Annotated in this window: 33 protein-coding genes; 17 read left to right on the forward strand and 16 right to left on the reverse strand. The window is 73.0% G+C overall.

Going from position 1 to position 45,967, the window contains the following annotated elements; all coding sequences use genetic code 11:
• Positions 1 to 217: 217 nt before the first annotated feature.
• Entirely contained in the window at positions 218 to 2,362 is a 2,145-nt protein-coding gene (locus ACFWW9_RS28255; RefSeq protein ID WP_390384083.1) for an alpha-galactosidase, read from the reverse strand.
• 106 nt (positions 2,363 to 2,468) lie between these two features.
• Between ACFWW9_RS28255 and ACFWW9_RS28260 the strand changes: the two genes are divergently transcribed.
• The 4 genes from ACFWW9_RS28260 to ACFWW9_RS28275 are packed head-to-tail and all read left to right on the forward strand — an operon-like array spanning position 2,469 to position 7,776.
• Positions 2,469 to 4,916 (forward strand): glycoside hydrolase family 2 protein, encoded by a 2,448-nt coding sequence (locus tag ACFWW9_RS28260; RefSeq protein ID WP_390384085.1) that lies wholly within the window; start codon positions 2,469 to 2,471, stop codon positions 4,914 to 4,916.
• Positions 4,917 to 5,771: a LacI family DNA-binding transcriptional regulator gene (locus tag ACFWW9_RS28265; RefSeq protein ID WP_390384087.1), complete on the forward strand. Its 855-nt coding sequence runs from the start codon at positions 4,917 to 4,919 to the stop codon at positions 5,769 to 5,771. It begins immediately after the preceding gene.
• An 8-nt stretch (positions 5,772 to 5,779) separates the two neighbouring features.
• Positions 5,780 to 6,769 (forward strand): L-glyceraldehyde 3-phosphate reductase, encoded by a 990-nt coding sequence (mgrA, locus tag ACFWW9_RS28270; protein WP_390384089.1) that lies wholly within the window; start codon positions 5,780 to 5,782, stop codon positions 6,767 to 6,769.
• A gap of 35 nt (positions 6,770 to 6,804) precedes the next feature.
• Entirely contained in the window at positions 6,805 to 7,776 is a 972-nt protein-coding gene (locus ACFWW9_RS28275) for an ROK family protein (RefSeq protein ID WP_390384091.1), read from the forward strand.
• Here the strand turns inward: ACFWW9_RS28275 and ACFWW9_RS28280 are convergent.
• Positions 7,703 to 8,704 carry an acetylxylan esterase gene (locus tag ACFWW9_RS28280; RefSeq protein WP_390384093.1) on the reverse strand — a complete coding sequence of 334 codons (1,002 nt, stop codon included), beginning with the start codon at positions 8,702 to 8,704 and terminating at the stop codon, positions 7,703 to 7,705. The two genes, ACFWW9_RS28275 and ACFWW9_RS28280, sit on opposite strands and share 74 nt — an antisense overlap.
• Before the next feature lie 45 nt (positions 8,705 to 8,749).
• Here ACFWW9_RS28280 and ACFWW9_RS28285 point away from each other — a divergent pair, with 45 nt between their 5' ends.
• Together ACFWW9_RS28285 and ACFWW9_RS28290 are read left to right on the forward strand one after the other, a co-directional pair.
• Positions 8,750 to 9,811 carry a LacI family DNA-binding transcriptional regulator gene (locus tag ACFWW9_RS28285; protein ID WP_390384095.1) on the forward strand — a complete coding sequence of 354 codons (1,062 nt, stop codon included), beginning with the start codon at positions 8,750 to 8,752 and terminating at the stop codon, positions 9,809 to 9,811.
• A gap of 93 nt (positions 9,812 to 9,904) precedes the next feature.
• Entirely contained in the window at positions 9,905 to 10,948 is a 1,044-nt protein-coding gene (locus ACFWW9_RS28290; RefSeq protein WP_390384097.1) for a ricin-type beta-trefoil lectin domain protein, read from the forward strand.
• Between the two features lie 3 nt (positions 10,949 to 10,951).
• On the opposite strand, the gene ACFWW9_RS28295 is transcribed toward ACFWW9_RS28290, so the two are convergent.
• From ACFWW9_RS28295 to ACFWW9_RS28320, 6 genes are read right to left on the reverse strand one after another with little or no spacing between them, the layout of a single operon-like run.
• On the reverse strand, positions 10,952 to 12,505 hold the full coding sequence (locus tag ACFWW9_RS28295) for a hypothetical protein (protein WP_390384099.1): 1,554 nt from the start codon (positions 12,503 to 12,505) through the stop codon (positions 10,952 to 10,954).
• Positions 12,502 to 13,539 carry a hypothetical protein gene (locus ACFWW9_RS28300; RefSeq protein ID WP_390384101.1) on the reverse strand — a complete coding sequence of 346 codons (1,038 nt, stop codon included), beginning with the start codon at positions 13,537 to 13,539 and terminating at the stop codon, positions 12,502 to 12,504. Before ACFWW9_RS28300 ends, ACFWW9_RS28295 begins: the two co-directional genes overlap by 4 nt.
• Positions 13,536 to 14,432, reverse strand: a complete 897-nt coding sequence (locus tag ACFWW9_RS28305) for a hypothetical protein (protein WP_390384103.1) — start codon at positions 14,430 to 14,432, stop codon at positions 13,536 to 13,538. Before ACFWW9_RS28305 ends, ACFWW9_RS28300 begins: the two co-directional genes overlap by 4 nt.
• Positions 14,429 to 16,540, reverse strand: coding sequence for a hypothetical protein (locus tag ACFWW9_RS28310; protein WP_390384105.1), 2,112 nt, complete (start codon positions 16,538 to 16,540; stop codon positions 14,429 to 14,431). The genes ACFWW9_RS28305 and ACFWW9_RS28310 overlap by 4 nt, the downstream gene beginning before the upstream one ends.
• On the reverse strand, positions 16,537 to 19,641 hold the full coding sequence (locus ACFWW9_RS28315) for a tubulin-like doman-containing protein (protein ID WP_390384107.1): 3,105 nt from the start codon (positions 19,639 to 19,641) through the stop codon (positions 16,537 to 16,539). Before ACFWW9_RS28315 ends, ACFWW9_RS28310 begins: the two co-directional genes overlap by 4 nt.
• A gap of 26 nt (positions 19,642 to 19,667) precedes the next feature.
• Positions 19,668 to 21,836 (reverse strand): VWA domain-containing protein, encoded by a 2,169-nt coding sequence (locus ACFWW9_RS28320; protein WP_390384109.1) that lies wholly within the window; start codon positions 21,834 to 21,836, stop codon positions 19,668 to 19,670.
• A 691-nt stretch (positions 21,837 to 22,527) separates the two neighbouring features.
• On the opposite strand from ACFWW9_RS28320, the gene ACFWW9_RS28325 reads away from it, so the two are divergent.
• A complete protein-coding gene (locus tag ACFWW9_RS28325; RefSeq protein WP_390384111.1) occupies positions 22,528 to 23,106 on the forward strand; it encodes an NUDIX domain-containing protein in 579 nt (192 codons plus the stop codon).
• Positions 23,107 to 23,419: 313 nt separating this feature from the next.
• On the opposite strand, the gene ACFWW9_RS28330 is transcribed toward ACFWW9_RS28325, so the two are convergent.
• The 7 genes from ACFWW9_RS28330 to ACFWW9_RS28360 form a co-directional block, all read right to left on the reverse strand.
• Positions 23,420 to 24,451: a hypothetical protein gene (locus ACFWW9_RS28330; protein WP_390384113.1), complete on the reverse strand. Its 1,032-nt coding sequence runs from the start codon at positions 24,449 to 24,451 to the stop codon at positions 23,420 to 23,422.
• Positions 24,452 to 24,749: 298 nt separating this feature from the next.
• On the reverse strand, positions 24,750 to 25,946 hold the full coding sequence (locus tag ACFWW9_RS28335; protein WP_390384115.1) for a M14 family zinc carboxypeptidase: 1,197 nt from the start codon (positions 25,944 to 25,946) through the stop codon (positions 24,750 to 24,752).
• A 14-nt stretch (positions 25,947 to 25,960) separates the two neighbouring features.
• Entirely contained in the window at positions 25,961 to 26,464 is a 504-nt protein-coding gene (locus ACFWW9_RS28340; RefSeq protein ID WP_390384116.1) for a LuxR C-terminal-related transcriptional regulator, read from the reverse strand.
• Positions 26,465 to 26,524: 60 nt separating this feature from the next.
• Complete coding sequence (locus ACFWW9_RS28345) at positions 26,525 to 27,169, reverse strand: class F sortase (protein WP_390384118.1); 645 nt, start codon at positions 27,167 to 27,169, stop codon at positions 26,525 to 26,527.
• Positions 27,166 to 27,996, reverse strand: a complete 831-nt coding sequence (locus ACFWW9_RS28350; protein ID WP_390384120.1) for a DUF4397 domain-containing protein — start codon at positions 27,994 to 27,996, stop codon at positions 27,166 to 27,168. Before ACFWW9_RS28350 ends, ACFWW9_RS28345 begins: the two co-directional genes overlap by 4 nt.
• Before the next feature lie 26 nt (positions 27,997 to 28,022).
• A complete protein-coding gene (locus ACFWW9_RS28355; protein ID WP_390384122.1) occupies positions 28,023 to 30,941 on the reverse strand; it encodes a glycosyltransferase in 2,919 nt (972 codons plus the stop codon).
• Positions 30,942 to 31,193: 252 nt separating this feature from the next.
• Entirely contained in the window at positions 31,194 to 31,367 is a 174-nt protein-coding gene (locus tag ACFWW9_RS28360) for a CsbD family protein (protein WP_390384125.1), read from the reverse strand.
• Positions 31,368 to 31,441: 74 nt separating this feature from the next.
• On the opposite strand from ACFWW9_RS28360, the gene ACFWW9_RS28365 reads away from it, so the two are divergent.
• The 5 genes from ACFWW9_RS28365 (at position 31,442) to ACFWW9_RS28385 (ending at position 35,059) form a co-directional block, all read left to right on the forward strand.
• Positions 31,442 to 32,938, forward strand: coding sequence for an FAD-dependent oxidoreductase (locus ACFWW9_RS28365; RefSeq protein WP_390384127.1), 1,497 nt, complete (start codon positions 31,442 to 31,444; stop codon positions 32,936 to 32,938).
• Positions 32,935 to 33,078, forward strand: coding sequence for a hypothetical protein (locus ACFWW9_RS28370; protein ID WP_390384129.1), 144 nt, complete (start codon positions 32,935 to 32,937; stop codon positions 33,076 to 33,078). The genes ACFWW9_RS28365 and ACFWW9_RS28370 overlap by 4 nt, the downstream gene beginning before the upstream one ends.
• A gap of 58 nt (positions 33,079 to 33,136) precedes the next feature.
• Entirely contained in the window at positions 33,137 to 33,553 is a 417-nt protein-coding gene (locus ACFWW9_RS28375) for a hypothetical protein (RefSeq protein WP_390384131.1), read from the forward strand.
• A 23-nt stretch (positions 33,554 to 33,576) separates the two neighbouring features.
• Positions 33,577 to 34,029, forward strand: a complete 453-nt coding sequence (locus tag ACFWW9_RS28380; RefSeq protein ID WP_390384133.1) for an SRPBCC family protein — start codon at positions 33,577 to 33,579, stop codon at positions 34,027 to 34,029.
• Between the two features lie 70 nt (positions 34,030 to 34,099).
• Positions 34,100 to 35,059 carry an anti-sigma factor RsbA family regulatory protein gene (locus tag ACFWW9_RS28385; protein WP_390384135.1) on the forward strand — a complete coding sequence of 320 codons (960 nt, stop codon included), beginning with the start codon at positions 34,100 to 34,102 and terminating at the stop codon, positions 35,057 to 35,059.
• 1 nt (position 35,060) lies between these two features.
• Here ACFWW9_RS28385 and ACFWW9_RS28390 read toward each other — a convergent pair whose 3' ends face one another.
• Positions 35,061 to 35,543 carry a pyridoxamine 5'-phosphate oxidase family protein gene (locus ACFWW9_RS28390; protein ID WP_390384137.1) on the reverse strand — a complete coding sequence of 161 codons (483 nt, stop codon included), beginning with the start codon at positions 35,541 to 35,543 and terminating at the stop codon, positions 35,061 to 35,063.
• A 257-nt stretch (positions 35,544 to 35,800) separates the two neighbouring features.
• Between ACFWW9_RS28390 and ACFWW9_RS28395 the strand changes: the two genes are divergently transcribed.
• From ACFWW9_RS28395 to ACFWW9_RS28415, 5 genes are all read left to right on the forward strand, one after another.
• Complete coding sequence (locus ACFWW9_RS28395; protein ID WP_390384139.1) at positions 35,801 to 37,159, forward strand: serine hydrolase domain-containing protein; 1,359 nt, start codon at positions 35,801 to 35,803, stop codon at positions 37,157 to 37,159.
• A gap of 2 nt (positions 37,160 to 37,161) precedes the next feature.
• On the forward strand, positions 37,162 to 38,343 hold the full coding sequence (locus ACFWW9_RS28400; RefSeq protein WP_390384142.1) for an NAD(P)/FAD-dependent oxidoreductase: 1,182 nt from the start codon (positions 37,162 to 37,164) through the stop codon (positions 38,341 to 38,343).
• Between the two features lie 44 nt (positions 38,344 to 38,387).
• Positions 38,388 to 39,401 (forward strand): dipeptidase, encoded by a 1,014-nt coding sequence (locus ACFWW9_RS28405; protein WP_390384144.1) that lies wholly within the window; start codon positions 38,388 to 38,390, stop codon positions 39,399 to 39,401.
• A gap of 70 nt (positions 39,402 to 39,471) precedes the next feature.
• Positions 39,472 to 40,071, forward strand: coding sequence for a hypothetical protein (locus ACFWW9_RS28410; protein ID WP_390384146.1), 600 nt, complete (start codon positions 39,472 to 39,474; stop codon positions 40,069 to 40,071).
• Positions 40,072 to 40,431: 360 nt separating this feature from the next.
• A complete protein-coding gene (locus ACFWW9_RS28415; protein ID WP_390384149.1) occupies positions 40,432 to 45,918 on the forward strand; it encodes a carboxyl transferase domain-containing protein in 5,487 nt (1,828 codons plus the stop codon).
• The last annotated feature ends 49 nt before the right edge of the window (positions 45,919 to 45,967 follow it).

Consider the following 45,967-nt stretch of genomic DNA (forward strand, 5'->3'; position numbering starts at 1 on the left):
TCGCGCAATTATTTCAACACCCGTTTTGTCTTGTCAAGGCGGGAAAGATGCCTTGACAAGACAAAACGGGTGCGAAGGCGCTTCGGATCGGGGTGCAGGGAGGGGAGTGCTCAGGCGGTGGGTTGGTTGCGTGCTCCCGTTTTCGTGAGGCTGGGCGGTGGTTGGGTGTGGCCGTTTGGTGGGGGGTGGTTGGGTGTGGCCGTTTGGTGAGGGCTGGCTAGACGGCGGTTGCGCGGATTAGGACTAGGCGTTCTGGGAAGAGGACTGGGGCCTGTACGCCTGCTGCTGTGATGGCTTTGCCTGTGGTGGTGATGCCTTCTGGGGTCCACCACGGGAGTTGTACGCCCCAGCGGATCGCGTTGCCGTCTGGGATGTCGCCTGGGGGTTGGGGGCGCAGGTGGTAGGTCTTTTCCGGGTGTAGACCTGGGAGGTGTACTGGGCCTGTGGGGTAGTACTCGGAGGTGTTGGTGGCGACGATGGCGTAGAGGGCGTCTGTGCCGTCTTGTGCTACTACGCCGTGGATCGTGTACGCCGGGTCTGGGTGGTCTGCGTGTACTGCTGTGCCTGTGTGGAGGAGGGTTCGGACTTCCTTGTAGAGGGCTACCCATTCTGCTAGGCGGGTGCGGTCTTCCTCTGTCGCTGCTGTGAGGTCCCATTCGATGCCGAAGTGGCCGAACAGGGCTGTGCCCGCGCGGAAGTCCAAGGGGTGTTTGCGGTGGGTGGTGTGGGAGATGCCTGAGCCCACGTGGGTGCCCATCAACTCCAACGGGATGAGGGTGTTGGTCCAGCGTTGGATGTTCTGGCGTTCCAAGGCGTCGATGCAGTCCGAGACCCAGACGCGGTCGGTGCGTTGGAGGATTTCCAGGTCCACTCGGCCGCCGCCGGAGGAGCAGGACTCGATTTCCACCGTGGGGTGCTTGGCGCGCAAGGTGTCGAGGAGGCGGTAGAGGGCATTGGTTTGGCCGTGTACGCCTGCTTGGCCGGTGGGGCGGTGGCCTGCTTCCACGAGGTCGCGGTTGTGGTCCCACTTGAGGTAGGCGATCTTGTTGGTGGTGAGGAGGGTGTCCAGGCGCTCCTCGATGTGGGCGAACGCTTCCGGGTTGGCGAGGTCCAGGACCTGTTGGTTGCGTGCGGGGGGTGGGAGTCGGTCGTTGGTGGCCGACATGATCCAGTCCGGGTGGGCCCTGGCCAGGTCGGAGTCCTCGTTGATCATTTCTGGTTCTACCCAGAGGCCGAACTGCATTCCTCGTTCGTTGACGTGGTTGATGATGGGGGTCAGGCCGGTGGGCCAGACCTCGTCGGAGACGTGCCAGTCTCCTAGGCCCCGCTGGTCGTCGCGGCGGGAGCCGAACCAGCCGTCGTCCAGGACGAAGCGTTCCGCGCCTACTGCCGCTGCGGCGTCTGCCAGGTCCTTGAGGCGGGTGAGGTCGTGGTCGAAGTAGACGGCCTCCCAGGTGTTCACCACCACCGGGCGCGGGGTGGACGGGTGGGATGGGCGGGCGCGCAGGTCCTGGTGGAAGCGGGCCGAGAGTTCGTCGAGGCCGTGGCCGTAGGAGCCGTACTGCCACGGGGTTGTGTAGGTGTCGTTGGTGGTGAGGGTGAGTTCGCCGGAGAGGAGGAGTTCGCCGGAGCCGAGCAGCGATACCGCGTGGAAGGTTCGTTCGGCGAAGGTGCGGTGGTTGCCGGACCACGCCGTGTGGACGGCCCAGACCTCGCCGGAGCGGTGGCCGAAGGATTTCGTGCCCGCTGCGAGGAGGTACGCCGTGTCGTAGCCGGTGCGGCCGGTGCGGTTCTCGCGCATGCGCAGGCCTTGAGTGAACTCGGTGCGCAGTGGCGTGCGTTCGCGGAGGTGGCGGCCGGTGAAGTCGAGCAGTTCCACGGCCGCTGGGGGGACCGGGAGGGTCAGGTTCACCGCGTCGACGCTGAACGGGGTGTCGCCGGTGTTGGTCACGGCGGCTCGTTGGCGGACCACGCCCGCTGGGGACAGTTCGATGGTCAGGGTCAGGGTGAGGCCTGCGGTCTGGTCTTCGGCCTGGGTGGTGACCGAGGTGAGCGTGAGATGTGTTTCGGTGACGTGGAACCTGGTGGAGAAGTCGCGGCCCGCGCGGTTGCCGACCAGGCCGGGGGTCCCTAGCCAGCCCGCTGACTGCTCTGGGAGGACTGCCACGTCTACGTGGCCCGCGATGGAGTTGCCGATCGGCTGGCGGAGCTGGGTGGTGCGGAGTGCGCCGAAGTCGGCGTCCTCGCCCAGGTCCGCGCCCCAGTGCAGGACCCTGGGCAGGGTGTCGCCGGAGAGGTCTAGCGCGAGGCTCACGCCTGCCGCGCGCAGGTGGGCGTGGTCGGGACTGGAAGCGGAGGTCATGGTGAGCTACGTCCCTGTCGGTCGTCGGGGCCCCATCATTGACTTACTTTAGTTGCCGACGTAAGAATCGACACGATTTCGAGTCACTTCGTGGAGCGGGGACCCCATGATCCACCAGACCTTGCACGACGGGTGGCACCTGAGCGCGGTGTCGGGTGACGTGCCGTCGGCCGTCGCCGGGCGGACCGTGCGGGCCTCGGTGCCCGGTAGCACCCACCTGGACCTGCTGGCCGCCGGGTTGATCCCCGACCCGTACCTCGACCGCGCCGAGGCCGACCTGGTCTGGATGCACCGGGCGGGGTGGCGGTACGCGCTCACGTTCGACGCCGTTGCCCCTGGTGACGGCGAGCGGGTGGACCTGGTGTTCGACGGGCTGGACACGGTGGCGTCCGTGGAGTTGAACGGGGTGGTGCTCGGGTCCACCTGGAACATGCACCGGGGTTACCGGTTCGACGTGCGCTCGGTGCTGCGGGACGGGGCGAACGAGCTGGTGGTGGCCTTCGGGTCGGCGTTGGAGCACGCGGAGAAGGTCGAGGCCGAGTTGGGGCGGCGGGAGCACGCGTACCCGCACCCGTTCAACATGGTGCGCAAGATGGCCTGCTCGTTCGGGTGGGACTGGGGGCCGGATCTCCAGACCGCGGGGATCTGGAAGCCGGTGCGGTTGGAGCGGTGGGTCGGTGCCCGGTTCGCGTCGGTGCGGCCGTTGGTGACCGTGGATGGTGATGGTTCCGGTCGGGTCGAGGTGCACGTCGAGGTGGAGCGGGGTGTAGCGGCCGGTCTGGAACTGGTGGTCGCGGTGGGTGGGAGGTCGGAGCGGGTCGTTCTTGACGGTGACTCGGGTGTGGCGACGGTGGTGGTGCCGGACGTGGAGTTGTGGTGGCCGGTCGGGTATGGCGGGCAGCGGCGGTACGACCTGGCCGTGTCGCTGGTGGCCGATGGTGAGGTCGTCGACGGGAGTGAGCACCGGATCGGGTTCCGCACGATCACGGTGGACACCACGCCCGATGACATCGGCACGCCGTTCACGTTCGTGGTCAACGGGAAGCCGGTCTTCGTGAAGGGGGCGAACTGGATTCCGGACGACCACTTCCTCACCCGGATCACCCGTGAGCGGCTGGCTCGGCGGGTCGACCAGGCCGTGGGGGCGAACCTGAACCTGCTGCGGGTGTGGGGCGGCGGCATCTACGAGACCGACGACTTCTACGACGTGTGCGACGAGCGCGGTGTGCTGGTGTGGCAGGACTTCCCGTTCGCCTGCGCCTCCTACCCGGAGGAGGAGCCGCTGCGCGCCGAGGTCGAGGCCGAGGCGCGGGAGAACGTCGCCCGGCTCGTCGCGCGACCGTCGCTGGCGCTGTGGAACGGCAACAACGAGAACCTGTGGGGCTTCGCCGACTGGGGCTGGGCCGAGCAGCTCGACGGGCGCACGTGGGGGCTCGGGTACTACTCGGAGCTGCTGCCCGCGATCGTCGCCGAGCTGGACCCGACCCGGTTCTACTCGCCGGGCAGCCCGTACAGCCCCGGTGACGCGCACCCGAACGACCCCGACCACGGCACCCGGCACGAGTGGGAGGTGTGGAACCGGCTCGACTACACCCGCTACCTCGACCACGTGCCGCGCTTCTGCTCCGAGTTCGGCTTCCAGGGGCCGCCGACGTGGTCGACCCTGACCGAGTGGGTGCACGACGAGCCGCTCACGTCCACGTCCCCGACGTTCCTGCTGCACCAGAAGGCCGAGGACGGCAACGGCAAGCTGGACCGGGGACTGGCCGCGCACCTGCCCGTGCCGGAGGACTTCGCCGACTGGCACTGGGCGACCCAGCTCAACCAGGCCCGCGCGGTGGCGTTCGGCGTGGAGCACTTCCGGTCGTGGTGGCCGCGCACGGCGGGCGCGGTGGTCTGGCAGCTCAACGACTGCTGGCCGTCCACGTCGTGGGCGGCGGTCGACGGCGACGACCGCCTCAAGCCGCTCTGGTACGCGCTGCGGCACGCGTTCGCCCCCCGGCTGCTCACGTTCCAGCCGCGGTTCGGGCGGCTCGTGCTGACCGCGGTCAACGACCACGACGAGGAGTGGTCCGGTGAGCTGCGGCTGGAGCGGCAGACCTTCGACGGGCACCTGCTGGCGACGACTACGCTCGCGGTGGCGGTGCCCGCCCGTGCCGCCGCGCGGATCGAGTTGACCGAGCCACTGGTCACCCCGAACGACCCGAAGGGGGAGGTGCTGGTGGCGACCACGGCCGACGCGCGCGCCGTCCACCTCTTCGCCGAGGACCGCGACCTGTCCTACGACCCCGCTCCGCTGAGCGCGCGGGTCGAGGCCGTGACCGGCGGCTACCGCGTGGACGTGAGCGCCACGTCGTTCGCGCGGGACGTCGCCCTGCTGGCGGACCGGGCCGCCCCGGACGCCGTCGCCGAGGAGATGCTGGTGCCGATGCTCGCGGGCGAGACCCGCTCGTTCCTGGTCCGCACGGCCGCGCTCGCCGACCCGTCCGCGCTGGTCGGGCCGCTGGTCCTGCGCTGCGCTAACGGGCTCGTCACCCCCGCGGCCGGGTCCTGAGTGGCGGCCCCCGACTCGGTCGGCGCGGTCGGGCTGGTGCTCGCCCGCCCCGCCCGCCTGCTCGGCGCGGAGCCGTTCTTCATGGAGTTCATCGCGGGCATCGAGGAGCGGCTCACCGAGCGCGGCCTGTCCGTGCTGCTGCACGTGGTGGGCACGCACGACGCCGAGACCACCGCGTACCGGCGCTGGGCCGCCCGCCACCTGGTGGACGCCGTGCTGCTGGTCAACCGCACCGCCGACGACCCCAGGCCCGCCGTGCTGCGCGAGATCGGCCTGCCGACCATCGTCGTCGGCGAGCCCGCGGCGGGCACGGACATGCCCGCCGTGCGCTCGGACGACGCCGGGGCGATGGAGGAGGCGCTCGCGCACCTGCTCGACCTCGGCCACCGGCGGATCGCCCGGATCAGCGGCCCCGAGTCGCTGCTGCACACCAGGGCCAGGACCGCGGCGCTGCTCGCGGGCTGCAGCGCGGCGGGCGTGGAGCCGGTGGTGCTGGAGGGCGACTACTCCGAGGAGTCCGGCGCGAAGCTCACCGCCGCGCTGCTCGGCCGGGAGCAGCGGCCGACGGCGATCCTCTACGACAACGACGTGATGGCCGTGGCGGGCCTGAACACCGCCAAGGAGTTCGGCGTCGCCGTCCCGGACGAGCTGAGCCTCGTCGCCTGGGACGACTCGACGCTGTGCAGGCTGGCCACGCCCGCGTTGACCACGATGAGCGTCGACGTGCACCAGTTCGGGACCTCGGTCGCCGAGTCCGTGCTGGAGCTGATCGACGGCACACCGGTCGCCGAGCGCTGGTCGCCCGCGGCCGCGCTCGTCCAGCGGGGCACCAGCGCCCCGGCACCCACCCCCTGAGGAGAACCGTGACCCACGTCGCCGCGGACACGCGCTACGACGACATGCCCTTCCGCCGAGTCGGCCGCAGCGGGCTCAAGCTGCCCGCGGTGTCGCTCGGGCTGTGGCACAACTTCGGCGACGGCGACCGCACCACGGACGTCCAGCGGGCCGTGCTGCGCCGGGCGTTCGACCTCGGCGTGACGCACTTCGACCTGGCGAACAACTACGGCCCGCCGCCCGGCTCGGCCGAGGCGAACTTCGGCAGGCACTTCGCGCGCGACCTGCGCCCGTACCGCGACGAGCTGGTCATCTCCACCAAGGCCGGCTACGACATGTGGCCCGGCCCGTACGGCGAGTGGGGCTCGCGCAAGTACCTGCTGTCCTCGCTGGACCAGTCGCTGGGCCGCATGGGACTGGACTACGTGGACGTCTTCTACTCGCACCGGCCGGACCCGGAGACGCCGATCGAGGAGACGATGGGCGCGCTCGACTCGGCCGTGCGGCAGGGCAAGGCGCTCTACGTCGGCATCTCGAACTACTCGCCGGAGCAGACCGCCGAGGCCGCGCGGGTGCTGCGCGAGCTGGGCACGCCGCTGCTGATCCACCAGCCGTCGTACTCGATGGTGAACCGGTGGATCGAGGACGGCCTCCAGGACGTGCTGGACGAGGTCGGCGCCGGGTCGATCGTGTTCTCGCCGCTGGCGCAGGGGCTGCTGACCGACCGGTACCTCAACGGCGTCCCCGAGGACTCGCGGGCGGCGTCCGCCAGCCCGTTCCTCAGCTCGGACGGGCTCACCGAGGAGAAGCTGGCCACGGTGCGGGCGCTGAACGACATCGCCAAGCGCCGGGGCCAGACGCTCGCGCAGATGGCGATCGCGTGGGTGCTGCGCGGCGGCCGGGTGACGTCCGCGCTGGTCGGCGCGAGCAGCGTCGCGCAGCTGGAGGACACCGTGGCGGCGACCCGGAACCTCGACTTCGACGCCGACGAGCTGGCGGAGATCGACCGCCTGCTCTGAGGTCCGTGCTGGTCGCGTCCGTGAGGTGGGCTGTGGTGGGGACGTCCGAACTCGCGCTCGCCGTCGACGTCGGCGGCACGAAATTGGCCGTGGCGTTGGTGGCGCCGGACGGCATGGTCGTGGCCGGTCGGTCCGCCGCCACCCCCTCGGGTGACGGCGAGACCGTCTGGCGCGCGTTGGCGGACGTGGTGCGCGAACTGGTCGACGGGCACGACGTCGTCGGGGTCGGCATCGCCTGCGCGGCCCCGATGGACGTGCGCACCGGCTCGGTGAGCCCGGTCAACATCGGCGGCTGGCGCGGGTTCCCGCTGGTCGACCGGATGGCCGAGCTGGTGCCCGGCGTGCCGGTGCGGCTGGCCGGGGACGCGGTCTGCATGGCGCTGGCCGAGCACCACCACGGCGCGGGCCGCGGGAGTGACGCGCTGCTGGGCATGGTCGTGTCGACCGGCATCCGCGGCGGGTTCGTGTTCGACGGCCGCGCCCACCTCGGCGCGGCCGGGAACGCGGGGCACGTCGGCCACTTCGTCCTCGACCCCGGCGGACCGCTGTGCGCGTGCGGCGCCCGCGGCTGTTCCGAGGCCATCGCGAGCGGGCCGTCGATCGTGCGGTGGGCCGAGGAACGCGGGTGGGTGTGCGCGGGGGTCGCCGACGGGCGGTCGCTGGCCGACTCCGCGCGGGCGGGCGACCCGATCGCGCGGGCCGCGTTCCACCGGTCCGGGGTCGCGGTGGCCCGGGTGATCACCGTCGCCACGGCGCTGTGCGAGGTGGACCGGGTCGTCGTCGGCGGGGGCGTGGCACAGGCGTGGGACCTGCTCGGCCCGGCCATCACCGGGACGCTGGAGGGATGGCCGGGCCTGGACTTCATGCGGCGCGTCGACGTGCTGCCCGCGCTGCTCGGCGTGGACGCCGGGCTGGTGGGGGCCGCCGCGCTGGTCAGGGAACCAGCACCGCCCGCAGGTGTCGGAGCTGGCGCTCCACGTGCGATCGCGGCACCGCGTGCCCGGTGAACGGGAACACCGCGAGGTCCTTGGTCGCCGTGATCTCGTTGTAGGCCGCGTACACCGTGGACGGCGGGCACACCGGGTCCATCAGGCCGACGCTCAGCAGGCACTCGGCGGTGATCCGCCGGGCCAGCAGCGCGCAGTCGACGTACCGGAGGGTGTCCAGCGCGGTCGGCACCAGGTCGATCTGCTGCGCGAGGAAGTCCGCGACCTCGGTGTACGGCGTGGTCGAGCTGACGGTGACCGCGCGCTGGATGTCGCAGAGGAACGGGATGTCCGCGTGGCAGACCTTGACCAGGTCGGTCAACGCCGCCGCGGCGAGCGCCTGCGCGCCACCCTGGCTGCCGCCGCTGACGGCGATCCGGTCGCGGTCCACGCCGTCCAGGTCGGCCACGACCTCCACGGCCCTCGCCGCGTCCGCGAGCAGGCGGGTGAAGTAGTAGTTCTCCGGTGAGTCGAGGCCCCTGGTCATCATGCCGGGGTGGGTCGGGCCGTCCAAGGCGGCGCCGCGGTCGCTGGTCGCGCCGATCGACGCCCGGCCGCCCTGGCCGCGGACGTCCATCACGAACACGGCGAAACCGGCGCTGGGCAGCAGGGTGTGCTCGACCGGGAGGCCCCGGCCGCCGCCGTAGCCGATGAACGTGACGACCGTGGGCAACGGGGTGTCGGCGGCACTGCCCGGCGGGCGGAGGTACCAGGCGCGGACGGGATCGCCGTCGCAGCCGGAGAACTCGACGTCCCAGACCGGGAGAGCGCCGTACAGCTCGGGCTCGTACCTGGTCAGGACAGGCGGCTCGGCCGCGGCGCGGGACTTGTCGAGGCGGGTGCGCCACCAGTCGTCCAGGCCATCGGGTTCCGGGGTGGGAGTGCGGTAGGCGACGAGCTGGTCGGCGGGCAGGTCGAACCACGGCACAGGGACCCCCAGGGTGCTCAACCGGTTGACCTGCCCGAGTTTAGCGGGTTCGGGGGCTAGACTCCCGTGATCGACAAGCGGCAGGGGGCGTCGGTGCGGGACAAGCGTCCGACCATCTCGGACATCGCGAAAGCGGCCGGGGTGTCGACCGGCGCGGTGTCGTACGCGCTCAACGGGCGGCCGGGCGTGTCGGAGACGACCCGGCGGCGCGTGGTGGAGATCGCCGACCGGCTGGGGTGGGTGCCCAGCAGCGCCGCGCGGTCGTTGTCGGACGGGCGGGCGAACGCGATCGGGCTGGTGATCGACCGGCCCGCGCGGGAGTTGGGCGTCGAGCCGTTCTTCGTGCAGCTCATCGCCGGGATCCAGGACGCGCTGGCCGACGGCCCCACGGCGCTGCTGCTCCAGGTGACGGACGACTCCGCGGCCGAGTTGGAGGCCTACCGGCGGTGGTGGGCGGGGCGGCGGGTCGACGGGGTGCTGCTGGCCGACCTGCGGGCGTCCGACCCGCGCGTGGACCTGGTGCGGGAACTCGGGTTGCCGACCGTCGTGCTGGCGGAGCCGGTGCTGGAGGACCTGCCCTGCGTGTGGACGGACGACGAGTCCGCCGTGGTCGAGGTCGTGGAGTACCTGGTGGCGCTGGGCCACCGGCGGATCGTGCGGGTGGCGGGGCCGGACACGTTCGTGCACACCCGGATCCGGTCGTCGGCGTTCACCGCCGTCGCGTCGCGGCTGGGGCTGACGGAGGCGCGGGCCGTGCACGCGGACTACTCGGACGAGGCCGCCGCGCGGGTCACCCGGCGGGTGCTGACAGGAGCCGAACCGCCCACGGCGATGGTGTTCGACAACGACGTGATGGCCGTGTCCGCGCTGGCCGTGGCGCACGAGCTGGGCATCCCGGTGCCGGACCGGCTGTCCATCGTGGCGTGGGACGACTCGGCGCTGTGCCGGTTGGTGCGGCCCGCGTTGACGGCCGTGCGGCGGCCGATCGCCGAACGGGGCGCCACGGCCGTGCGGCTGCTGCTGGACGTGATCGGGGGCGGGGAGGCGCTGCACGTGAAGACGTCCGACCCCGAACTGGTGCCGCGCTCCAGCACGGGGCCTGTTGGCGGATTGTCCGCGGGACGTTAACCGCTTAACCTCGAAGTGCCTGCCGGCTCGTCGCACCGCGCGTGCGACGGGGAATCGCATCCCTGCTCGTCCATGCGGTGGAAGGTGCTCGTGATGAGGGCTGTTCTTGCTGTTCTGCTGATGCTGGTGGCGTGGGCGGTGCCCGTTCCCGCCTCGGCCGCCGCTCCGGTGCGGATCATGGCGCTCGGAGACTCGATCACCGGGTCGCCGGGGTGCTGGCGGGCGTTGCTCTGGCAGCACTTGCAGAGTTCCGGGCTGACCAACACCGACTTCGTGGGGACGTTGCCCGCGCAGGGGTGCGGGTTCGCCTACGACGGGGAGAACGAGGGGCACGGCGGGTTCCTCGCCACGCGGATCGCCGACGAGAACCAGTTGCCGGGCTGGTTGTCGTCGACCCGGCCCGACGTCGTGCTGATGCACCTGGGCACCAACGACGTGTGGAACGCCATCCCCGCCTCGACGATCCTCGGCGCGTACACGAAGCTGCTGGGGCAGATGCGGGCGAGCAACCCCGCGACGAAGGTGCTCGTCGCGCAGATCATCCCGATGAACCCCAGCGGGTGCGCGGAGTGCGGGCAGCGAGTGGTGGCGTTGAACGCCGCCATACCGGGCTGGGCGGCGGCCAACTCGACCGCCCAGTCGCCCATCACGGTGGTGGACCAGTGGACCGGGTTCAGCACGGCCTCCGACACCTACGACGGCGTGCACCCCAACGACAGCACGGGAATCCGGAAGATGGAGGCGCGCTGGTACCCGCCGTTGGCCGCCGTGCTGTCGGGGGCTCCGGTCGGTGGGACGGCGGTCGTGGGGGCGCAGTCGGGGCGGTGCCTCGACGTGACGTCCGGTGGTGCGGCCCAGTTGTGGGACTGCGGTGGGGGCGTGTCGCAGCGGTGGACCGTGGTAGGCAAGGAGGTGCGTACCGCTGCCGGGAGGTGTCTGGAAGGCGGTGGGCAGAACGTGACGGCCCAGGTGCGGGACTGCTCCGGTGGAACGGCCCAGCAGTGGGTGATCGGGGACGGGACGGTGGTGAACTCGGGGCTGTGCCTGGACGCCATGGGGCAGGGCACCGCCAACGGGACGCGGGTGGCGATGTGGACCTGCAACGGGCAGGCCAACCAGAGGTGGGTTCTGCGGTAGCGGTCAGAGCGCCAGGCCGAGGGTGAGACCGAGCAACAGCACCGCGGTCGCGAAGGCCAGCACCACCACCGGTTGCAGGATCGGCGGGGTGGTGGCCAGGACCTCCCAGCGGTAGCGCAGCGCCAACCCTTGGGGCGCTTGGGGTTCCTGGTGCGGTTCCGCGGCGGCCGGGCCCGCCGGGAGGTCCGGCGCGGGCGGGAACTGCTGTCGGACGAGCGCGCCCAGCAGTTCGTCCGCCTTCGCCTGCCTGCCTTTCAGGGACGCCAGGTGGTGGACCGCCTGGAGGAACACCGGGTTCGGCGGCGTGGGCAGGCGCGGTGGCGGTTCCGCCGCCAGGTCACGGCCGTCCGCGCCGTAGGCGAACCGGAGGATCCGCAGGGTGGCCTCCCAGCGGCCCACGTGGTCGTGGGGGAGCGCGGCGCGGACCTGGCCCTCCAGGTAGGAGTGGCGGGCCAGGTCGGCGCGGATCCGCCTGCGCAGCTCGGGGTTCTGGTTTCCGGTCCGCCGGGCCAGCGTCTCCAGCCCGCCGAGCACCTCCTCCGGCCGCGCGACGGCGATCTCGTCCACCAGCCGGTCGTCGGGGATGTCGGCCCAGTCGCGTTTCGCCCGCCTGGTCCGGGGTGCCTGGGGTGGGGGAGCGGGGCGGGCGGCCACCGGGGGCGGCGGCGGTGGTGGCAGCGGTGGTCGTGAACCCGCTCGTCCGGTCAGTGCCGTCACGAGGTGCTCGGCCCGTTTCACCGGGTTAGGGTCGGAGCCCGCCAGGTCGGTGAGCCAGCGGTGGTAGGTGGCCGCCCGGTCCGCCGGGTCGGCGGTCACGTAGCGGGCCACCAGTGCGCGAGCCGCGTCGGTGCAGCGGTCGGGCAGCGGCGGGTCGTCCAGGTAGAGGCGGGTGTGGGTGGTCTCGCCCGCCGCCGGGGCCGCCTTGAGGAAGACGACCGACGGGAGGTCGGGGATGGCCCTGCTGTCGGAGACCTCGTAGGTCGAGAACGTGGGGGCCACCTCGAACAGCGGCGCGGTGAGGCCGCGGAGCAGGTGGACCAGTGCGGGCGCGGCGTCGTCCGGGGCGTCCAGGACGCTCAGCCGGGCCATCGGGTCCAGCAGCACCGCCCGGACCATCGGGATCACGTGGTCCTGGTGGGCCAGGCACTGCTGGTCGAGGGTCGGTGTCGCCCGGCGGTGGTGGTGGAGCAGTTCCGCCTGGTCCAGCCGGGTGTGGGGGTCCTGCGGCCAGCCGGTCCACGTCCAGAGGCTCGCCGCCGCCGGGCGGAGTTCCGCGGTGGTGCCGAGGATGGCGTGGGAGAGGTTGCGGCCGATCTCGCCCTGGTCCACGCGGTGCAGGAGGGCGGCGGCGCCGTCGTCGAACTCCAGGTAGGACAGGGAACGGGCGGGCACGTGGGTGCGGCCGCCGACCTGGCTCGGTTGCAGGCGGATGTGGTGCTTCAGGCGGTCCGACCACACGGCGACCCGGTGGTCGTTCTCCGGGAACGTGGTGGCGACGACGCCCATGCCGTCGGCCTCCACGAAGCCGAACGCGATGCGGTCCAGCGGTCGGGTCATGTGCCCACCAGTTCGGTTTCCCGGCCGGTGAGGACGCCGGTCATGGCCAGCAGGGAGATCAGCGGTCGCAGCACGCGCATCGGGTGCACGCCGCGCGGGTAGCTCTTGCCCTCCACGGCCACGCCGGTCGCGGAGACGAAGTGCAGGGTGCACCGGTCGAAGCGCTCGTAGAGGTCGCGGACGAAGTGCGCGCCGAACTGGTCCAGCACCGCGTAGACGTCGCGGCTCTCGTCCAGGAAGTCGGTGGCGCGCAACGGTCCCCGGTCGTCCTGGCGGCGCAGCCACCGGTCGGCGGGGTGGGTGTAGCGCAGGAGGTCGGACTTCGTGAGGACGACGGTCGCGGGGATCGAGCGCAGGTGGGGGACCACGCCGAGGCGGCCGAGGGCGTCGTTGATCCACTCGTTGCCCGCGCCGTCGCCGGACAGGACCAGGTCGGCGTCCTCGACGAACATCAGCGCGCTGGTGTTGAGCAGGAAGCGGGAACCGCGGTTGTTGGACGCCATGGCGCGGAAGTCCTCGCCCGCGATGTCGAAGAAGATGACCGGGCGTTCGCCCGCGGCCGTGCGGACCAGCAGGAAGTCGGCGTAGCCGGTGATGCCCGACCCGGTGCCCGCCAGCTTCTCGCCGCGCAGCAGCGGGTCGATCTGGCCCTCGCGGAACGCGGCGTGCTGGGCGCCGTCGCCGGGGCGGACGGAGACGCCCGCCGTGCTGGCGCGACCGGTGACCAGCTCGTGGATCATCGCGGCCAGCAGGTGGCTCTTGCCCGCGCGGGGACGGCCGACCAGGCCGACGACGACCGGCGGCGCGCTGTGGCCGTACACCACGGGGATGTGGTGGTCCGGCGTGTCCTTCGACGGGTTGGGGCAGCGGACGTAGCAGCTCGCCCGCAGGTCGGCCAGCTTGACCGGGTTGGTGGTGTCCGCGATCACGACGGGCACGAACTTGCCGTCGCGCGGCGACCACCGCAGCAGGCGGTCCTCCACCCACGGGAACCGGTCCTGGCAGGTGGGGCACGTGACCAAGGGGGGCGTCATCGGACGGCTCCGGGTTGGAAGGCGGGCACCGGCGGGACCGGCGGCGGCCGGAGGACCTGGTGCTTGGCGGCGCGGACCGCGTCGAACCTCGACCGGCCCCTGCGCAGCGCGGCGTCCGGGTCGTCGAACGGAGCGGGAGCTGCGGAGTTCAAGCGGCGCAACAGGTCCAGGGCCGTGGGGCGGTCCCGTGGCTCCTCGGTGAACACGCCCGCGAGCAGCGTGCGCAGCCACGGCACCTCCGTGTGGTCCGGCAGCTCGTCGGCGGCGACGGGCGTCCCGGTGTACACCTCGTGCAGCAGCCTGCCCGCCGCGGCCACGTCGTCGCCGGGGTGCGCGGGGCCCGCCCCGGACGGCGACTCCTCGCCGGTCAGCACGGCGTGCTCGAAGTTGACCAGGCGCACGGTGGCCCCGGTGAGCCGCACCGACGACAGCCGCACGCCGCCGTGCACGAGGTCCACCGCCGCGAGGTGCGCGAGCGCCCGCAGCAGGCTCGTGGTGAAGGTGGTGCGCTGCGCGTCGAGCAGCCTGCTCACGCCGTTCCCGGTGTTCGCCGCGGGGTAGGAGGCCAGCAGCGCGAACGGATCGCCGCTGTCGAACTCGAACCCCACGACCCTGGGCAGCTCGGCGGGCGCGCGGTCGGCGCGGTACCTCGTGGACAGCCGTCGCACCGCGCGGATCTCGTTGTCCAGCCACGTCTGCGACACGTCGGGCCGGACCACCTCGGCCGGTGGCAGCGTGCGCAGCACGTACGGGCCGCTGCCGTCGGGCGGGGTGGCCTCGGCGGTGCCGAGCACGGACCCCGCCTCGACCTCCGCGCCCACCCGCACCCGCCACGTGCGGCGCTTGCCCTGCGTGTCCTGTCCCCGCAGGTAGCGGAAATCCGTGTCGATCACCGGTCGCTCCTGGTGTCGTGGCCGGACGCGGTGGGCTGGACGCGCCGCACCACGCCGGGGCGCAGCGGGACGAGCCGCAGCACGCCGACGACGTCGCGGTCGGTGTCCACGATCTCCTCGCCCATCACGCCGAACAGGTCCCGCACGTGCTCCGGCGCGAACCGGACGACCCCCACCCCGGACCAGTCGGAGTTGAGCCGCCGCAGGTCGGCCACGTGGCAGAGCTGCCGCATCTCCTCGCGCCCGGTGGCCTTGAGCACCCGGCGCGCGTGCGCCGAGTCCTCCCAGAACGCGGCTTCCAGGTCGCGGCGCGCGTCGGCGTCGCCGACCGGTGGCCGCCGGTGCACGCCGGACCGGCCGAGGTACTCGACGTACTCCTTCGTCAGGTCCCGCGCGCGGGACGCGACCAGCCCGGCGTCCGCGGTGAGCGGGGCGCCGGACGCGATGGCGTCGAGGCAGTCCTCCAGCGCGGCGGTGCCGATCAGCTCCAGGTCCCGGTGGATCACCTCCAGCAGGTCGTGGTGGTGGCCGGTCGGCGGTTCCTCGTCGACCGGGCCGTCCGCGCAGGTCGCGGCGAACACGTCCCGCACGTCGTCGCAGCCGCCCGCGAGCAGCAGCGCCGCGTCGGCGGTCCGGCGGCGCAGGTCCGCGGTGGCCTGCCGGGTGACCACGGACCGGTCCACGAGCACGGCCAGCCGGTCGGTGAGCGCTTGGCCCGCGGTCAGCGCGAGGGTCGCGGTCCAGCGGTCGACCTGGGCCCGCCACAGGGCTCCGAGCGCGGCGAACGGCACGAGCGCGCAGGCGGTGACCACGGCGGCTTCCCCGGCCGTCGGCAGCGCGGGCCACTCCGGGCCCAGCAGGCCGAGCGCGGTTCCGGCGGCCGCGGCCACGGCCACGCCGCCGACCGCGGGCGCCGTGGGCGGTCCGCCGGGCGGGCGGCGCGACAGCAGCACGGCGGCGAGCGCGAGCCACAGCACCGCGAGGGCGGGTCCGGCGACCGTGCCCGCCGAGGGTTGGCCCGCGGCGGCGAAGCAGGTCGCCAGCACCACGGGCAGCACGGCGAGCACCGCGGGCCACGCGGTCTTCGGCGCGGGCTGTTCCAGCACCACCCGTGCCGCGACCGCGCGGGTGTCGGCGTCGTGGTGGGCCTGGCGGTTGGCGAGCTGCCGCAGCGACCGGCCGACCAGCGGCAGCGAGCCGTCGTGCAGCCGGGACCCGAGCAGGCCGCGCATCGCCGCGGCCACCGCGCCGTGGTCGACCGGGTGGGGCCGGGGCACGCCCACCGCCTCCAACGCCGCGTCGTCGGGGACGGGCAGCCGTTCGGCCAGCGCCACGGCCTCCAGCGCGAGCGTCCGGTGCCGCTCCACGGCGGCGTCGGCCGCCGCCACGAGGTCGCGGGCCGCCGCGCCGCCCGGCGACCACGGCCCGTTCCACCGCCGCAGGTCGGCCGTCGCGCGGACCGCGGCCGCGAGCCGCTGCCGGGCGGCGGACCGCGCCTGGTCGAGCCGGCACCCCGGCGTGACTGCCGCGGCGGCCGTGGTGACGGCCGGAGGCGTCGGCTCGTCGGCCGCGGCGGGCCCGTCGTCCACTCCGGACAACTGCCGCAACGCCCGGCGCAGCAACGCGGTCAGCTCGGCGGGCCGGACCGACGGGTGCACGACGTCCAGCGCCGGGCAGGCCGCCTGGAACGGGATCCGCCGCACCAGCCCGACGACCTCGTCGAACACCCGCCGGGAGCGCAGGACCTCCAGCAGGTCCTCCACGGCGTCCGCCGCGTCGGACCCCGGCTGCCTGCCGTGGTCCGTGCCGCCCTCCCACCGCGAGCCGCGCTCGTCGCCGACCCACAGCGTCGTGCTCTGCGCGCCGAGCATCGCGGACTGCCGCAGCACGGCCCGGCCGTCCTCTTCGGTCGCGATCGGACCCACGAGCACGAGCAGGATCTCCCGCACCTGGCCGATCGTGGCGATCCGCTGGTAGTGGGCGTGGTTGTCCCCGGCGTGCTCGCTGCGGTCGACCACGACCACGCGGCTCGCCGCGGTCAGCGCGTCGAGGGCGGTGCCGGACGCGCTCCCCGGTCGGAGGTCGACGACGTCGACGTCCGCGCTCATCGGGTGGACCACTCGTGCAGCGCGGTCAGGTTGTGCTCGACCGCGGCGCTGTCGGCGAACCGCAGCTCCATGGCCGCGGGGAAGACGACCTCCCAGAACTCGAGCAGCGACTCCAGCCTGCGCCTGCCCGACTCGCGGTTCTGCGCCAGCAGGTCGGTCAGGTGCTTGGGCTCGGTCTCGGCGAGCCGCAGCAGTTCGAGGAACAGCTGCGAGGGCTTCACCGGCGTGCTGGTGAGCCGGGTCGGGGCGCTGCGGGTCAGCTTCTCGCAGAACTGCCTGCGGATGTCCTCGCTGTCGGCCAGCACCCACTGCTCGTAGGCCGAGATCACGCTGCCCCAGCTCGACCGGTGGCCGAAGCCGTTGAGGTCCAGCCGCATGTTCACGCCGAGCGACACGCTGATCGACTCGGGGTTGGCGTCCCCGCCGATCGCGGTCACCTCGCCGTTCCACACCGCGCACAGCAGGTGGTGCAGGATCTTCACCCGGTCCGTCGCCGTGGTGGCGAGGTAGGGCGACTGGTAGTCCAACCGCTGCCGCCACGGCAGGAAGTCCTCGTTCTGGTCGTCGTGCAGCGCCTCCGACCAGAACCGCAGCACCTCGCGCACCTCGTCGACCTCGGTGAGGCCCATCGACGAGCGGACCAGCACGACCGCGATGGACTCGGTGTCCACCGGCCGGAACTCCTCGTGCGCGTGGTCGCCGTCGGGCACGTAGACCACGCGCCGCAACAGGTTCTCCAACTCCCCGTCGTGGTTGGGGGCGGGGTAGGAGTACAGGACCTTGAGCTGGCCCTTGCCGCTGGGCGCGAACCCGCCGGGCACCAGCCCCGCGAGCTTCTGCTGGAACTGCGCCAGGTCCTCCTCGCTGACCTTGTCCTTCTCCCGGCCGCTCGCCGCGGTCAGCAGGTCGTGCATCCTCGGCAGCAGCGGCTGCCGGTTGTCGTTGTAGGTGAACAGCCACTTCACCGCCTTCTTCAGCTCGCCGCGCACGAACGCGACGGCCTGCGCGGCGTCGCGCTCCTGGTGGACCTCGAACGCCGTGCGCCAGCCCTGGTCACCGAGGATCTCGCCGACGACCTGCGCCGGGGATGCATTGGGGCGCAAGCGGTCGACCTCCACGTAGTGGTCGACGAACCGGCGCACGACCGCGCCGTAGAACCCGCTGAGGTCGCCCTGGCGCGGCAGCAGGTACGACACGCCGACCCGGTGCTCGGCCAGCGCCCGCGACCGCCGTTCGAACAGCGCGTTGTCGGACTGGGCGTGCTGCTCGAACGCCTTGGTCAACTCGGTCAGGTCCTGCTGGGCGTTGCGGAGCTTGCGCTCCCACCGGCTCGCCTGGTCACCCCACGCGGCGTTCCACGCGCACTGCCCGCGCCACAGGTACCACTCGTTCTGGCGCCGGATCGAGTCGCGCACCGACGGGTCGGAGAACTTGACGCGGCCCACCATCCGCGCCCGCACGACCTGCGGGGCGGGTGCGATCAGCGTGATCCCCGGTGGGGGCTGGGGTTCGCTGCGCCGGGATTCCAGCACGCGCGCGAACCCGCGCTTGCTGATCTCCTCGGTGATGGACTCGTGGCCCGCCACGACCCGCCGCAGCCGGAACAGGTCCATCGAGCCGAGCGCCGCCCGCAACGCGCTGTGCGGGTCGAAGTTCTGCGTCAGGGCCGGGACCTGTTGGGTCAACTGCTGCCCGAGGGCGTGCAGGTTCGCCTCCATCGTCCGCGCCCGCGCCCCGAGCACCTTGAGGATCGCGTCCGCGCCGTTGGTCGCGACGGGCTCGTTGACCGGGATCGCCGCGCGGTGCCACACCGGGTCGATGTTGGCGTCGGTGAAGAACTTCGCGATCATGTCGCGGTTGTTCTCCGCCTGGCCGGGCGGCGGCTCGGACAGCTCGCGGACGGCGTCGGCGAGCAGCCGCGAGCTGACGATGTCCGCCAGCTCGTCGTCCGGCACGGTCAGCGACGCGACCGAACTCGTGGACACGCCCCGGCGGCCGATGCCGGTCGACGCCTGCACGCTGCGCTCGGCGGCCTTGTTGATGAAGCTGTCCGCGAAGGACTGGAACTCCTGCTGGCCGGTCGTCCTGCCCTCGGCGTCGCGCGGCAGGTCGCTGCCGACCAGCGAGAGCACCATCGACACGACCGACCGGTGCAGGTCCTCGCGCCGCATGCCCGCGTTGCCGCTGAACAGGAACGCGGTCTGCACGGTGCTCGGGCGCAGCTTGATCTCGTCGCGCGCCGGGTACCGCACGGCCAGCGACCCGGCCACCCCGCGGCTGTCCAGGTCGATGCCCGCGTCGGAGGAGTTCTGGTCGTCGACCATCCGGAACAGGTCGAGCAGCGCGCGGCCGGAGTTGAGCTTCGCGGCCCGGCCGCCGCCCAACCCGTCCTCGAACGCCGACGCCATCAGCACCAGCGGGTAGATCCGCGCCTTGTACTTGCCGCGGTTGAGCGCGTCGCCGATGAGGTGCAGGTAGTCGTAGAACAGGCCGCTGCCGGTGCCGCCCGCGACGGAGAACGCGACGAACACGTCGATCGAGCCCCGCAGGCTGCCGCCCAGTTCGCTGAGCTGGCCACCGGAGTTGTTGATGTCGCCGATCGCCTCGACCAGCGGTCCCTGCGCCACGCCGAGACCGTCCTTGAACGTCTCGAACAGCGACGCGCGGCCCACGGTCGGGAACTGGCCCGCGCCCTTGGACAGCGGCGCCACCTTCGGCTCGCCGCTCGGGGGCGGCAGCCAGCCCTCCCAGTAGTCGTCCGACAGCAGCCGCAGGCTGCGCGCCACCTCGGGGAAGGTGTCGTGCGACGGGACGAGCCCGCGCACCATGCGCTGCGTCCGCTGGGCGGCGGGCAGGTGCGAGCGGTCCGGCACGGACCGGCTCTCCACGTGGCCGAACTCGTCGTCGGCCAGGTCGGCGTAGACGAACTGGAGGCAGCCGGGCAGTTGGTAGGGCAGGAAGTTCTGGCCGGGCATGGCGGTCTTCAGCGCGGTGCCGTCGGGCCCGCAGAGTTCCGCGCGGAACCTGCGTTCCAGCTCGGCGCCCACGCGGCACCCCGTTCCGCCCAACCCGACGAACATCATCGGCTGGTAGATCTTCATGGTGGTTCCTTCCGGCGACGCGCGGATCAGAGGTACGTGTTCTGCTCGGACGACGGCGGTGGGTAGTCGGTGGCCTGGTCGGGCAGCGACTCGTCGGTCACCACCAGGAACACGCCGTTGCCGATGTCCTGCGGCTGGTCGAGGTGGAACGGCCCGAGGTCGCCGTGCGGGGACGTCAGGCGCATGCCCCGCTTGGAGCGCGTCAGCCTGCGCAGCTCGGGGTCGCCGCGCTCGGCGGGCCGGATCGAGGGCACGCCCCCGCCGGTGACCTCGACGGCGAAGTCGATCGCCTTAGTCGAGACCGCGGGGGAGGGCAGGAAACCGCTGTACGCCCCCAGGGTCACGGTGACCTTCAGCCCGCGCAGGTCGCCTGCCCTGCTGCGGGCGAGCAGCCAGAACACCAGTCCCAGCACGAGGATCAGCACCGCCCCGCCCGCGCCCACCAGGAGCCACGGGAACGGCTCCGCGACCGTCGTGGTGAAGGGGAAGGTCTGGTAGACCACCGACGGGTCGGCGTCGTCGACCAGCGTGAGCTGCGCGGTCGTGGTCCCGAGCCTGGCCTTCCCGTCGAAGCGCAGGTCGACGTCGAACGCGCTGGCCCCCGCGGGCACCTCGTGCACCGCGTCCTCGACGGTGATCAGCGACCCGCTGTCCTGGTCGAGCCGCACCCGGAGCTTCCGGGCGCCGCCGGAGTTGTTGGTGACCTCCAGGTGCGCGGTGACCGACTCGCCGGGCGCCACCTCGTCGGTGATGGTCGGCAGGGCAGCTCCCGCCAGGATCGGCGGAGGGCCCTTCACCACGGACGCGCGGGCGGTCGGGTGGTCGCCGCTGACGCCGATGCCGGTGACGTGCCCGGTGAACGTGACCTGGCCGGACGCGTCGGGGGGCAGCGTGGTGCGGCCGGTGTAGGTGCCGTCGTCCGCCGTGGGGTCGGGGGACTTGCCGTCGTCGGCGAGGGCGATCGGCTGGGCCGGGCCGGTGCCCGAGACGTCGGCGGTGAAGCTCAGCGCGCGCAGCTGCGCCGGGTCGGTGACCGGGCCACGGCGGGTGCGCAGCCGCACGGAGACCGTGACGGGTTGGCCCGCGCTGAGCGTGGACGAGCTGGGTTGGACGACCGCCTGCACGGCTCCCTGCCAGGTGACGGCCGTGCTGACGTTCTGCGCGGGCACGCCGTCCGCCGAGGTGATCCGCACGGTCCAGGTGCCCGGCTTCGGGTCGACGATGCGCAGCGCCTCGACCGCGCCGCCCTGCCCGCTGCCCTCGTAGGTCGAGCCGTCGGCCGTGCCGGCCTTCGGCGAGGCCTTCGTCGCGTCGGGCGCGAGGAACTCGACGGCGACCCTGGGGTCGTGCTTGATCACGATGATCGAGCCGTCGGTGGCGATGGCCGGGATGTCCACCTTCGCCTCGACCGTGCCGCCGGAGGACAGCTGCTGCTCGTTGATGGGTCCGATGCCCGCGCAGCGCGCCGAGCTGTAGGACTCGAAGATCGCGCGTTTGACGTCGCCGGAACCGCTCACGGTGGTGGCCTTCGGCGTCGGCGTGCCCGGCCCGCAGGAGCCCTGGTAGCCGCCCGCCGCGAACTCGCCGAGCGCCTTCTCGTCGACCGCGCCGAACCCGAGCGGCCACACCTGGACCTTGCTGTCGCGGGCGTCGGCCAAGCGCTCGGTGATGAGGTCGTGCGCCGCGCTGTCGCGCTGCTCGGGGGTCTTGTCGGAGCCGTAGCGCTCGCTGTCGCCGACGTCGAGCTTCCCGTCGGTGAGCAGGAAGACGATCTTCGGCTCGTCGTCCCGGTCGTCGGACAGGAAGTCGAGCGCCTGCACGAGGGCCTGCGCGTGGTCGGTCCCGTCGCCCTTGCCCCGGTCGCGGATCCGCAGCGCGTCCACGCAGGTGCTCAGGCGCTGCCGCTCGGCGCTGGTCGCGACCTTCGTCGGCGGGCACACGGCGTCCACCGGCGGGGTGCCGCCGCTGTCGCTGCCGAACCCGACGATCGCCACCGTGGACTCCGGCGAGAACTCCGCCTGCGCGATCAGGCCCGCGGCCTCCTTCTCGCGGGTCATGTCCTCCGGCGAGATGCTGCCCGACTGGTCGACCAGCACCACGATGTGCGCCGGGGTGATCCGCGCGGGCTCGGCCTGCCCTCCCGCCGCCGACTGGGGTTGGACGGCCACCAGCGGAGCGAGCCCGATGGCGAGCACCGCGACCGACCGCGCTGTTCGGGACAGCCGCCCGTCTCTTCGGCGCGGGGGAAGGCATGGCGTGGCCAAAAGAGCCACCTCCGTATTTTCTGGCGAACTCGGCGAAGGAAGTCGAAACCGTTCGGTGCGGCTTCGATCAATCAGCACATCGACGAACGCCATGATGCTGTTACCGGGTCGATTTCGAATGGTCAAAGCCCGGTCAAATAGTGGTCATTATGTGCTGCGGAGGATTTGTCCATAACACGGACTCGGTATCCGGCGACCGTGCGACACGCCCGCGGCGGAGTATTCCGCTCGCGCCGGGCCGACTTCCTCGCGTACCCCTCGTGACACGAGGAAGTCGGCTGCCCGGTCGCGTCCCCGGTGGCGGGGAGGGCGGGAAAGCGGCGTCGGGGGCCGCTTTCCCACCCGCTTTGACCAGCCCGTTCCGCAGAGGTGTGGCGGCGGAGTCCTCGGCGGAACGGGTGTGCGGCCAGAATTCCACGGCTCGTGGCGCGAGCGGGCGGCTGTCCGTGCTTTGTCCAGTTTTTGGCCACTGCCGCCTTATTCCCTTTCGCCCGCCACTTCCGTCGCAGGTCGGGATGGGGCGCTACGCCATTCGCCGGAGGTCGGGATCGTTGTGGTATGTCAATCAATTGGCCGGTTTCCGCGAACATACGGGCAGTTCGGCGGTGGTTCGATTGATCGCATGACAGCGGAACTTTCCCGAGAGTCGATGGACGTGGTCGCGGTGTGGCAGCGGTTGTCGTCGGAAGTGGTGCAGTCCTCACCCGCGTTCCGGGTCCACCAGGACGCGGTCGTCCGGCCGGACGGCGGGCACGAGACCCGGTTGCACGTGGTCGTGCCCGCCTCGGTCACCGTCCTGGCCGTCGACGACCTCGACCGCGTGGTGCTCACCCGGCAGTGGGTCTACACCCACGGCGGGTCCGAATGGCGGCTGCCCGGTGGGCCGATCACCGACCAGGACGCCGGTCCCGAGGTCGCGGCCCGGCGGGAACTGGCCGAGAGCACCGGGCTGCGGGCCGCGGCGTGGACCAGGATCGGCCGGGTGCACGGCGCGGACGCCGTGTGCGACCACGTCGAGCACGTGTTCCGCGCGGGCGGCGTGAGCGCGATCGGGGGCTCGCACGGGGCCCGCGTGCGCCGCGTGCCCTTCGCCGACGCGGTCGAGCTGGTGCGCCAGGGCAGGCTGCCGCACGCGGGCAGCGCCCACGCCGTGCTGGCGGAGGCGCTGCGCCGCGCGGTGCCGGAGCCCCGTTCCAGGTAATCGGCCGTTTCCTGGTTTCCGAATTCCGGGGGCAACAGGAAACCCATTCCGATGAATCCACCACGAGCCCACTGTTGTGACATCGGCGAGAACGAAAGCCGAGCAGGCGGATCCCCGAAAGCGGGTTCCGGTCAGCGGATCACGACAGCAGGACGTGGCGGGGAATTCATCGCATTCCCACGGTTGTTCGCCATGCCTTCTTTCCGCTGCGCAGACCGCCTGTTCGCGCGGTTCTCCTCAGTGGGAAAGGAGGTGGCGTCATGGAGCCGCACCTGTTCGACGAGACCCTCTCCACCGTGCTGTCCGTCGTCGCCTAGTCGCGCGACAGGGTCCCCGCGCCGCTCCGGTCCGGAGCCGCGCGGGGCTCGGGCGCACCGGGCCAGTCCGACGTCTGAGGCCGCCACTGGACGCCGTACCCGCGACCGGGCCGCGGGTTCGGGAACTCCACGTCCACCTCGCCGATCCCGTTGAGCGCCAGCAGGTCGCTGCCCTCGGCCAGGTCGTCGATGTCGCGGTGGAACGCGCCGTCCACGCGCCACAGCGCGGCGGGCGGGTCCTCCAGCGAGAACCGCGCCACCAACCGGAACCGGTCGCACGCCCGCTCCGGCCAGAACACGTACGTCGGCCGCATCGACTGCCCGCGCGGCACCCGCACCTCCAGCGCGAACTGGTGCTCCTGCCCCGCTTGCAGGGCGCGCGGCAACCGCAGGTGCAGCAGGAAGCGCCGTTTGGCGGGCCGTTCCGACGAGATCAGCTCGACGCCGTGCAGCACCTGCACGTCCAGGTCGCCCGGCACGCCGTCCTCGGACGCGGGCGGCAGCGAGATCGACCAGGTGATCTCCTTGACCCCGTCCCGATCCGCGCGGATCGTCCGCCGCTCGGTGCACGTGGGCGTCTCCCCGTCCAGGCGCAGCAACGCCTCGAACTCGCTGACGTGCCACTCCTCCTCGGGTTCGCCGCGGTCGGCCTTCGCGGTCCGCTCCAACCCGGCCTCGACGAGCCGGGTCAGCCCGGCCTCGACGCGCCGCCGGATCGTCCGCGGTCCCCGGTCCTGCAACTTCGCCAGCCAGTCCACGCGGTCGGACAGGAACCGCGACTGCGCGTCCTCGTGCAGCCCCAGCGGCGCCAGCACGGCCAGCCGCAGCTCGGTCGGGAAGTGCTCCACGATCCCCACGACCCAGCGCCCGACCTTGACCCGCACGGCCTCCGGCCCGTCGCCCGCGACGATCCCGCAGACCTCCCGCAACGCGGGGCCCACCTGCTTGTCGATCCCCGGCGCCTGCACCCCCTGCCCCCGGCACAGCGCTCGCAGTTCGTTCATCAGCGATTCGGGTGAGGCGGTCATCGGCCCTCCGTGCAATGAGCGGGCGAAATCATGATTCATCATCGTCGTGCTCGGGCGGCGTTGTGGACGGTCGGTTCGATGGTGCCATCGAACGGCCGAACACCATTGTTACGACTGGCCGTCCCGCGCGCGTCCAATCGTTACCCTGCGGAGAATTCCAGGTCACCTGTACTTCCGTCCTCGTCGGAGCCGGTCCGTAGGGGTCAACGCGGCGGGGCGGCCGCCGGTTCGAATGTGAACGCGATTCGCCCCGAAGATCCGCATTTCCGCGGAATTCGTCCGCCTGACCTGGCGAGACCTATCCCCACGACCGGGAGCACTGCCCGAGGTCCACGGACACCCGTTCGCCCCGCCCCACCGAGACCTCGGCGGATTGCAGGACCTCGTTCTCCGTCCCGCAGTCGAGCGTCCAGGCCTCGGCCGGGTTGACCTCCCACTCGAACGGCCCGTTCGCGACCATCGACGACCGGACACCGGAGGTGTTCCGCACCGTCACCCTGGCCCCCGCGGGCGCGACCCCGCTCACCACGGCGTGGTAGCGCCGATCCCCGGCGGCCTCGCCCGCGCGCAGCAACGCCTCCCGAGCCCCGCCCCGGTACTGGTCGAGGTACTCCCCGGCCCGCGGTTCGACGGCGAACGCCAGCCCGCCGGTCGTGCCGTGGACCCACTCGGTCGCGGTCCCGCCGACCGCCGAGACGGCGCTGGTCCACCCCCCGGCGTCCGCCAGGGCCTGGCCCACGGCCGTGGAGGACTCGTCGGCGGACGGCCGGAGCACCGTCCCCGCACCCGTGCCCAGGGTCGCGAACACGGTCACCTGCCGCCCGGCCACCAGCTCCCGGACGTTGCGCGTCTCGGGCTCGGAGAACGCCCCCGCGCCCCGGTGGTCACCGGCCTTCCAGCCGACCCCGTAGTTCCGGTCCAGGTCCACCCCGACGTCCGGGCTGGTGGCGCAGGACTGCGACGCCGGGAAGTCCACCCGGCAGTTCCCCCGCTTGCCCGGCACGGTCCCGGCCCGCGACAACTGGAACCCGTCGGGGTTCACCACGGGCACCACGACCACCCGCACCCGGTCCAGCAGCGCGGTCACCCGCGGATCGCGCCCGTCCTGCTCCGCGAGGTCGGTGGCGAACTCCACCGCCACCTCGGCGGACGCCCAGTCCGACGCGTTGTGCGCCCCCACCACCACGAGCACCGGTTTCCCGTCGTACTTCCCCACGTCGTGGGTGATCTCCACCCCGACGACGTCCACCCCGAGCACCGTCCGGTGGGGGAGTGCGAGCCGCGAGACGACGTCCGCCCGGACCGTCGCCAGCTCGCCCAGGTCGCTCCCGACCTCGGCGTACGTCCGGTACCCCGTGCGCCCGCTCGGCAACGACGAGGACCCCGCCCCGGCGTGCCGCCGTTGCTCCAGCTCGGCGCCACCGGTCACCGCCTCCGGCGAGGTGCACGCCACCGCCACCACGGCGACCAACCACACGGCTCTCCACGCACGCATCCCCCGAGTGTCGCTCACCGCGCCCGCGAAGCACCTGGCAACTGTCGGCCAACCCCCTTCGGCGCGGCGGACAGCAGCGCCGTGCGGGTGGTCAGCGCGACGGCCTGGAGCCGGGAGTGGACGCCCAGCTTGGCGAGCAGGGACTGCACGTGGGTGCGGACGGTGGTGGTGGAGACGCCCATGCCCGCGGCGATCGCCCCGGTGGTCAGCCCCTGGACCAGCAGGTCGAGGCACTCCCACTCGCGCCGGGTCAGGTGCGTGGCGAGCTGGTGGACCTCGGTGGCCTCCTGGGACACCGGCGCGGCCTCCCGCGCCACCTCGATGATCCTGGCCAGCTCCCGGTCCACCGCCTGGAGCCGCCGCAGCGCGAACTCGGGCAGGTCCGGATCGGCCCTGATGGACTCGACCAGGTCGGACACGGCCGTGAGGTCGTGCTCCAGCCGCCGGGCGATCCCGGCGTGCCGCCGGTCCTCCGCCCGACGGCCTGCCGCGCGTCTTCGGTCCGCTGAGCGTTCCATCGGCATCCCTCAGGTGGCAGTGGGCTTCACCTGCTTATTCGACGCGAACGGGTTTTCGTTTCACTTCGGCACGGCTTCCACGATGACGTTGTCCCGGTAGCTGTGCGCGGCGGTGTCCAGCGAGCCGCCGCAGGTGACCAGCCGCAGCACGGGCGTGGGCACCGGGGCGTACACCAGGTCGGTGGGGAACGCGGTCTTCGCCACCCGCGTGGTGGAGTCGACGACGAACGTCACGGTGCTGCCGTCCTCCCGGTCGACGACGATCTCGTCACCGGGTTTCAGCGCGGTCAGCCGGAAGAACACCGCGGGCCCGCTGTGCGAGTCGATGTGCCCCGCCAGCAGCGCGGACCCGATGCCGCCCGGCGCGGACCCGCCGGTGAACCAGCCGATGTCGTCGGGCCCGCTGGGCGGCACGAGCGCGCCGGAGCCGTCCACGCCGACGTCCACGACGGGGTTGTCCACGCCGATGGCCGGGATGCGCACCCGGACCGGCCGGGCGGCGGCCTTCGGGTCCTGCTCGACCGGGCCCGCTGCCCAGGTCGGCCCGGTGCGGGGGGCCGGGCTGGCGAACCCCGCGACCTGGTGGTCGGAGGCGACCGCGGACAGGGTGACGGCGGACACGACGCCGACCACCGCGCCCGCCACCGCGCCCGCGCGGCGCAGGTCGTGGCGCGGTGGTCGGACCAGCCGGTGCCGTCCGCTCATCCCGTCCGGCGGCGGCGCACCGCCAGCACGAGCCCCGCGCCCGCGGCGGCGGCCACGGCGATCATCGCGATCTGCGGCGCCGTGAGACCGGTCGACGACCCGCCGAGGCCCGCCTCGATCCCGCCGGTGGGCACGATCTCCGCGCCCTTCGCGTCCTGCCGGGCGGTCGCCGAGAGCACGCCGTCCTTCTCCAGCACGAGCACGCTGTAGACCGACCCGGCCTGGAGGTCGATCGGCAGTTCGGTGTTGGAGCCCTGCTGCGGGGCCAGCTTCAGCGTGGTCTTGCCCGCGGGCAGCAGCTTGTACTCGCCCGCCTGGCCGAAGACCGCGTGCTCGACGACGGAGTCGTCACCCCGGCGCACGGCCAGGTCGCCCGCGAGCGGGGCGGCGTTGACCACGCGCATCCGGGCCTGACCGGCGGGCGGGAGGCCGATGTCGTCGTTGAGCACCGACAGCGACAGGCTGGCGAACTTGCCGAGGCCCGCGACCGTGTACGCCTTCCCGTCGGAGCCGTCGATCGTCGCCGAGATGACCGGCTTGCTCGCCGGGTCCGCGCCCGCGGGCCGCATGGCCACGGTGTACGTGCCGGTCTCGATCTTCTGGTAGTCCGACAGCGCCCCGTAGGAGACGCCCTTGATCGTCACCGACCAGTCCGGTCTGGAGAACGCGGTGACCGTGACGTCCACGGCCGGGGTGTCCGGTGACAGGTGCGCGAGCCGCAGGTAGCAGCCCCCGGCGGCCTGAGCGGGGACGGGGACCGCGAGCAGCCCGAACAACACGGCGACAACCGCCACCGACGCGCGACGCGCCGATCGGATCGATCCCATGGCCTTACCAACCCTTCGAGAACTGATCACTTCGATGTCCGGTCGTGCAGCGGAGGCAGACGCCAGGAGACGGTCACCTCGTTGAGGCCCCGCGCGACGGCGTCCGGCGCGAACGGCGGCTGCTGGGCCTTGAGCCAGTCGAGCAGCGTCTCGGCGGACTCCGGGTCCGGTGTGGACAGCACGACCGTGCGGTCCGGGAGCACCGACCCCTTCTCGTGCGCGGGTTTCCCGGTCGACGCCACGGTCACGTCCTGGCCGCGGCACAGCTCGGCGATCACGGCCATCGCCCGCAGGTCGACCTGCCCGGCGCGCAACGCCGCGAGCACCGCGTCGCTGGTGTGCAGCCTGCTGTTCTCCGCGAGCTGCGAGCCCGCGCTCACCCGCTCGTTGGACGACAGGTACGCCTCGTCGCGGCGGGTCAGCAGGACCATCACGCTGTCCGGGTTCGCGGGTGCCTCGCCGAAGCGCACGAGGTCGACCCCGGACAGCGTGGACGGGCCGACGGTGGCGACCAGGTCGTCCGGCTGGGCGGTCCCGCCGCCGGCGGGGCGGACGGTATCGGTCGACAGGCCCGCCCTGGCGCGGTCGCGTTGCAGGTCCGACCACAGGCCCGCCGGCGCGGCGAGACCCGTGTCGCCGTCGAGGTTCTTGGCCATCCACTCGGCCAGCCCGACGTGGTCCACGGCCCGGCCCGCCTCGGGCGTCAGCACGACGCCGACGGCGGAGCCGACGATCGCCGCGGCGGATCCGAGCGCGGTGGCGACCCACCTGATCCGCGCGGGTGTCGCCTCCGGGAACCAGCCGATCGTCTCGTCGACCACCAGCGCCACGAGGGTCGCGGCGGTCAGCACCAGCACGGGCAGCACGGCGTCCGCGCCGGGAGCGCCCACGGCCACCAGCACCACGCCGACGGCCGCGGCGACGGCGATCGGTCGCAGCCAGGCGACGAACAGGGCCGCCAGCACGGCGGCGGACACCACGGCCAGCAACAGCGCGCGGTCGGAACTCCGGAGGGCCACCTCGGTGCCCGCCCCGGCGAGCAGACCGGCCCGCAGGCAGAGCAGCGCGACCCCGGCGGTCACGGCGAGCGTGGCCAGGGAGGTCCAGATCCGGGTGAGGGGCTTCCGGTCGGCGAGCGCGAGCCGGACGGCCACGCCCAGGCCGATCGGCGCCACCAGCGCGGGCGCGGTGGCGAGCGCGATCAGCAGCGTCACCACGCCCACCGGCACCCAGCGGCCGTCGTCGCGCTTCACCGTGGCCAGGCCCGCGGCCGCCGCCAGCGCGGTCCACGCCGCCGCGACCACCCCCGGCCCCACCGGCGTGAGGACGGTGACGACCGGACCGCTCACCGCGAGCATGAGCACCGCCACCGCCATCACCAGCGGTCGGACCCGCAGCAGCGCGGCCACCACGACCAGGCCGACCAGCATCACGCCCACGGCCACGACGGACAGCTCGCGCGCGCTGACCAGCGTGCTGGCCTGGCGGCCGAACGCGCCGGTCAATGTGGCGAAGGTGTCGAGTTGCAACCCCATGATCCGCAGCGCGCCGTCCACCGGGGGAGCGCCGAGCCCGGTGACCTTGGCGAACGTGGCGTCGACCAGGCCGGGCTCGATCCGGGTCGCGGGCAGCGTGCCCGCGGTGAGCGCGACCCGCGCGGCGACCACGGCGGCCGAGCCGACCAGGATGAACCAGGCGAGCACCGCCGAGGCCCGGACCTTGCGGGGTGCGGGCTTCTCGGAGGTGACGGCCTTCTCGGTCGTGGCGGTCTTCTCGGTGGCGACGGCGGGCGCGTCGAACGTCTGCCACTCGCTCGCCGACGGGCGGCCCCACCAGGAGCGCAGCAGCGTGCCCGCGTCCAGCACCCGGAGCACCGGGAACAGCAGGCCCGGCAGCAGGTACGACGGCTTGCGGCGGGCCAGCGCCACGGTGAGGGTCAGCAGGTAGTCCGGCAGCAGCACGGCCGCGAGCACCGCCCACGGCGACACCGGGAGCAGGCCGGGCACGGCGGCCACGACGAGCGCGACCGGGGCCAGCACGAGGGCGAGCGACGTGAGCGCGAGTTCGACCGTCTGGGCGGCCTGCGGGAGGTCGCCGCGCAGCCCGTGGCCGCGCACGGCGTGCCAGAAGCCGTTGCCCCACAGGAAGGTCTGCCGCCGGTGGTCGCGGAGCGTGGTCGGCTCGGCCGGCGCGGCGCGGGCGGTGGCGGAGAACGCCACCGTGCCGAACTTCTCGCGGTAGATCCGCAGCGTGGTGTCGAAGTCGTCGACCGGCAGGCCCGACGAGTGGATGTCGATCTCCCACAGCGCGCTGGTCCGGTAGACGCGGCCGACACTCGGCACCACCCGCCCGACGTTCATCGGCGTCCCGGAGCGCCGGGCCTGCCGCAGGCCGTCGGCCAGCGCGTGGTCCCTGGCCCGGTACGCGGACAGCAGCCGGGCGACGAAGCCCACCGGGACGGGCCGCAGGTCGGGGTCGAGCCGTCCGTCGACCGCGACCACCGTCTCGTCGCGGAACAGCGGCAGGACCGCGTCGAGGTACCGCTCGTCGAGCACCGTGCCCGCGTCGAGCAGGATCACGAACTCGAACCGGTCGACCAGCCGGAACGCCTGGATCCCGGCGTCGAACGCGCCCGCGCGGCCGAGTGTGCCCACGGTCTCGGCGACCTGGATCCCGTACTCGCGGGCGAGTTCGGCGGTGCGGTCGGACGAGTCGTCCGACACGAGGTGGACGTTGGCCAGCGGCACCATCCGGGCGGCGGCGGCCACGGCCCGGCCGACGAGGTCCTCCTGGTCGTGCGCGGCGATCAGCACCGCGACGTCGCCGGGGCCGGACCCGGTGGCGCCGTCGGGGCTCGGTCTCGCTCGGCGCACGAGCGCGAGGACACCGCACACGGTCAGGGTGACGCCGAGCACGAGCAGCGCCAGCGGCAGGACGCCGATCATCGGCGACCCGCCGCGCGGTGGTCGACGTCGGGCGGTCGCGGGCGTTCCACGTGAGCACTGTGCAGGAGGTGCGCCCGGATGTACTCATGCATCTGACGGAGAAAGCCGTACCCCGAGGGCCGAACGGTCTACTGTCGGTAGCACCGGTTGTCGGAACGTCCTCGAACGGCCTAGCGCCGCCGCTCGTTCGGGGTGCGGACACGCCGAAGGCCCGCGTCCCCCTGCGAGACGCGGGCCTTCACGGAGTCGTCGTCAGCTCTTGAAGACGTCCTTGACCTTCTCGGCGGCCTGCTTGAGGTGGCCCTTGGCCTGGTCGCCGTGACCCTCGGCCTCCAGCTCCTCGTCGTCGGTGGCGCGGCCGACACCTTCCTTGACCTTGCCCTTGAGCTCGTCCGCCTTGGCGTCGATCTTGTCGTCAGTTCCCATGTCCGGTGGGTGCCCGGCCGCCGGGGGCGGCAAACCGTGGAGTGACAAGGGATTTTCCGGGTACCCGGCTGGTCGTGGACACCACTTCGGCACGCGAATCCCTCTGGCTGGACGCGCTGCCCGACCGCGCGCGGCCCCCGTTGCGCGGCGAGCACGTCTTCGACGTGGCGGTGGTCGGAGGCGGCTTCGCGGGCCTGACGACAGCCCTGCTGCTCAAGCGCCAGGGGCTCTCGGTCGCCGTGGTCGAGGCCGACCGGGTGGGGTCCGGGGCGTCGGGCAACAACACCGCCAAGGTCACCGCGCTCCAGTCCACCGTGTACTCGACGATCACCGCCAGGCACGGCCAGGCCACGGCCAAGACCTACGCCGACGCGAGCCTCGCCGGGGTCTCCACGCTCGCCCGGCTGGTGCGCGAGGAGGGCATCGACTGCGGCCTCCGGCACGCGCCCGCCTTCACCTACGCCTTCGCGGAGGACGAGGTCGGCGCCGTCGAGGACGAGCTGATCGCCGCGCGGGCCGCCGGTCTGCCGGTGTCCGCCGACGCGGGCCTGGACGTGCCGTTCCCGGTGCACGCCGCCGTGCGGCTGGACGACCAGATCGCCCTGCACCCGCTGCGCTACCTGCTCGGCCTGGCCGACGCCGTGGACGGCGACGGGTCGGCGGTGTTCGAGCACAGCCGGGTCGAGGGCCTGCACGACGGCGCGCCCTGCCGCGTGCGCACCGCCGACGGCGTGGTGACGGCCGGTCGGGTCGTCGTGGCCACGCACGTGCCGCTGTTCGACCGCGGCCTCTACTTCGCCCGGCTGGACGTGACCCGCTCGTACTGCGTCGCCGCCTCGCTGGCGTCGGGGGAGCCGCCGACCGGCCTCGCCATCAGCGCGGGCTCGCCGTCGTGGTCGCTGAGCGCGTACGAGGGACAGCTGGTCGTCTGCGGTCAGGCGCACCCGGCGGGGGAGCGGGCCGGGTCGCCGTACGAGGAGCTGGAGGCGTTCGCCAGGAAGCACTGGGACGTCGCCGAGATCACCCACCGCTGGTCGGCGCAGGACCCCTCGGCCTACGACAAGCTGCCGATGATCGGCCCGTACCTGCCCGGCTCGGACCGGCTCCTGGTCGCGACCGGGTTCATGAAGTGGGGCCTGGCCACGGCCACGTTCGCCGCGACGATCCTGGCCGACGCGGTCGCGGGCGTGCCGAACCCGTGGACGGCCGTGTTCAGCCCGCACCGGGTGTCGTTGAAGTCGCTGCCCGACCTGGTGCGGATGAACGCCTCCACCGGCGTGGACCTGGTGACCGCGCGGTTCACGCCCGCCGACGCCACGAACAGCGACGACCTGCCACCGGGCCAGGCGCACGTGGTGCGCGACGGCCTCGGCAAGATGGGCGTCTACCGCGACCGGGAGGGCGCGCTGCACGGTGTTTCCCTGCGCTGCACCCACCTCGGCTGCCTGGTGGCGTTCAACGCCGCCGAGACCAGTTGGGACTGCCCGTGCCACGGCTCCCGCTTCGACGTCGACGGCGCCGTCCTCGAAGGCCCGGCCGCGACCCCGCTCCCGCGCCGCGAGCCCAAGTGAGCCACGACCCCCGCCCCCTGCCCGCCGAGGAACGCCGGGCCCGCGACCTGCTGGCCGCGCTGCGCCGGATGGGGCCGAACGGCGAGGGCTTCGACGCGTTCCTGCACGCCGCGCGCGGGCGCCCTGCCCCGAACAGGTGACCGTTTCGAGTGGTTGGCGCCGCCGGATCGTGGGTAACTGGCGGCCATGGGCGAACGGGTGAGGGGCAGACGGCCGGACGGGGTGGACGACGCCACGGTCGAGGCCGTCGGCGCGCTGACCGAGGCCCTGGAGACCGCCGAACGGGCGCGCGGCAGCCTGTTCGACTTCCACCAGCTCTCCGGCAGCGCCGACGCGAAGGCGGGCCGGGCGGCGGGACTGCTGCGGGACGCGGGCCACACCGCGCTCGCCGACGAGCTGGAGCGGGACCTGGTCGGGCGCGACGTCGTGCCCGGCCGGTGGACCTTCCAGCTCGTGGAGGAGTACGACGACGGCTACCACCGGGCGTTCCGCGACTGGGAGCGCCGGGTCCGCGACGAGCTGCTCGGCGGCGCCCGGCACGTCTTCGAGGCGGAGCTCAAGGAGCGCAACACCACGCCGGGAGCGCCGGGCCAGCGGCTCGAGACGTCCGACTGATCCACCAACACCGAGGAGAACCAGTGGTCAACGTGGAACGCACGTTCACGGTCGGCAGGCCCGTCGACGTGGTCGTGGAGTACCTGAAGGACTTCGCCAACGCCGAGCAGTGGGACCCCGGCACGGTCACGTGCGTCCGCACGGACTCCGGGCCCGTGGCGGTCGGGTCGACCTGGCACAACGTGTCGGAGTTCAAGGGCAAGGAGACCGAGCTGGACTACCGGCTGGAGCGGCTGGAGCCGAACCGGCTGACGTTCGTGGGGGAGAACAAGACCGCCACCTCGACCGACGACCTCACGCTGACGCCCGCGGCGGGCGGCACGGAGGTGACCTACCACGCGCACATCGTGTTCCACGGTCTCGCGAAGGTCGCCGACCCGTTCCTGAAGTCGGAGTTCGAGATGCTCGGCGACGCCGTGGTGCTGTCGATGACCGAGGCGATCGAGGGCTTGCCCGCCGCACCCGACCCGGTGTAGCGGAGCGGGATAAACTGCGACCGGCGGTGGGGTCGACGGCCCCGCCAGCCGGGAAGCGGGTGGTGCGCCAGTGAGGTCCGGGGCGGCGCGCGGCCACGAGGGCTACTTCCACGAGACGGCCTTCTACGGCTCCGACGAGGAGTTCGCGGCGCTCGCGTGCCGGTTCGTGGCCGACGGCGTGGCCGCGGGCGAACCGACCCTGGTCGCGTGCGACGACACCAACGAGGCGCTGCTGCGGGACGCGCTGGGCGGGACGGCCGGGGTCACGTTCCTGCCCGCGGCGGACCACTACGTGCGGCCCGCCGTCACGATCAGGGCGTACCGGCAGGTGTTCGCCGACCTGGTCGCGGCCGGTGCCCGGCAGATCAGGGCCCTCGGCGACGTGCCGCACACCGGTGTCCCGTGGGACGCGTGGGCCCGGTACGAGGCGGTCATCAACCACGCGTACGACGAGTTCCCGCTGTGGAGCCTGTGCTCCTACGACACCCGCACGGCGTCCGCCGAGGTGATCGCCGACGTCGAGCGCACCCACCCGCGGATCACGTCGGTGGACGGCGACCACCGGCCGAACCCGGTGTTCACCGATCCCGACGGCTTCCTCGCCGCCCGGCCCGCGCCGCCGCCGGACGTGCTGGAGGCGCGACCGCCGTCCGTCGTGCTGGTCGACCCCACGCCCGCCGCGGTGCGCCGCGCGGTCCGGGCGAGTGCCGAGGCCACGACCCTGCCCTCCGAGGAGGTCGACGACCTCGTCTTCGCCGCGAGCGAGGCCGTCACGAACGGGCTCAGCCACGGCGTGGCGCCGGTCCGGTTCCGGCTGTGGGCCGACCGCGACCGGGTCGTGCTGACCGTCACCGACCAAGGGGCGGGGCCGAAGGACCTCAAGGTCGGCCTGCTGCCCACGACGGAGACCGCCACGGCGGGCCTCGGCCTGTGGCTGGCCCACCAGACGTGCGAGTACGTCGCGCTGGGCCGGGACGACGAGGGGTTCACCGTCCGGGTCGTCGCGGGCAGGCCACGGCCCGCCCGCTGACTCACAGGTGGACGACGCCGTGCTCGCCCGCCTGCCGCGCCTTCGCGAGGCTCAGCAGCGACGCGATCCGCCCGCCGGGGGAGTCCCAGTACTCGCCGGACATGGCCGTGACCTTCACCAGCACGACGTTGGGGTCCTCGGGGCCCTGCGGCAGCCACGCCTCGACCCAGCCGTTCCACAGGTCGTGGGCCTTGCGCGGGTCGTCGACCAGTTCGGCGGTGCCGTAGAGCGAGACCCAGGTGTCCTTCGAGGTCAGCGTCACCGACACCTCGGGGTGGGCGACGATGTGGGCGACCTTGCGGGAGTCGCGCTCGGCGAAGAACCACAGGTCCCCGTCGAACTCGACCTCCGGTCGCGCCATGGGGCGGCTCACGAGGTGACCGGCGTCGTCGATCGTCGTGAGCATGCCGATGCGGACGCCGGACGCGAGTTCGGCGACCTTGCGCACCTCGGCGGCGTGGGACTCGACGGTGGACCTGGTCATGCGCGCTCCTCCTCGTCCTGGGGTGTGGTCTTCCCGGAGGGGTTCCCCGCGGAGGCGGTCCACATGCCTCCGACGGCGGACGTGAGCCGGTTGGCCGAACGGTTCGGCCGACGGCCACCGGCACGGTGTCCCCCGCCCGGCGGAGGGTGGGCTGAGCGGGTACGACCGCTGCTCCGACCTCATGATCACCGCATTTGCCCCACCCGATCATCGTGTTCGCCGGCAGGGTGGAGTGATCATCCAGTCAGGGGGATCCGATGACCTTCGACCACGTGCGGTGGCAGGCCAGGCTCGACGAGCTGGCCCGTGTCCACCGGGTTCCGGGCGCCGTGCTCGCGGTGCTGGAGGACGGGCGGATCCACGAGTTCGCCACCGGTGTGCTGCACCGGGGAACGGGCGTGGAGACGACGGTCGACTCGCTGTTCCAGATCGGGTCGATCAGCAAGGTGTACACGGCGACGCTGGTGCTGCGGCTGGCCGAGACGGGCCAGCTCGACCTGGACGCGCCGGTCGTGGAGGTGCTGCCGGAGTTCGCGGTGGCCGACGCCGCGGCGGCGAAGTCGGTGACCGTGCGCCAACTGCTCAACCACACCAGCGGGATCGACGGCGACTTCTTCCACGACACCGGCCGCGGCGACGACTGCCTGGCGCGGTACGTGGAGGCGTGCGCCGACCTCCGGCAGAACCACCCGCCGGGCGCGACCATGTCGTACTGCAACAGCGGGTTCAAGGTGCTCGGCCGGATCGTCGAGGCCGTCACCGGGCAGGTGTGGGACACCGTGCTGCGGGAACGGCTGCTCGACCCGCTCGGGCTGGCGCACACCGCGACGCTGCCCGAGGAGGTGCTGCGGTTCCGCGCGGCGATGGGGCACACCGGCGAGCCGGGGGAGGAGCCCGTGCCCGCGCGGGTGTGGAGCCTGCCCCGGTCGGCCGGGCCCGCGGGCGGGATCTGCGCGTCGGCCGCGGACGTGGTCCGCTTCGCGCGGGCCCACCTGGACGGCGGTGTCGGCCCGGACGGCGCGCGCGTGCTCGGCTCCGAGCAGGTCGCGGCGATGCGCCGCCCCGAGGTGGAGGTGCCGAACCGGTGGCGCGACGCCGCGCACTGGGGGCTGGGGTGGGCGCTGTACGACTGGGAGGGCGGGCCGATCTTCGGCCACAGCGGCGCGACCATCGGGCAGTACGCCCACCTCGTGGTCGCGCCCGACGCGAACGTGGTCGTCGTCTTGCTGACCAACGGCGGGGCCGCGGGCAAGCTGCACGGGGCGCTGACCGGCGAGCTGCTGGTCGAGCTGGCGGGCGTGACCATGCCGCAGTTCGGCGCGCCGGACGTGCCGCCGGTCGTGGACTTCACCGCCCACCTCGGCGTCTACCGCAGCGCGGGCCTGGAGTTCCGGATGACCGACCACGACGGCGGCCTGCGCATGAGGTACACGTGGCTCGACGAGCTGGCCGACCTGCTGCCGCCGCAGGTGCTCGACTTCGTCCCGGTGACGGACTCCCTGTTCGCGGGCCGGTCGCACGAGGAGGACGACTGGCTGCCGATGGTGTTCTACTCGCTCGCCGACGGCAGCCCCTACCTGCACTTCGCGGGTCGGGCGGTGCCGAAGGTCGGCTGACGGTGGCGGACGTCGTGGTGGTGGGCGGTGGCGTGATCGGCACGTGCGCCGCGCACGGCCTGGCGCGGGCGGGGGCCGAGGTCGTCGTGCTCGACCCCGCTCCGGGGCGCGGGGCGTCGTGGGGCAACGCCGGGCTGGTGGTGCCCAGCTACGCGCTGCCCTTGGCGACCCCGGCCGTGCTGCTGTCCCTCCTCGGAGCCCACCCCGAGGTCACGTTCGGCCGCCCGCTGCCGCTCGGCACGCTCCTCTGGCTCGGCCGGTTCGCGCTCGCGGCGCGGCCCGGCCGAGCGTGGCGCGTGGCCGAACGGCTGCGGGCGCTCGCCGAAGCCAGTCGGCGGTTCTACGACGAGTTGGACATCCCATTGTGCGCCAGCGGTTTGCTGCACGTCGCCCGTGATGAGGAGACCTGGCGGACCGAGCGCGCGGCGGCCCGGCGGCTCGCCGCGATCGGCGTGCGTTCCGAGGAACTCGACCCCGAAGCCCTCGCCCGCGCGGAGCCCGGACTGGCCGCCGGGGCCGCGGGCGCGATCCGCTTCCCCGACGACCGCTCCCTCGATCCGGAGCGCGCCACGGCCGCGATCGCCGCGGCGGCCGTGGCGCACGGGGCGGAGTACCGGCCGTGGACGGTGACCGGCGTGGTGCGGACCGCGGGCCGGGTCACCGCCGTCGAGACCGACCACGGGCTCGTCCGCGGCCGGGCGTTCGTGATCGCCGCCGGTGCGGCCAGCGCCCGCGTCGGCAGGCTGTTCGGGGTGCGGCTCCCGGTCGAGGCGGCGCACGGCTGGAGCCTCACGATCCCCGCGGCCGGACCGCTGCTGGCACACCCCGTCGTGCTGGCCGACGACCAGGTCGTCGTCAACGCCGGACCCGACCGCGTGCGGCTGACCGGCGGCCTGGAGTTCGGCGGCCCCGGCGCGGCAGGGCCCGACCCGCGGGCCGTGGCGCGGCTGCGGGAAGCGGCGAACCGGGCCGTCCCGGCGTTGGCCGACATCGCCGCGCCGGGCGTGCCGTGGCGCGGCGCGCGCCCGATGACGCCCGACGGGCTCCCGCTGATCCGCGTGGTGGCGGACGGCGTGGTGGCCGCCACCGGGCACGGCACGCTCGGGATGACGCTCGCACCGGCGACCGGACGCATCGTGACCGCCCTGGTTGGGGGCAGCGCCGCGACGCGGACAGGTGGATGATCCTGGGGGTCCCCCGCGCCGCTCCGACGTCCAGGAGGAACCCGATGAACCCCCACCGCGACGCCGTCGTGGGCGACGCGCACAACGACCTGCTGATGCTGGTCGTGCGCCGACCCCGTGCCGCGTGGGTCCCCTACTTCCGCGACCACTGGTACCCGCAGCTCCGGGAGGGCGGGATCGGCCTCCAGGTGCTGCCGGTGTTCATCGACGACGAGTTCCGGCCGGAGGGCGCCCTGCGCGAGACCCTGCGGATGGTCGAGGCCGCGCACCGGATCGCCGAGGGGAACGCCGACGTCGTCGCGCTGTGCCGCACGGGACCGGAGATCGACGCGGCCCTCGCCTCCGGGCGGATCGCGCTGGTGCTGGCCCTGGAGGGGTGCCCGCAGATCGACGACGACCTCGAGCTGCTCCAGACCCTGTCCCGGCTGGGCGTCCGGGCGGTGTCGTTCACCCACTTCGGCCGGACCATGCTCGCCGACGGCTCCGCGGAGGACTCGACCGGCAGCAGGCTCACCCGGTCCGGCGTCGAGGCCGTCGGCCTGCTGGAGGACCTGGACGTGCTGGTGGACGTGTCGCACCTGGGCCGCTCCGGCGTGGACCACGTGCTGGAGCTGGCGACCCGGCCGGTGATCGCCACCCACTCGTCGGCCCACGCCCTGCACGGGCACCACCGCAACCTCACCGACGACCAGCTGCGCGGGGTGGCCGCCACCGGCGGCGTCGTGTGCGTGAACTTCTTCGGCGGGTTCCTGACCGACGAGAAGCCCACGGTCGAGCACCTGGTGGACCACATCGCCCACGTCGCGGCCGTCGCGGGGGCCGACCACGTGGGGCTGGGCAGCGACTTCACCGCGGAGGTGATCGACGAGAAGGTCCCGGCCTGCGACCGGCCGCTCACCGTCGAGGGCGTCGACGCGGAGGTCGCCATCCCCGGCCTGGAGGGTCCCGCCGGGATGCCGATGGTCACCGACGCGCTGCTGCGCCGCGGCCTGCCCGAGCCGCTGGTGCGCAAGGTCCTGGGCGCGAACCTCGTCCGCGTGCTGGGCGGGACACCCTGAGGGTCGGATCGGGGGAAGGTCGGGGATTTGCCCTGAGCTGCGCGGCCGCGCGTGCTGCCAGGGTCTGGGGATGAAGTTCGCCGGAGCCGGTCTCCTCGCCCTCCCCCTCTGCTTCGCCGCCTACGGCGCCGTCCGACTGGTCGGCCGGAGCGACGGCCACTACGGCCCCGGCCTCGACTGGACCTCGGGCCACGTCGTGAACCTGGTCGGCCTGCTGCTGTTCGTGCCCGCGCTGGTCGCCCTGCGGCGGGCGCTGCCTCCCGGCAGAGGTCGGGACGCGGCGGTCGCCGTGACCTTCGTCGGCGTCGTCACGTCCGCGGTGCAGTTCGCGGTCGACGTCGTCGCGGGCCTGGTCGCCGTGGACAAGGCGGGGATGAACGAGGTCACCGGCCGGTTCGCGGACCTCCCCGGCGTGCGCCCGGTGTTCTACGTCGTCGGACCGCCGCTGCTGTACGTCGGCCTGCTGGCGTTGACGATCATGTTCGTGCGGGCGGGCGTCCTCGCCTGGTGGAGCCCCGCGCTGGTGCTGGTCGGCGCGGGCCTCACGGTCGTCTCGCTCGACCTCGTCCCGGTCGCAGGCGCGTGCCTGCTGGTCGCCCTCGCGCCCCTCGCCCGGCGGCTGACCGAGTGGCTCGCGCCCGCCCCGCGGGGAGCCCACGCCCGCGCGTAGCGGCCCGGCCGCGGCGGTTCGGAAACCCGCAGGCAGTGGGCGCGCGACCGACCGGTCCACGGCGGCTTTGTCGCTATCGCACAAACCGGTCGTTTCGGAGCGCGGACCGGTGAACACCGCGCTCCGCGCGTGACGAGCCGGTGAACCGTGCGCGATCGAGATCACACCGGGGTGGGCGTAGGGGGTCTCGGGGGTGATCGCTAGGGGTTGTCGAGGCCTTTCTTTTGGCAGATCCTTACAACGCAGGGCACCTGACACGCGTTGCGGTCGCCATTCCTTTGATAGTAGGCAGCCGAGAGTGTGTACTCCCGTTGCGACGGCGACGGCCGTCCAGTTCGTTGTCTCCGAAAGGCCCGATCAGTGTTCAGTCGTGTTGCCATCGTCAACCGTGGAGAAGCCGCGATGCGGCTCATCCACGCCGTTCGCGACCTGTCAGCGGAGTTGGGGACACGGATCGAGACCGTCGCCCTGTACACCGACTCCGACCGAACGGCCACCTTCGTCCGCGAAGCCGACATCGCCTACGACCTGGGCCTGGCGTCGGCTCGTCCCTACCTCGACCACGCCGTGCTCAAGCGCGCGCTGCTGGAGACCGGCGCCGACGCGGCCTGGGTCGGCTGGGGTTTCGTCGCCGAGGACCCCGCGTTCGCGGACCTGTGCGCCGAGATCGGCGTGACCTTCGTCGGCCCGAGCGGCGAGGCCATGCGCAAGCTGGGCGACAAGATCGGCTCCAAGCTGATCGCCGAGCAGGTGGGCGTGCCGGTGGCGCCGTGGAGCGGCGGGCCGGTCGACACGCTGGAGGACGCGCTGGAGTCGGCCAAGAAGGTCGGCTACCCGCTGATGCTCAAGGCGACCGCGGGCGGTGGTGGCCGCGGCATCCGCATGGTCGCCTCCGAGGCGGACCTGACCCAGGCCTACGACCTCACCCGCCAGGAGGCCGCGCGCGCCTTCGGCAGCGGCGTCGTCTTCCTGGAACGCCTGGTCACGGGCGCGCGCCACGTCGAAGTCCAGGTGATCGCCGACGGGCAGGGCACCGCGTGGGCACTCGGCGTGCGCGACTGCTCCGTGCAGCGCCGCAACCAGAAGATCATCGAGGAGTCCGCCTCCCCGGTGCTGGACCCGGCCCAGGTCGCCGAGCTGAAGGCGGCCGCCGAGCGGCTCGTCCTCGCCGTCGACTACCAGGGCGCGGGCACGATCGAGTTCCTCTACCACCCCGGCGAGAAGCTGTTCGCGTTCCTCGAGGTCAACACGCGCCTCCAGGTCGAGCACCCGATCACCGAGATCACCACCGGCGTCGACCTGGTCAAGACGCAGCTGCACGTCGCGTCCGGCGGCAAGCTCGAGGGCGACGCGCCCGCCGAGTGGGGCCACGCCGTGGAGGCCCGGCTCAACGCCGAGGACCCCGACCGCGACTTCGCGCCGTCGCCCGGCAAGATCGTCCGCCTCCAGCTGCCCAGCGGCCCCGGCATCCGGGTCGACACGGGGTTCAGCGAGGGCGACACCATCCCCGGCGACTTCGACTCGATGATCGCCAAGATCATCGCCCACGGCCGCGACCGCTCCGAGGCGCTGGCCCGGCTGCGCCGCGCCATGACCGAGACGACGGTCATCATCGCGGGCGGCGTCACGAACAAGGGCTTCGTGCGCGTCCTGCTCGACGAGCCCTCGGTGGTCGACGGCTCCGCCGACACCGGCTGGATCGACCGCGTCCGCTCGCAGGGCGGCCTCGTCACGCACAAGAACTCCGCCGTCGCGCTCATCGCCGCGGCCATCGAGGCCTACGAGGACGAGGAGGTCGTGACGCGGCAGCGCCTGCTGACCACCGCGCACGGCGGCCGTCCCCAGGCCCAGCACGAGACCGGCCGCGCGCTGGAGCTGAAGCTCCGCGAGGTCGGCTACCGCGTCCAGGTGTCCCGCGTGGCCCCGCACCGCTTCCGCGTCGGCGTGTCCGCCGCGGGCGGCGAGGACCACACGGCCGACGTGGACGTGGAGCGCTTCGACGCCCACTCCGGCCAGCTCATCGTCAACGGCGTCCGCTTCCGCGTCGTGACCGGCACGCACGGCCCCGTCCACCAGGTCGAGGTCGACGGCGTCACGCACCGCATCAGCCGCGACGAGGGCGGCGTCCTGCGCTCGCCCGTGCCCGCGCTGGTCGTGGCCACGCCGCTGGGCGTCGGCGACGAGGTCGAGGCGGGCGCGCCGCTGCTCGTGCTGGAGAGCATGAAGATGGAGACGGTGCTGCGTGCGCCGTTCCGCGGCAAGCTCAAGGAACTCGCCGTCCAGGTCGGCAGCCAGGTCGAGTCGGGCGCCCGCCTGCTGCGCCTGGAGCCCGTGAGCGACGACGCCGAGGTCGCCGCGCCCGCCGCCGTCGCCCCGGCCGCCGCGCTGGAACTGCCCGCCGAGCGGCTCGACATCCCGGCCGCGGCCCGCGTCGAGAACGGCCTGAAGGGGCTGCGGAGCCTGCTGCTCGGCTTCGACGTCGACCCGGTCGACGCGGGCAGGCTGCTGAGCGACTACCTCGCCGCCCGCAAGGACCTCACCAGCTCCGGCCAGCGCGCGCTGGTGGGGGAGAGCGCGCTCGTGCAGCTCTTCGCCGACCTGTGCGAGCTGAGCCGCAACCGGCCGGTGGGCGAGGAGTCGAAGCCCGACTCGTCGGTGCACAGCCCGCGCGAGTACTTCCACACCTACCTGCAGAGCCTGGACGCGGACCGCGCGGGCCTGTCGGAGAGCTTCCGGCAGCGGCTCACCCACGTGCTCGCGCACTACGGCGTCGACGGCCTGGAGCGCACGCCGGAGCTGGAGGACGCGGTGTTCCGCATCTTCCTGGCCCAGCAGCGCTCCTCCTCCGACGTCGTGGTGATGACCACGCTGCTGCGCCAGTGGCTGACCGAGGGCCCGCCGCCGGAGGCGGACCGCATCACCGTCGGCCTCGCGCTGGAGCACCTGATCGCCGCCACGCAGGTCCGCTTCCCGGCCGTGGCCGACCTGGCCCGCGGCGTCGTGTTCGGCTGGTTCGCCCAGCCGCTGCTGCGCCGCACCCGCGCCAAGGTCTACACCGGCGTCCGCAAGCACCTGCGCCACCTCGACGTGACGCCGGACGCGGCGGACCGCGCCGAGCGGATCTCCGCCATGGTCGCCAGCGCCGAACCGCTGGTGCGGCTCGTCGGCCAGCGCATCGGCCGCGAGGGCGCGGACCCCGTGGCCCTGCTGGAGGTCCTGACCCGCCGGTACTACGGCAACCGCGCGCTGAGCGACGTCCGGGCGACCGAGGTCGACGGCTGCACGTTCGTCGTCGCCGAGCACCGCACCGAGGCCGGTGTCGGCCGCGTGGTCACGACGGCCGTCGACTTCCCGGCGCTGCCGGAGGCCGTGCGCGCCGTCGGCGGCTTCGTGGAGGACGGCGACGTCGTCGCCGACCTGTACCTGACGTGGGACGACGGTCCCACCGACCCGGACGCGATGGCCGCGAAGCTCGGCGAGGTGCTGGCCGCCCAGCACCCGTCCGACCGCATCGGCCGGATCACCACGACCGTCGCGGGCAACAGCGGCGCCGTGATGCACCACCACTTCACGTTCCGCCCGTCGCCGGACGGCTTCACCGAGGAGCGGCTGCTCCGCGGCCTGCACCCGCGCATCGCCGAGCGCATGCAGCTCGAACGCCTGCGCGCGTTCGACCTCACCCGGCTCGCCTCGCCCGACGAGGAGGTCTACCTCTTCCGCGCCACGGCGAAGCAGAACCCGTCCGACGAGCGCCTCGTGGTGCTGGGCCAGGTCCGCGACCTGACCCCGCTGCGCGACGACGAGGGCAGGCTCGTGGCGCTGCCCGCGGCCGAGGACATCCTGGCCACGTGCCTCGACGCGATCCGCCGCGCGAAGAAGCCGGGCGCGAAGAAGTCCGCGACCAACCGGATCGTCATCTACGTGTGGCCGCCGACCGACCTCAGCCCGGAGGAGCTGAACGTCGTCGCCCGGCGCGTCCTGCCGACGACCGCCAACGCGGACCTGGAGGAGGTGCTGTTCCTCGGCCGCCGCCGCGACCCCGCGACCGGCGAGCTCGTCGACATCGCCGTCCGCATCGGCTACGACGTCGGCTCCGGCGTGCGGCTGTCCGTCGTGCTGCCGCCGACCGAGCCGGTCGAGCCGCTGGACGACTACCGCCAGGAGGTGCTGCGCGCCCACAGCCGCGGCACGGTCTACCCGTACGAGCTGACCGGCATGCTGGCCGGGCCGTTCGGCTCCTTCCAGGAGTACGACCTCGACCAGGCGTCCGGGAAGCTGCTCGCGACCGACCGGCCGCGCGGCGGCAACAAGGCCGCGATCGTCGCGGGCGTCGTCTCCACGCCGACCTCGCGGCACCCGGAGGGCATGAAGCGCGTCGTCCTGCTGGGCGACCCGACCAAGGCGCTCGGCGCGCTGTCCGAGCCGGAGTGCGCCCGCATCATCGCCGCGCTGGACCTCGCCGAGGAGCTCCAGGTCCCGCTGGAGTGGTTCGCCCTCTCCGCGGGCGCCCGGATCTCGATGGACTCGGGCACCGAGAACATGGACTGGGTGGCGGCCGCGCTGAAGCGGATCGTGAACTTCACCCAGGACGGCGGCGAGATCAACATCGTCGTCGCGGGCATCAACGTCGGCGCCCAGCCGTACTGGAACGCCGAGGCCACGATGCTCATGCACACCAAGGGCATCCTGGTCATGACGCCCGACTCGGCGATGGTGCTGACCGGCAAGCAGTCGCTGGACTTCTCCGGCGGCGTCTCGGCCGAGGACAACCACGGCATCGGCGGCTACGACCGGATCATGGGCCCGAACGGCCAGGCCCAGTACTGGGCGCCGGACCTGCGCTCCGCGCGGGAAGTGCTGATGTCGCACTACGACCACAGCTACGTGGCTCCCGGCGAGTCCGGTCCCCGCACGACCGTCACGACCGACCCGCTCGACCGCGACGTGTCCTCGTTCCCGCACGCCGTGCCGGACAGCGAGTTCACCACCGTGGGCCAGATCTTCTCGACGCAGTTCAACCCGGACCGCAAGAAGCCGTTCGACATCCGCACGGTGATGCGCGCCCTGTCCGACCAGGACCACCCGGTCCTGGAGCGGTGGGCGGGCATGGCCGACGCGGAGACCGCGGCCGTGCAGGACGTCCACCTCGGCGGGCGGCCCGTCTGCCTGCTGGGCATCGAGTCCCGCTCGGTGCCGCGCCGCGGGTTCCCCCCCACCGACGGCCCGGACACCTACACCGCCGGCACGCTGTTCCCCCGGTCGTCGAAGAAGGCGGCACGGGCGATCAACGCGGCCAGCGGCAACCGGCCGCTCGTGGTGCTGGCGAACCTGTCCGGCTTCGACGGCTCGCCGGAGTCGATGCGCAAGCTCCAGCTGGAGTACGGCGCCGAGATCGGCCGCGCGGTGGTCAACTTCGAGGGCCCGATCGTGTTCTGCGTGATCTCGCGCTACCACGGCGGCGCGTTCGTGGTGTTCTCCAAGGCGCTGAACCCGAACATGACCGTCCTGGCGGTCGAGGGCTCGTTCGCGTCGGTCATCGGCGGCGCCCCCGCCGCGGCCGTGGTGTTCGCTCGCGACGTCGACAAGCGCACCGGCAACGACCCGCGCGTCCGCGAGGCGGAGGCCCTGGTGGCCGCCTCGACGGGCGGCGAGAAGGCGTCCCGCACGGCCGAGCTGGCCGAGGTGAGGCAGTCCGTGAGGTCGGAGAAGCTGTCCGAGGTGGCCGCCGAGTTCGACGGCGTCCACAGCGTCCAGCGCGCGGTGGACGTCGGCTCGGTCGACGCGATCATCAGCTGCGCGGAACTCCGCCCGAAGATCATCGAAGCGATCGAGCACGGCCTGAAGTAGGCCTTGTTCACCCGACGGGCCGGGTGCATCGGGACCCGGCCCCTTCTGT

Origin of the sequence: Umezawaea sp. NPDC059074 (genome assembly GCF_042738955.1) — a bacterium.
Classification (GTDB): Bacteria; Actinomycetota; Actinomycetes; order Mycobacteriales; family Pseudonocardiaceae; genus Umezawaea.

Bases quoted from the DNA above. Each gene is read 5' to 3' on its own strand.
- ACFWW9_RS28255 (WP_390384083.1), bottom strand. From the start codon at position 2,362: ATGACCTCCGCTTCCAGTCCCGACCACGCCCACCTGCGCGCGGCAGGC.
- ACFWW9_RS28260 (WP_390384085.1), top strand. From the start codon at position 2,469: ATGATCCACCAGACCTTGCACGACGGGTGGCACCTGAGCGCGGTGTCG.
- ACFWW9_RS28290 (WP_390384097.1), top strand. From the start codon at position 9,905: ATGAGGGCTGTTCTTGCTGTTCTGCTGATGCTGGTGGCGTGGGCGGTG.
- ACFWW9_RS28295 (WP_390384099.1), bottom strand. From the start codon at position 12,505: ATGACCCGACCGCTGGACCGCATCGCGTTCGGCTTCGTGGAGGCCGAC.
- ACFWW9_RS28300 (WP_390384101.1), bottom strand. From the start codon at position 13,539: ATGACGCCCCCCTTGGTCACGTGCCCCACCTGCCAGGACCGGTTCCCG.
- ACFWW9_RS28310 (WP_390384105.1), bottom strand. From the start codon at position 16,540: ATGAGCGCGGACGTCGACGTCGTCGACCTCCGACCGGGGAGCGCGTCC.
- ACFWW9_RS28315 (WP_390384107.1), bottom strand. From the start codon at position 19,641: ATGAAGATCTACCAGCCGATGATGTTCGTCGGGTTGGGCGGAACGGGG.
- ACFWW9_RS28325 (WP_390384111.1), top strand. From the start codon at position 22,528: ATGACAGCGGAACTTTCCCGAGAGTCGATGGACGTGGTCGCGGTGTGG.
- ACFWW9_RS28330 (WP_390384113.1), bottom strand. From the start codon at position 24,451: ATGACCGCCTCACCCGAATCGCTGATGAACGAACTGCGAGCGCTGTGC.
- ACFWW9_RS28335 (WP_390384115.1), bottom strand. From the start codon at position 25,946: ATGCGTGCGTGGAGAGCCGTGTGGTTGGTCGCCGTGGTGGCGGTGGCG.
- ACFWW9_RS28340 (WP_390384116.1), bottom strand. From the start codon at position 26,464: ATGGAACGCTCAGCGGACCGAAGACGCGCGGCAGGCCGTCGGGCGGAG.
- ACFWW9_RS28345 (WP_390384118.1), bottom strand. From the start codon at position 27,169: ATGAGCGGACGGCACCGGCTGGTCCGACCACCGCGCCACGACCTGCGC.
- ACFWW9_RS28350 (WP_390384120.1), bottom strand. From the start codon at position 27,996: ATGGGATCGATCCGATCGGCGCGTCGCGCGTCGGTGGCGGTTGTCGCC.
- ACFWW9_RS28355 (WP_390384122.1), bottom strand. From the start codon at position 30,941: ATGATCGGCGTCCTGCCGCTGGCGCTGCTCGTGCTCGGCGTCACCCTG.
- ACFWW9_RS28360 (WP_390384125.1), bottom strand. From the start codon at position 31,367: ATGGGAACTGACGACAAGATCGACGCCAAGGCGGACGAGCTCAAGGGC.
- ACFWW9_RS28390 (WP_390384137.1), bottom strand. From the start codon at position 35,543: ATGACCAGGTCCACCGTCGAGTCCCACGCCGCCGAGGTGCGCAAGGTC.
- ACFWW9_RS28395 (WP_390384139.1), top strand. From the start codon at position 35,801: ATGACCTTCGACCACGTGCGGTGGCAGGCCAGGCTCGACGAGCTGGCC.
- ACFWW9_RS28405 (WP_390384144.1), top strand. From the start codon at position 38,388: ATGAACCCCCACCGCGACGCCGTCGTGGGCGACGCGCACAACGACCTG.
- ACFWW9_RS28410 (WP_390384146.1), top strand. From the start codon at position 39,472: ATGAAGTTCGCCGGAGCCGGTCTCCTCGCCCTCCCCCTCTGCTTCGCC.